The 43,487-nt window shown below is 67.9% G+C and carries 37 protein-coding genes; 18 read left to right on the top strand and 19 right to left on the bottom strand.

Annotated elements, in window-relative coordinates:
* The 4 genes from MU407_RS07640 to MU407_RS07655 all read left to right on the top strand — a co-directional run.
* The coding region (locus MU407_RS07640) for an integrase core domain-containing protein (RefSeq protein ID WP_246956550.1) at positions 1 to 425 on the top strand (425 nt) is incomplete at its 5' end.
* Positions 426 to 613: 188 nt separating this feature from the next.
* A complete protein-coding gene (locus MU407_RS07645) occupies positions 614 to 1,654 on the top strand; it encodes a glycosyltransferase family 1 protein (protein WP_246956552.1) in 1,041 nt (346 codons plus the stop codon).
* Positions 1,651 to 2,487 (top strand): alpha-1,2-fucosyltransferase, encoded by an 837-nt coding sequence (locus MU407_RS07650; RefSeq protein ID WP_246956554.1) that lies wholly within the window; start codon positions 1,651 to 1,653, stop codon positions 2,485 to 2,487. The genes MU407_RS07645 and MU407_RS07650 overlap by 4 nt, the downstream gene beginning before the upstream one ends.
* A complete protein-coding gene (locus MU407_RS07655; RefSeq protein WP_246956556.1) occupies positions 2,484 to 3,452 on the top strand; it encodes a glycosyltransferase family 2 protein in 969 nt (322 codons plus the stop codon). The genes MU407_RS07650 and MU407_RS07655 overlap by 4 nt, the downstream gene beginning before the upstream one ends.
* A gap of 3 nt (positions 3,453 to 3,455) precedes the next feature.
* Here the strand turns inward: MU407_RS07655 and MU407_RS07660 are convergent, their stop codons facing one another.
* Genes MU407_RS07660 through MU407_RS07720 form a run of 13 tightly spaced genes read right to left on the bottom strand, consistent with a single transcriptional unit; the run spans position 3,456 to position 19,316 of the window.
* On the bottom strand, positions 3,456 to 5,324 hold the full coding sequence (locus MU407_RS07660; RefSeq protein ID WP_246956557.1) for an ABC transporter ATP-binding protein: 1,869 nt from the start codon (positions 5,322 to 5,324) through the stop codon (positions 3,456 to 3,458).
* A complete protein-coding gene (locus tag MU407_RS07665; protein WP_246956559.1) occupies positions 5,321 to 7,417 on the bottom strand; it encodes a glycosyltransferase in 2,097 nt (698 codons plus the stop codon). Before MU407_RS07665 ends, MU407_RS07660 begins: the two co-directional genes overlap by 4 nt.
* Positions 7,418 to 7,419: 2 nt before the next feature.
* The gene (locus MU407_RS07670) at positions 7,420 to 8,280 is read right to left on the bottom strand and encodes a hypothetical protein (protein ID WP_246956561.1); all 861 of its coding nucleotides are present in this window, start codon (positions 8,278 to 8,280) and stop codon (positions 7,420 to 7,422) included.
* Complete coding sequence (locus MU407_RS07675) at positions 8,277 to 9,329, bottom strand: glycosyltransferase family 4 protein (RefSeq protein ID WP_246956563.1); 1,053 nt, start codon at positions 9,327 to 9,329, stop codon at positions 8,277 to 8,279. Before MU407_RS07675 ends, MU407_RS07670 begins: the two co-directional genes overlap by 4 nt.
* On the bottom strand, positions 9,326 to 9,613 hold the full coding sequence (locus MU407_RS07680) for an acyltransferase family protein (RefSeq protein ID WP_246956565.1): 288 nt from the start codon (positions 9,611 to 9,613) through the stop codon (positions 9,326 to 9,328). The genes MU407_RS07675 and MU407_RS07680 overlap by 4 nt, the downstream gene beginning before the upstream one ends.
* The gene (locus tag MU407_RS07685) at positions 9,610 to 10,821 is read right to left on the bottom strand and encodes an ABC transporter permease (RefSeq protein ID WP_246956567.1); all 1,212 of its coding nucleotides are present in this window, start codon (positions 10,819 to 10,821) and stop codon (positions 9,610 to 9,612) included. The genes MU407_RS07680 and MU407_RS07685 overlap by 4 nt, the downstream gene beginning before the upstream one ends.
* Positions 10,818 to 11,921, bottom strand: coding sequence for a glycosyltransferase family 4 protein (locus tag MU407_RS07690; protein ID WP_246956569.1), 1,104 nt, complete (start codon positions 11,919 to 11,921; stop codon positions 10,818 to 10,820). Before MU407_RS07690 ends, MU407_RS07685 begins: the two co-directional genes overlap by 4 nt.
* Positions 11,912 to 13,822 (bottom strand): N-acetylneuraminate synthase family protein, encoded by a 1,911-nt coding sequence (locus MU407_RS07695; protein WP_246956571.1) that lies wholly within the window; start codon positions 13,820 to 13,822, stop codon positions 11,912 to 11,914. Before MU407_RS07695 ends, MU407_RS07690 begins: the two co-directional genes overlap by 10 nt.
* Positions 13,819 to 14,592, bottom strand: coding sequence for an acylneuraminate cytidylyltransferase family protein (locus tag MU407_RS07700; protein ID WP_246956573.1), 774 nt, complete (start codon positions 14,590 to 14,592; stop codon positions 13,819 to 13,821). Before MU407_RS07700 ends, MU407_RS07695 begins: the two co-directional genes overlap by 4 nt.
* A complete protein-coding gene (locus MU407_RS07705) occupies positions 14,589 to 15,791 on the bottom strand; it encodes a hypothetical protein (RefSeq protein ID WP_246956575.1) in 1,203 nt (400 codons plus the stop codon). The genes MU407_RS07700 and MU407_RS07705 overlap by 4 nt, the downstream gene beginning before the upstream one ends.
* The gene (locus tag MU407_RS07710) at positions 15,782 to 16,795 is read right to left on the bottom strand and encodes a glycosyltransferase (protein WP_246956577.1); all 1,014 of its coding nucleotides are present in this window, start codon (positions 16,793 to 16,795) and stop codon (positions 15,782 to 15,784) included. Before MU407_RS07710 ends, MU407_RS07705 begins: the two co-directional genes overlap by 10 nt.
* On the bottom strand, positions 16,792 to 17,757 hold the full coding sequence (locus MU407_RS07715; RefSeq protein WP_246956579.1) for a glycosyltransferase family 2 protein: 966 nt from the start codon (positions 17,755 to 17,757) through the stop codon (positions 16,792 to 16,794). The genes MU407_RS07710 and MU407_RS07715 overlap by 4 nt, the downstream gene beginning before the upstream one ends.
* A complete protein-coding gene (locus MU407_RS07720; protein WP_246956581.1) occupies positions 17,754 to 19,316 on the bottom strand; it encodes a polysaccharide biosynthesis tyrosine autokinase in 1,563 nt (520 codons plus the stop codon). The genes MU407_RS07715 and MU407_RS07720 overlap by 4 nt, the downstream gene beginning before the upstream one ends.
* A gap of 220 nt (positions 19,317 to 19,536) precedes the next feature.
* Here MU407_RS07720 and MU407_RS14475 point away from each other — a divergent pair, with 220 nt between their 5' ends.
* The 12 genes from MU407_RS14475 to MU407_RS07780 all read left to right on the top strand — a co-directional run bounded on the left by MU407_RS14475 (position 19,537) and on the right by MU407_RS07780 (position 32,831).
* Positions 19,537 to 21,198: a polysaccharide biosynthesis tyrosine autokinase gene (locus MU407_RS14475; RefSeq protein ID WP_246956583.1), complete on the top strand. Its 1,662-nt coding sequence runs from the start codon at positions 19,537 to 19,539 to the stop codon at positions 21,196 to 21,198.
* Positions 21,198 to 21,776, top strand: a complete 579-nt coding sequence (locus MU407_RS07730) for a hypothetical protein (protein WP_246956584.1) — start codon at positions 21,198 to 21,200, stop codon at positions 21,774 to 21,776. The genes MU407_RS14475 and MU407_RS07730 overlap by 1 nt, the downstream gene beginning before the upstream one ends.
* Before the next feature lie 38 nt (positions 21,777 to 21,814).
* Positions 21,815 to 22,966, top strand: coding sequence for a DegT/DnrJ/EryC1/StrS family aminotransferase (locus MU407_RS07735; protein ID WP_246956585.1), 1,152 nt, complete (start codon positions 21,815 to 21,817; stop codon positions 22,964 to 22,966).
* Positions 22,963 to 23,574: a sugar transferase gene (locus tag MU407_RS07740; RefSeq protein ID WP_281507768.1), complete on the top strand. Its 612-nt coding sequence runs from the start codon at positions 22,963 to 22,965 to the stop codon at positions 23,572 to 23,574. The genes MU407_RS07735 and MU407_RS07740 overlap by 4 nt, the downstream gene beginning before the upstream one ends.
* A complete protein-coding gene (locus MU407_RS07745) occupies positions 23,571 to 24,815 on the top strand; it encodes a glycosyltransferase family 4 protein (protein WP_246956586.1) in 1,245 nt (414 codons plus the stop codon). The genes MU407_RS07740 and MU407_RS07745 overlap by 4 nt, the downstream gene beginning before the upstream one ends.
* Positions 24,812 to 25,840 carry a polysaccharide biosynthesis protein gene (locus MU407_RS07750; RefSeq protein WP_246956587.1) on the top strand — a complete coding sequence of 343 codons (1,029 nt, stop codon included), beginning with the start codon at positions 24,812 to 24,814 and terminating at the stop codon, positions 25,838 to 25,840. Before MU407_RS07745 ends, MU407_RS07750 begins: the two co-directional genes overlap by 4 nt.
* A complete protein-coding gene (locus MU407_RS07755) occupies positions 25,840 to 26,481 on the top strand; it encodes a GNAT family N-acetyltransferase (RefSeq protein WP_246956588.1) in 642 nt (213 codons plus the stop codon). The genes MU407_RS07750 and MU407_RS07755 overlap by 1 nt, the downstream gene beginning before the upstream one ends.
* Positions 26,478 to 27,608: a UDP-N-acetylglucosamine 2-epimerase (non-hydrolyzing) gene (gene wecB, locus MU407_RS07760; protein ID WP_246956589.1), complete on the top strand. Its 1,131-nt coding sequence runs from the start codon at positions 26,478 to 26,480 to the stop codon at positions 27,606 to 27,608. Before MU407_RS07755 ends, wecB begins: the two co-directional genes overlap by 4 nt.
* 103 nt (positions 27,609 to 27,711) lie before the next feature.
* Complete coding sequence (locus tag MU407_RS07765) at positions 27,712 to 28,917, top strand: glycosyltransferase (protein WP_246956590.1); 1,206 nt, start codon at positions 27,712 to 27,714, stop codon at positions 28,915 to 28,917.
* A gap of 1 nt (position 28,918) precedes the next feature.
* Positions 28,919 to 30,187 (top strand): O-antigen ligase family protein, encoded by a 1,269-nt coding sequence (locus tag MU407_RS14480; protein ID WP_246956591.1) that lies wholly within the window; start codon positions 28,919 to 28,921, stop codon positions 30,185 to 30,187.
* A gap of 11 nt (positions 30,188 to 30,198) precedes the next feature.
* Positions 30,199 to 31,677 carry a hypothetical protein gene (locus MU407_RS07775; protein ID WP_246956592.1) on the top strand — a complete coding sequence of 493 codons (1,479 nt, stop codon included), beginning with the start codon at positions 30,199 to 30,201 and terminating at the stop codon, positions 31,675 to 31,677.
* An 11-nt stretch (positions 31,678 to 31,688) separates the two neighbouring features.
* Entirely contained in the window at positions 31,689 to 32,831 is a 1,143-nt protein-coding gene (locus tag MU407_RS07780) for a glycosyltransferase (RefSeq protein ID WP_246956593.1), read from the top strand.
* A gap of 7 nt (positions 32,832 to 32,838) precedes the next feature.
* Here MU407_RS07780 and MU407_RS07785 read toward each other — a convergent pair whose 3' ends face one another.
* From MU407_RS07785 to MU407_RS07795, 3 genes are all read right to left on the bottom strand, one after another.
* On the bottom strand, positions 32,839 to 33,942 hold the full coding sequence (locus MU407_RS07785; RefSeq protein WP_246956594.1) for an NAD-dependent epimerase/dehydratase family protein: 1,104 nt from the start codon (positions 33,940 to 33,942) through the stop codon (positions 32,839 to 32,841).
* A gap of 44 nt (positions 33,943 to 33,986) precedes the next feature.
* Entirely contained in the window at positions 33,987 to 35,891 is a 1,905-nt protein-coding gene (locus MU407_RS07790; protein ID WP_246956595.1) for a nucleoside-diphosphate sugar epimerase/dehydratase, read from the bottom strand.
* A 552-nt stretch (positions 35,892 to 36,443) separates the two neighbouring features.
* Complete coding sequence (locus MU407_RS07795) at positions 36,444 to 38,183, bottom strand: RNA-binding domain-containing protein (protein WP_246956596.1); 1,740 nt, start codon at positions 38,181 to 38,183, stop codon at positions 36,444 to 36,446.
* A 244-nt stretch (positions 38,184 to 38,427) separates the two neighbouring features.
* Between MU407_RS07795 and MU407_RS07800 the strand changes: the two genes are divergently transcribed.
* A complete protein-coding gene (locus MU407_RS07800; RefSeq protein ID WP_246956597.1) occupies positions 38,428 to 39,585 on the top strand; it encodes an ImmA/IrrE family metallo-endopeptidase in 1,158 nt (385 codons plus the stop codon).
* On the top strand, positions 39,585 to 40,070 hold the full coding sequence (locus MU407_RS07805; protein WP_246956602.1) for a DUF4411 family protein: 486 nt from the start codon (positions 39,585 to 39,587) through the stop codon (positions 40,068 to 40,070). Before MU407_RS07800 ends, MU407_RS07805 begins: the two co-directional genes overlap by 1 nt.
* A 55-nt stretch (positions 40,071 to 40,125) precedes the next feature.
* On the opposite strand, the gene MU407_RS07810 is transcribed toward MU407_RS07805, so the two are convergent.
* From MU407_RS07810 to rfbA, 3 genes are read right to left on the bottom strand one after another with little or no spacing between them, the layout of a single operon-like run.
* Positions 40,126 to 41,535, bottom strand: a complete 1,410-nt coding sequence (locus MU407_RS07810) for a bifunctional dTDP-4-dehydrorhamnose 3,5-epimerase family protein/NAD(P)-dependent oxidoreductase (protein WP_246956598.1) — start codon at positions 41,533 to 41,535, stop codon at positions 40,126 to 40,128.
* A gap of 7 nt (positions 41,536 to 41,542) precedes the next feature.
* Positions 41,543 to 42,553, bottom strand: coding sequence for a dTDP-glucose 4,6-dehydratase (gene rfbB / locus MU407_RS07815; protein ID WP_246956599.1), 1,011 nt, complete (start codon positions 42,551 to 42,553; stop codon positions 41,543 to 41,545).
* Positions 42,550 to 43,425, bottom strand: a complete 876-nt coding sequence (gene rfbA, locus MU407_RS07820) for a glucose-1-phosphate thymidylyltransferase RfbA (RefSeq protein ID WP_246956600.1) — start codon at positions 43,423 to 43,425, stop codon at positions 42,550 to 42,552. The genes rfbB and rfbA overlap by 4 nt, the downstream gene beginning before the upstream one ends.
* Positions 43,426 to 43,487 lie beyond the last annotated feature (62 nt).

A 43,487-nucleotide genomic window follows, 5' to 3' on the forward strand; every position in this document is an offset into this window, starting at 1 on the left:
TGCACACCGACCTCGCGCTGGACGCCCTGAACATGGCCATCTACCTGCGCACACGAGATGGAGATGACCTGTCAGGACTGATCCATCATTCCGATCGAGGAGTCCAGTATCGAGCCATCCGCTACGGCGAAGCACTCGCTGAGCAGGACGCCGTCGCCTCTGTCGGCTCTCGCGGTGACTCCTACGACAACGCCCTGGCTGAAGCCCTGAACTCCCTGTTCAAAGCCGAATTGATCCGTAACCGCGGACCCTGGCACGGGATCGACGACGTCGAGATCGCCACCGCCGAATGGGTCCACTGGTTCAACACCTTCCGACCCCACAGCGCACTGGAAGGCCTGACTCCCCAGGCCTACCGGACCGCGCACCGAGAGACCCTCACCAGCTCGTCAGAACCCGCCCCCGAACCCCTGAACGCCAGATAACCCAGCCTCCACCAAACCCGGGGCTTGACAGAACAGGATCGCCGTCCCGCGGACCAGGTCCATCCAGCGGTGTCTCATGGCACTCCTTGCGGCGGAGAGTCAGGCAGGCGCGTCACAGTGGCCCATACTGCGGGGTATCTTGTCGAAAGTAGTTGATCCGAGACGAAGTTCCCAGCGAGGTGACGGTGATGCCAGCCAGCACAGCGGCTGATCGGCCAGCCGTGGCCTGCTCTGGGACCGTGGACATCCTGGCTCCCGATATCGCCCGAGGTGGCTGGGGGCCGATCCAGGCGATGGTCCATCTGGCTGTGCGGTACTTCGATGCGCGGCTGCTCTCCCCGGCTGACCACCCCGTGACCCGGCGGACCAAGCTGCGCCTGCTGCGTCCACGCCCGCGCAGCGGTGGCAGCGGTGGCCGCGCCCTGCTGGTCATCGCGCCTCTGCCGGGATCCTTGGATTCTGTGCTGAACCTGCCCGCCCAGCAGCTCGCCGAGTACAGCTCGATCAGTGCCTGGGTGATCGACAGCTTCTGGCACGAGCGCATCCCACGGATTGCCCGTGCGAAGGGCTGGCTGGATCGGCTGTATGTCATGGATGCCGATGATGCCGAGCCCTGGCGCGCGGCGACGAAGCTCCCGGTGAGCGTCCTGCCCTGGGGCACCGATACGCAGCGTGCCGGACTCGGCAGCGGCCCCGTGACCGTCGACCTGCTGCGCGTGGGGCGCCAGTCCGAGCCTTGGGATGACGATGCGACCACCGCCCTGATGGCCCGCGAGGCCGCCGTCTGCTTCCACGGCAGGCCGGGTTTCGGGGCCGATGAAGCCCAGTCCCAGCACCTGCTGCATCAGGCGCTGGATCGCTCTCGAGCGGTGCTGGCCTTCACCAATCTCCGCTCCCCCGCGAACTACACCCATCCCACACGCGACTACCTCACGGGGCGGTGGACTGACGCCCTCGCACATGGCTGCGTGATGGTCGGCGAGGTGCCGGGTTCGTCGAGCGCACGTGAGCTGGTGCCGAAGTGGGCCCAGCTCACGGTGCCGGCGGATGATCCGCGCACGGGGCTGGAGATGGTGGCGCAAGCACGGCTGGGATGGGACGAGGCGCTGCGTGAGCGGATCCGCGCCCATGCGCGGGAGAAGCTGGACTGGCGGCTGCGGTTCGCGCGGATCGCGGAGGATCTGATGATGATGGATGACCACGGCAGCAACGGGAGGCTGCACGGATGAAGATCCACCAGCGAGGGCGAGCCATCGCACGTGCCGCCCTGGAGCCCGTCCGCAACAGGCCCGGCGCCCGTCGCTACCACTACATCCGGGATGACGTGCGTGGCGGCAACATCCTGTATTTCTGGCAGTGGGCATGGCTCGAGCAGCGGCGGGGACACCGAGCCGTCATCGAGCCGACCACTCATGCCTCGGACTGGCTCGCGGAGTTCCCGATGCTGGGGTCTCTGACCGCGGATGGTCCGATCGGCCTGTTGGATCGACGGGAGCTTGGCGGTCAATGGGCCTTCGCCGTGGATTTCACCGCGGAGGAGAACCGGGACTTCTGCCACGCGCTCGTGAGCTCTTCCCCCTCCTTCCAGGCGCGGCGCCGAGAACTTGCGGAGCAGGTCACCCCAGGCACGGTGGTGGTGAATGTTCGACGAGGCGACTACTACTCGGTGCCGGAGCACCGGCAACGCTTCGGAATGGATATCCCCCGACATGTTGAACAGGCCATCGACTTGCTGGCGGAGCCTGACCTCCCGATCAACGACGTGCTGGTCATCTCCGACGACATCACCTGGTGCCAGGACAATCTCCGCGGTCCGCTGCCGACTCTCCGCGTCCTCGAGGACCGTCGTTCCATGTTCGATGACCTCGCAGCGTTGAGCCTCAGCACGCGGCTGGTGCTCGCGAACTCGACGTTCTCCTACTGGGCGTCGTACATCGCTGCCGCATTCAACCCACGGCACGCGGCGGTCGCGCCGCCGCATCACGAGCTGCTTCCCGATGGGACTCCCACCCGCCTGATGTTCGACCCTCGCTGGACACGGACCACCAGGAGTGGATCATGACCGATCCCAGGGTGAGCATCATCATCCCGACCCACAACGGCGCATCCACGATCGGGCTGCAGCTGGAGGCGCTGCGACGCCAGGAGGATGCTCCATCGTTCGAGGTGATCGTCGTGGACAACAACTCCACCGATCACCTACAGGACGTCCTGCAGGACTTAGTGGACAACGGCACCTACGCGCTGCGGCTTGTGCGGGCAGCTGACCACAAAGGATCGTCCTACGCGCGGAACGTCGGACTGGGATTCGCCCGTGCTGAGTTTGTGCAGTTCTGCGATGACGACGATGTCGTCTCTCGCTTCTGGGTGCGCAACGGGCTCGCCGCATCGAAAACTGTCCCGATCTGGTCCGGGTCAGCCCTGCCGAAGACCCCTGATCTGTTCACTTCCACTCTGGACCGGGTCTGGAAGGACCTGGGGTGCATCGATGCGGTCGCTTCGATCCCTGGCGCCTCACAGCCCGGCAAATTTCCCGTCCTTATGGGCGGCAACTTCGGCGGTCGCAGAACCACTTTGGACTCATTGAGGGGCTTCGACCAGAGGTTCGCCCATCACGGCGATGACAACGATCTCGCCGCACGTTCGGTCGCCGCTGGTTTCGGCGTGCCTTTAGCTCCTGCAGTCAGCATTGCCTATCGGGGCCGCTACGGCACACGGGATCTACTGCGGCGCGGCTTCTACGCCTCTCGAGCGAAACGGCTGCTGCGCACCGTGCACGGCCCCGATCCGGCCTCACCCACGAGGCCCTGGCCGATCGCCGCCCTGCGACTGCTGATCGCGACGCTCCTCAATCCAGTCCGTCAGCGGCTCTCCGCCCTGGACCTGCTCCTGCGCTGGAGCTATCTCCTGGGAGACATCTCCGGGTATCTGCGCTTCGTCTGTCCGGGGTCGCCGCCTCCACCGCAGATCGGTCTGGGGATCGGCGAGGGGACCGAGGTTCCCCTGGCTCCACCGGAGGCCCTGTGACGATCAGGTTGTAGGCGCGTAACCCTCTGGCTCTCCGCCGCCCAGGTCTCCCAGTTCCACCAGATGGGCGAAGGCCGCATTGCTGCGCCGCAGCTCTTCGAAGCTGCCCATCCCGGCGATCCGCCCCTCCTCGAGGTACACGATCGTGTCCACGCGTTTGACCGTGGAGAGGCGGTGCGCCACCACGATGACGGTCAGGTCGCCGTGGAGCTCGTCGATCATGTCCGTGATGCGGCGTTCGGTCTCGTTGTCCAGGGCGGAGGTCGCCTCGTCCAGGACCAGCAGGCGCGGATTGGTGTAGAGGGCACGGGCGATACCCAGGCGCTGCTTCTGGCCACCGGAGAGGCGGGCGCCCCAGTCCCCGGTGGAACTGTGGATGCCATGCTCCATCCCGACGAGCACGTCATCGAGCTGGGCATCTTCGACAGCTCGCCGCAAGCGCTCCGGGTCCGCCTCATCGCCGGGGATGTCGAAGACGATGTTCTCCAGCACCGTGTCGCCGGTGACGAAGACGTCCTGGGCCACCATCGCGGTTTTCCGCTGCCAGGCGGCCTCCCGTCCGCGGATATCGGTACCGTCCACCAGGATCCGGCCGTCGGTGGGCCGATGCAGGGCCAGGAGCAGGTCCACAAGGGTGGTCTTGCCCGCACCGGATCCGCCGACGAAGGCAACCGAGGCCCCGAAGGGGATCCGCAGATCGATACCGCGGATCACCTCCTGCTGGGCACCCGGATAGCGGAACCGCACATCCTCAAGCGCAAGCTCGCGCGTATACGGGAGAGGCTCCTCGGGCAGGTCGGTGCCGTCGGCGCACAGATCGTCCTGCGCCTCGAAGGCGGTGAGCTCCTCGTGAACGACGGTCAGCGAAGGAAGTCCCAGCCGGATGGAGTTGATGGCTCCGATGAGCGTGGAGATATTCGGCAGCAGGCGGAAGCCCGCCGCCACGAACAAGGCGAGTGAGCCGACGGCACCGGCGGCGTCGCCCTGCCGGAAGCTGTAGGTGAGGAGCAGGCCGATGCCCAGGATGAACAGGATCTCCAGCAGGTACTTGGTGATGCCGGAGAAGAAGTTCCCCTCCCGGGCCCCTTGCTCGTTCAGGAGCATCCCGCGGCGGTAACGCTCCACGAAGAACTGCTGGGACCCGCGCAGCTTGATGTCCTTGAAACCGTTGAGGCCCTGGAGGCTCGCGAGCGTGGACTCCACGGAGCCCTCCAGGATCTTCTCGCCTGCTCGGGAGATGCGGGGTCGCACCAGACGGATGTAGCCGAGTGCGGCGAGGGAGAAGTAGATCGCCACCAGGATCGCCTGGATCGGCGTGCTGATCAGCAGGGCCAGCACAATCGCAGCCACCGTCATCCCCGAGGTGATGAGGTTCAGGGACCCGCTCACCACGGAGCCGTACACCTGTTCGACGGCATCCCGCATGGTGCGCAGATACTCGCTGACGCTGCGCTGCCGGAAGGCCGTGTACGGGGTGTGGAGGATCTTCTGGAACAGCGCGGAGGACAGCTCCACCTTCTTGCGCATCACGTAGCCGGTCTGCCACCACTGGAACCACATGGTGAAGACGTCCTTCAGGATGAACAGCGCGACGACCACGACCACCAGGGTGAGTCCGAACGCGGTCCGCGAGGGCTCACCGAGTATTCGCCAGACCGCTCCGGTGACGCCCTTGCCCACGGGGGCGCCGGTGGCCAGGTCCACGAGCGGGAGCACGGTGACGATCGCGACCGTCTCCATGAGGGCGAGGAGACCCGCAATCACCGCGGCCAGCAGCAGACGCATCTTGGTGCGGTTGTCGATCACGCGCAGGAGCATGCTGCGGGCCGACGGGCTCGCAGCGGCGCCATCCCCGTCGCGTCTCGCCGTCATGAGAGAGCCTCCTGGGCTGCCAGGCGCAGGGCGGTGATGAACCGTTCCTCGCCGAAGCGGCTATCCATCCGCTGACGGATACTCTCGGCGTCATAGGCATCCGGGTCGAAGTGGCTGACCGCCTCGCGGATCGCCTCCGACGTCCCTTCCTCGAAGAACAGGCCGTTCACTCCTTCTGTCACCGTGTCCAGGTATCCGCCGGCGCGCAGCGCGATCGTCGGCACCCCGTGGGCGCCGGCCTCGAGCGGAGTGAGGCCGAAGTCCTCGTGACTTGCGGCGATCAGCGCACGGGCGTGGGCGTATGCCCACCGCATCTGGGCATCGGACAATCCTTCCACAAGGCGCACGTTCGCTCCCGCCCCAGCGAGCAGGCGCTCCTTCTCGGGGCCGCGGCCGATCACCAACAGGCGCTCGGCGGGAAGCTGGTCGAAGGCTGCGATGACCTGGTCCACGTTCTTGTAGGGCTGCAGGCGGGAGACCACCAGGTAGTGCCCGCCCTCGGTGCCGTCCGGGCCGGCCCAGCCTGCGAGCTCAGGGATCGGCTCCTGCTCGCCCTCGGCCACGTCGGGGCTGAACGGCGGGAACAGGGGCTCCGCCTCGATGCCGTACACGTCGCGGATGCGCTCCACCACCACGGAGGAGTTACCCCAGTGCTGATCGGCCGCAGAGGCGGCGCGGCGATCCCACCGCCTGAGGAACGGGGAGAGGACGCGGAGCGCCAGGCGCTTCGGGTCGAGAGGGCCGGCGTCACCCAGGTAGTCGCCCGGCAGGTAGAGCCACCGCGCCGGGGAGTGGCAGTAGACGAGCTTCCGACCGGCGGTGGGGAAGGCATGGGCCCAGCCGGAGGAGGAGGCGATCACCACGTCCGCGTCGATCCGCATCCGGGACGCGATGGGGGCCAGCAGCGGCAGGGCGAGCCGCGGGTCCCGGCGCAGCGGGCCGATGCGGTTCAGCACGCTGGTGCGGATGCGCACGTCCCGGAACTCGGGGTACGTCTGCTCCGGTTCGTAGAACAGGGTGTGCAGCTGCGCGTCCGGGAACGCCTTCACGAGGGAGAGGACGACGCGTTCGGCCCCGCCGCGCTGGGTGAGGTAGTCGTGGGCGATCGCGATGCGGGGTCGGGCCGGGGTGGGTGCTGCCGAGGTGCTCGCGGTCGTGGCCCCTGCGGTCGTGGCCCCGGCATGCCCGGCGCCTTCCACCACAGCGGCCACGAGCTTGCGGCCCACCGGCGCGGGGACCAGCGGCACCAGGCAGTCCACCACGGCTCCGGCGCGCTCCACGTCGGTGCTGTGGCGCAGGCGCCGAGCGACCGCTCCCACAATCCGGCCCCAGGCTCCCTTCCCCGGGCTGGAGGTGGGGAGCGGCGCCTCCGGGTGGAGGCGTGAGAAGGTGGCGCGGGCGGCTCCCGCCTCGAAGGCTTTGCCCGCCCGGGCGCTCGCCGTGCGGGCGGGTCCGTGGTGCGCGGCGATCGCCCCGTCGGCGGTCACCAGGGGGATTCCAGCCTCGTGCAGGCGCCAGCCGTAGTCCACGTCCTCCCAGCCGTAGGCACGGTAGGTGGGGTCGTAGGGGCCAATGTGCTCCCAGGTGGCGCGGGTGATCGAGCAGTTCGCGGCCCAGAGCCGCCACCGCTCCCCCGCCCCGCGGCTGCGGGCGTGCTCAAAGGAGCGCCGCGCGGCGTCGCTGCCGTAGGCCCGCGCATAGGGTCCTGGCTCGTGGACATCCCAGGTCACGCCGATGACGCCGATGGGGCTCGCGGCCTCGCGGTGGGCGGTGACATGGGCGGTGACAAAGGTGGGTGGGACGAGGAGGTCGTCATCGCAGCGGATCAGCACCTCGCCCCGGGCGGTCTCGAACCCGGTGTTCAGGGCGGTGACGCGGCCCTGGTTCTCCGGCAGCAGCAGGTGCCGCAGTGGGAAGCGGTCCTCCGCCTCGGCGAGCGCGACGGAGCCGTCATCGACCCCGTCGATCACGAGGATGACCTCGAAGGGCGGGGTGCCGGGGGCCTGCACGGCGAGGGCGTCGAATAGGAAGGGCAGGCGGTTGGCACCGCGGTAACTCGGGATAATGATGCTGGCTGCGACATCCCTGTTCATCCTCACAGCTTCTCCCGGATCGATCGCGGGTACAGGGAGGCAGGGAGGTATCGGGCCGAGCGGCGCACCCACCGTTTTGCAGCAGATCGTCCTTTCCACCGGGCTCGGCGGACCACCTGCTCGACCGCGCCGACGGGGCTGCACACCTGGACGTGCAGGTCATCGAGTACCTTCTGGGGCAGGAGTTCCTGTCCCACAGCGAAGCCGCGGGCGAAGTCGATGACGCCGAGAACCTTGTCGGGATACCCGGCAAAGTGCACGATGAACGCGTCCTGCAGGGACTGCGTGTAGTGATGCGGGCGGGCATTGAGCTCGCGGTATCCCACGATCCGGGTGCGTTCCCATAGGTGCGGGAGGGCTTCGCGCAGCGCCCAGATCATTGCATCCTGGTCGCCTCCGGTGAAGGTGCCGTCGCGTTCCGTGTCCCACCACTGCTCCACCTCGCGGATCGGGGCGGTGGCGATGAGGTCGAGCAGCTCCCGGCCATCGCTGTCGTTGCGCAGCGCAAAAACCCCGGAGTTGAGAGTGGACCAGAAGCCGTTGGGTTCTACGGGCCCTTCGGCCACAACCAGGACCTCACCGTTTGCCTCCGCGGCGTGAATTAGGGTGCGGATCCGGTCGCTGTGGATGTCGGTGATGTAGCAGTCGTCGTCGATCCAGACGATCCAGTCGTAGCGGGGCAGGACGTTCCGGATCGCCTGGAGCTTGTAGTAGAAGGCGTTCTGGATGTCGGGGCCGATACCGCATTCGAGGCGGTAGTCCAGTCCATGCAGACGCGCGTAGGCCGCGTGGTTGACGTAGGAGCGGTACCGGATCTCATCGGCTCCGGAGACCAGGCAGATGTCGAGCTCAGGAGCGGTCAACGAAGGTCTCCGATCAGGTGGGCTACGCGGGCCGTCCCGCTGCGGGGTGAGTAGGTGTGCTCCCAGCGCCAGCGCGATCGCTCGAGGAGCTCCGTGCGCTCCCCGGCAGGGGCCTCAAGGGCGCGGCGGATGGTGTGGGCGAGGTCCACGGGATCGGCGCGGCGGGCGATCCACGGGTGGTCGCTCCCGACAACCTCGGGGAAGGCCCCGGAGTCGGTGATGACGAAGGGGACACGGGCGGCCATGGCCTCTGCGGCGACAAGCCCGAAGGGCTCCTCCCAGCGGGAGGGGAAGACGGCGAGGTCCACGGCGTCGAAGAATTCCTCGCGGCGCACCCAGCCGAGGTGTCGCACCGCGTCTCCGAGCGGGGCGAGAGCTGCGGTGATCTCCCGGTCATCGTCCGCGGAGCCGAAGCGGTTCTCCCCGGCCAGCACCAGCTCCGCCTCCAGTCCCTCGGAGCGCAGGAGTGTGATGGCTCGGGCGAGGTCAGGCACGCCCTTGTCCCGGGTGAGTCGGCCCAAGAACCCGATGCGCCACGGTGCCTGTGGGTCACGCTCGCGATGGTGGCGGGGGGTGATGTCCGCGGTCCAGTTGGGCAGCACGGTAGTGCCGGGCAGTCGGGAGGCCATGAACTCGCTGACGGTCAAGACCCGGCGAGCGCCGAGACGGGCGAGAGGCAGCGCGGCGCGCTGCAGGCCGTGCGGGAGGATGTGTAGGTGCACCAGGCGCGGCCCCAGCGCAGCAGTGGCGAGCGAGGGCACGAGCCCGTTGCACCACAGGGGGGTGCGCAGGTGCGATAGCCGCCACGCAGCGAGCGCCGCCATGTACTGCACACGGCATCGCGCTGGCAGCTCAACAGTCTCGAACCCGCGGGTGCGCGCCACGGCGACTAGTTCCCCGGGCTCCCGGGGACCGATCACCAGCGCGGCGATACCAATCTCCCGCAGCGCCTGGGCGATGTTCAGCAGCATCACTTCACCGCCGCCGAGGTCGCCGTTGTTCGTGGCGATGGCGATGGTCGGCGGCTGGCCCTTGCGGCGGCTTCTCATGACACCTCCCGGGACGGGAAGAGACGGGCGAGACGTGAGATCACAAAGCCGCTGGGCCGCTGTACGCGCTGCACGGTCATGAGGATCACGAAGCCGGAGATCAGGAAGAACAGCTGGACCCCATAGGCGCCCCAGCCCAGGTCCACCGGTGCGCTAGGTTCGTCGGGGTATTTGGAGTCGTAGCCAGTTGTCAGGTGGCTCCACACCACAGCGACAGCGGCGATTCCTCGCAGGTCGTCCAGCTCTCGGAACCTTCCTGGGCGGGGGGCAGGCCGCGGCGTCATCGGGCCACCTCCTCGCGGTGCCTCGTGGCGACGTCGGATCGACTCCGAACAGGGATCAGCTGGTGACGCAGGCAATAGCCGAGGGCGACCGCCCAGGGAAGGGTGAACAGCACCTCGCCCAAGCGGAAGGAGCACAGCAGGAGCACGAGGATGGCACCCTGACCAATGGCGATCTCACGGCTGATGCGGCCGCCGCGGACGAGCGACAGGCCGATCCCGATGGTCAAGATCAGGACGAGGGTCAGCCAGAGCCAGCCACCTTCGACCAGTGCGCTCCAGTAAGAGTTGTGGAAGTACCAGGTGCGGTCCTCGATTTCCACGTAGGCCTCCCCGAGGCCAGCACCCCAGAAGCCGGTGTCCTCGACCTTGAGCTGGGACGCTGCGTCGATGCGGGAGCGCAGCAGATCCGAGCCCTCTCGGGAGGAGAACCGGCCGATGCGGGAGTAGTCCTCCGCGAGGATCTGGGTGACCCAGTAGAGGATCCCGGCGAGCGCGGCACGCAGGAGGGGCACCAGCCGCGGGGCGAGGAGCACCCAGATGAGCGCGGCGCCGAAGGCGGCGATGGAGGTACGTGACCCGGTGAGCCACACCCCCACTGCTGCGGCAGCGATGATCAGGATGCGCCAGCTCAGCTTCTGGGTGAGGCTCAGCAACAGGATCCCGTAGACCGCATAAGCGAGGCCGGCCACGTTCTTGTCCTCGAGATAGCCGGAGAGCACGCCCCCGTACGTGTCCGGGGCGAGGCCGGCGTAGAACAGCACCGTGTTCGCGAAGAGGCCAGCACCCACGCCCACCAGCAACGAGCGAATGTCGATGCGCCCGCTGGCCACCACCAGCACCACCAGCGATGTCAGCATCAAACGGATCAATCGCCGTTTCCAATCCGCGGCGAACTCGCTGGGGTCCGCGAACAGGGAGATCATCGCGATGTAGAACAGGCCGATCACGAAGGCGGCGTACACCCAGTCGGGGATCGATAGCTCCCGCTGCGGGCGCTGCGCGACCGCGAGGCCGATCAAGGCGATCATCGCGATCTGGTTCACTCCGACGGGCAGACCGAAGCCGGCCTCGACGATCAACAGCGTCCCGAGCAGGAGCTCGGGAATCCGCACCGCTCCGACCGAACGCGCGGTCTCGCGGGCGCTGTCCGCCAGGCGCTGCCCGATCGTGGGGACGGCGGTTGATGAGGTCTGGATCTGCGGGTTCACGGCACCACCTCCGCATACACCGCGGCGATGCCGGCGGTCATCTGCGCGCAGTCCGTGAGCTGCTCGGGCCCGGGGCGCTCCCCCGCCTGCAGGCCCTGGCCCACCATCGCGCGCGCCACCGCGGTCGCATCCGCGGCGTCGACCAAGCAGCGGCCGGGCACGATCTCCCGGTTCCCGCCCACGTCCGTGGCGACCACGCCGAGGCCATGCGCCACCCCATCCAGCAGGGTGTAGGAGAGGTTCTCCCAGGCCGAGAGCTGCACGATCACGTCATGCGCTGCCAGCGCCGGCCCGGCCTCCACATGCCCCACCAGCTGCACACTGTCCCCCAGGGCGCGGTTCTGCACGAACGTCTCTAACGCGCCGCGCTCGGGGCCCTCCCCCGCGATGGTGAAACGCGCCGCCGGGTGCTCAGCTGCCACCAGCGCGAACGCCTCAAGCGCCCGGTCGATCCGCTTCTCTGGGGCGAGCCGCGCGAGCGACAGGAACCGCAGGCCCGGCTCCCCGGCGCGCTCCCCCGCCGGCTGCTCCACGCCGTTACGGACCACCGTCACCGGGGGCATCACCCGCCCGGGCACGGCCCATTGGGCGCGGATCTGCTGGGCCGTGGAGTCGCTGACGGCGATCATCGCGTCGGTGCGCAGCATCCGCGCCCGATGCGCCGCAGCCTTCACCTGGGTCTGCATGGCGCCTGCCTGGTAAAGGCCGCGCACCCCGGAGATGCCGTGCTCGGTGGAGACCACACGCACACGCCGGCCCCGCCCCGAACGCAGCCCGGTCACCGCAGCCACCCCCACGAGGTCCGCGAAGGCCAGATGCGTATGCAGCACCTCAGGCCGCAGGGCCCGCAGCACCCGTCGGACCTCCGCGGTGGCAACCCGGGCACCATCGGCCGGAGACACAGTACCGACGGTGACCGCCGCGCCCATCGTGCGCAGCCGGGCGGCGAGCGGCCCTTCGGGGCACAGCACCACGATCCGCCAGCCGGGGATGCCGGTGCGCACCGCGTCGATGACATGACGGGCCACGCCGCCGAGGTCGGCGACGGGCACCACCCACAGGGCGAGGCGCTCAGGCGCCCGCTCTCCTCTCAGAACCATGCCGTGAGCCGATCCAGCGCTGTGAAGAAGCCTTCGCCGCGGTTGACGTGCCCCATCCAGATCTCGGGGATGAACGGGGCGTGCGGGGCCAGGCGGTCGAACCGCTCGGCGAGGTCCGCGAAGTCCACCTCACCCTCACCCACCTGGACGCCTTCGCCGTCCACGCCCACGGAGTCCACGATGTGCAGGTGCTCGGTGTGCGGGCCCATCGCCTCGACGTAGTCAGCCAGCGGGCGGCCCGCGAAGGTGGCGGCGAGCTGAGTGTGGGAGACGTCGAAGGTGAGGCGCAGCCCGGTTCTCTCGCAGAACCGGGCGGTGTCCTCCGGTTCCATGAACAGGTTGTGGAACTGCTGGCCGCCCTTGAGCCACGGGAACGGCGGGAGGGTCTGCGCGGTCAGCCGCACTCCGCTGGCATCGAGCCGTTCAAGCCCCGCCTGCACCCGCTCATACATCGGCCACCGCTCCTCAGCCGTGACATGGCGGTCCGGGAGGAACCCGCCCATGGTGACGACGACGATCGGATCCTGCTCGCACGTGAACCATCGCCGCAGCCGACGGGTGAGGTCGATGACGCGCTGCACTTCGTGGATGGACCGCTCCCAGATGTCCTGTTCCGGGGAGGCGAGGTCGATGAGGAAGTCCCCGGGGTACAGGTCCGGGGCGTGGACGGTGAAGAACTGCTCCAGCTTCTCCCCGGGTGCGAAGAAGTCCGCGGGGTCCAGCTCCATGTCCTTCCCGGACTGGTGGAACTCCAGGAAATCCGGGCGGGAGACCTCCAGCAGGTCCCTGAAGTCGTGGTACCGCACGGGCAGCCCCCAGGGCCGACGGAAGCGGTACTCGCGCATGCCGTGCTGGGTCCCGGCCAGGTCCCCCGGGTAGAAGAAGTCCCCGGCCGCGACATCGCGCGGCAGGCTCGTGCCCAGCAGCTCGGTGCGACGGTTGGGCTGCAGGCCCCGACCCGGGCTCTTCACCTCGACGTCACCGGCGCTGACCACGTGCCCGGCGGGCAGATCACGGGTGGCGACCAGCGAGGTGGCGAGGTTGACGCGGTTCATGAGCTCACCGGTGGTGACCTGCCGGGGAGCGCTGCTGCCGATCGCGGCCTCGACCTCACGGATCTGCGCGACCATCGCGGCGAGCTCCTCAGGCAGCAGGGAGACAGTGTGGTCGTTGCCCTCGAGCTCCTTGTCCACCGTGACGTGCTTTTCGATAATGCTCGCGCCACGGGCCACGGCGGCGATCGGCACATGCCAGCCGCGCTCATGCCCGGAATAGCCCACCGGGCAGTCGCCCAGCTCCGCGAGGCGCTGCATGTAGGCGAGGTTCACGTCCTTGAACGGGGCGGGGTAGGTGGACTGGGTCTGCAGCAGCGCGTACTGCGCCCCGGCCTCCTGCAGCACGGCGACGGCCTCGCAGATCTCCTCCTCGGTGCTCATCCCGGTGGAGACCAGCATCGGCTGACCGGTCGCGGCCACGGCACGCAGCAGGTCATGGTGGGTGAGATCCGCCGAAGCGATCTTGTAACCGGGCAGGCCATACTCCGCAAGCACCTGCACTGAGGGCAGATCCCACGGGGTCACCAGCGCCGTCACTCCGCGCTCGGCGCAGTGGTCCAGCACCCGCAGCATGTCCGGGGCGGCCAGGGAGTACTTGGCCAGCAGGTTCATGGTGTACTGCGGGCCCAGGTCCTCCCCGTCGGCCCCACTCGAGCGGTAGAGCGCCGCCATGTTGCGCAGCTGGAACTTCACCGCATCCACGCCGGCGTCCACGCACTCATCAACCAGGCGGCAGGCGAGCTCCACGTCGCCTTGATGGTTGTTGCCGATCTCCCCGATCAAGTACGCGGGATGCCCGGGGCCGATGGCCCGCCCGTCGATGTTCAGCTCCGTCATGCGGCTCATGCCTCCCCGCCCGCGGTCCCGTCGGTGGTGCCGCGGGTGCTCAGGCCCTGCGCGATTCCCGCATCCGTCCCGGCAAGTCGCGCGAGCATTTTCTCCGCCGCGGCGACGTCTTCAAGGGTGTCGATGTCCACGCCCTCCACCTCCTCGAGGATGAACAGGCCCACGCGCCCGCCGATGCGGTTGCTGCGCTCGCGGTAGATGCGCGGCGCCGTGACATACAGGCTGCCGTTCTCGAAATAGTGCTGCTGATCAGGGGTGAGTTCCTGGCGGCGCGGCCGCGCATCCACGTCATAGTCCGCGCGTGCAGATTCGCCGGGCGCGGCGGGCAGATGCCAGAAGAACGGGGACTCCGGGACCACGCCCACCAGGGAATCCACGCCGGTCTCGCGGAACTGGGCGATGGCGCGGCCGATGGTGTCGGTGCGCCGCACCGGCGAGGTGGCCTGCAGCAGCACCACCGCCTCCAGCTGGATGCCCTGTGCTTCGGTGACGTCCATGGCGTGCAGGACCGTCGGCTCCGTGGGCGCGGTGTCGGTGGCGAGCTCGGCGGGACGGTCGATCACGCTCGCCCCATGCTCGCGGGCCACCTGCGCGATCTCCGGATCCTCCGTGGAGACCGCGACGATGAGGTCCTGATCGGCGCCGGAGCGGGCGGCGAGGGCCTGCTGGATGGTCCAGGCCAGCAGCGGCTGCCCGCCCACGTCCAGGAGGTTCTTGCGCGGAATGCCCTTGGACCCGCCGCGCGCGGGAATCACCACGAGGATGGTCACGCCCCACTCCCCTCAAGCGCCTGCGCGATCACGCGGGCCGGCTCATCGGCGGGCACGGCAGGCGCGGGGGTCGGTTCGGTGAAGCCCCAGCGGCGCATGTCGTACCGCTCCCAGAACTCGCGCAGCCATGCAGGGGTGTGGGTGGCGGTGACGAAGGCGGGGATGCCGCGCACCGCGGCCTCCAGCACCCCGGTGGAGAACATGGCGACCACCGGGGCACCGGCACCGATCAGGGGGGCCGACGGGTCCTGGATCTCGATACCGACGCGGCGCATCAGGCGGTGGGCGCCGCGGGAGAGCACATCGGTCTCCGCCGGGTGGGGGCGGTACAGCGCGCCCTCGCGGCGGCAGAACTCGTAGGCGGTGCGGGCGGTGATGCGGCGCGGCAGCTCCGCCCCGTGCATCTGCCCCAGAAACACCGGACGCTGCTCGTGGGCGGGCGCGTCCCCGTCGGGCGCCTCCCCATCTACCCCTGCCGCGGGCAGCTTCGTACCGGGCGTCTCCTCGTCGCCGTGGTGCCCGGCCTGCCACAGCATCTGCGAGCCCACCACCCGCACGGCCACGTCCTCGCGGCCGGAGCGGTAGAACTCGCCATCGGCCTCGGACCAGGCCAGCAGGGTGGTCTGCTCGGGCAGCGGCGGGGCGAAGGGGGTGAGGGCACCGTGCTGCACCACCGCGGCCGGCACATCCGCCCCGAGCGCCCAGGCATGCACGGCGCGGCCCGCCCGCAGGTGCTGGCCGAGCGTCATCACCGCGCCGATGCCGCGTCCGGTCAGCGGTGCGAGGTCCTCGCGGATCTCCTGCCGCTCCCAGTCCGGGCCGGCGAGCTCGGGCAGGGTGACATCGGCCGGGGTGATGACGTCCACGCCGGCTGAGAGGTACGGCAGAGCCGTGAGCAGGGCGGCGCGGGAGGTTGGGGAAGCGGAGTCCACGCCCAGCAGCACCCGGTGATGCGCGGCGCTGCCGGCACGGGAGTGCAGCACGAGCCCCGTCGGCTCCGCGTCCCCTCTCGCGGCGCTCCCGGCACCCGCGGCCCCGCTGCCCGCTCCCCGGCGGCGGGAGGTGATGGCACGGTGGATCGCGTGCTTGGCGCGGCGCAGGCGCTGGCGGCTGGCCTGCCATTCCTGCCAGCGCTCGAGGCTGCGCGGATGGATCAGCCCTGGGTTCTCCGACGATCCTTCAGGGTCGTTCAGTGCCACAGGGAATCGACCTCCCTCAGTCGATGGTCGAAGGTGTGCTCGGCCAGGGTGCGGGCCCGCCCCGCCTCCCGCAGGCGCTGCGCCCACGATTCATCATGCAGGGCACGCTGGGCGAGGTCGGCGAGCTCCTCGACGTCCTGCCACACCGCCACCTCGGTGCCGACGTCATAGAACTGGTCGACGTCCGGGCGGTCCACGAACTGCACCCCGCCCATGCCGGGGATCTCGAAGGTGCGCATGGCGTGCCCGGCCTGCAGGCCGTGGATGGCGACGGCCGCCGCCGCCTCGGCGTGGATCTGGTAGGCCCGCTCGAGCGGCACCTCGCGTGAGCCGGTGATCGGGGGCCGGGCCCAGGAGAGGGTGCGGGCGCGGTCGATGAGGTGGCGGGAGAAGTCCCGGCCCCAGGCGTGGACGGGCAGGCCGCGCCCGGCGAGGTCGGTGAGGATCTCGCGGCGGTTCGCATACCCGGAACCGATGAACACGATCTCGCCGCTGCGGTGCCCGGTGGGCTCGGCCCGATGGGGGTCGAAGGCGTTCGGCACGAAATGGGCGTCGGCCCCGATCTCGCGCAGTGCGGCGGTCTCGGAGGCGGCGTAGCTGAGGACGGGGCCGACGCTGCGCAGGAACTCGTCGGTGTAGTCGTGGCGGTGCCGGTCGTCGTACAGCCACAGGATGCGCGGCAGATCGGCGGTGGCGTCCCAGAACCGCTCGTCGAGCCCATCGCCCTTGATGACGATGACCTTCTGGGGCCGCACCTGCCGCAGCAGGCCCAGCACCCGGTCGGTGAGGCGCCGACGCTCCGCGGCACGCGCGGCCTCCCCGCGGCCGAGCTTCTCGGGGATCTCCACGGTCGCTTTGAGGCGGAGCTTGTCGGTGACGTGATCGTAGGCGTCGTAGCGGGCGGTGGTGACCTCGTAGCCGCGGCGGGCCAGCGCATCGCCGATCGACTGCCAGTAGCCGTGGAAGGTCGGGGAGATGAGCAGCAGACGCTCGCGGCGCATCATCGGGGCAGCTCCCGTCCGGCACGGTGGATCAGGCCCAGCTCCTCGCGGGCCACGGCCACGGGGTTCACATCGCGTCCGGCGGCCCGTCGGCCCGTGTTCCACAGCAGGTTCGCGCAGCTCGCGGCGGTGAGGCCGGCGCGCAGGGCGTGGATGCTGCCGTGTTTGCGGGCGTAGCGCAGGCGGGCGCCGAGCAGCCAGCGGCGGCGCCGCGCCTCGTTCCCTGCGGAGCCGCCGCCGGCGTGGATCGCGGTGAGGTCCGCATCGAGCAGGGCGGGGATGCCGCGCTCGCGCAGCCGCAGCTGCAGGTCCACCTCTTCGCAGTACATGAAGTAGCCCTCGTCGAACCCGCCGGCCTCGCGCACCTGCGCGAGCGGCAGGAGGAGCACGGCGCCGGAGACCCAGTCCACGGGGATCATGCCGTGGCCGCGGTCGGCGCTGAGGTCATGGCCGACGGCGCGGTGCAGCACGTCGCGGTGCCGCTGGGAGGCAAGCGGCACCAGCCATTCGATGACCTGCTGGCTGGTGGTGGGGAAGAACCGGGCGGCATGCCCGCTCACCCCGTCGGGGCCGATGATGCGGCAGCCCACGACGGCGGGCTGCCAGGACGCGGCGTGCACGACGAGGTTCGCGGCGAAGCCGGGCGGGATCTCAAGGTCCGAGTTCAGCACGAGCGCGAGGTCGATCCCGCCCCCGTCGGCCGCTCCGTGGTCAGCGAGGTGCGCAAGGCCCGTGTTCACCGCGGCGCCGAAGCCGCCGTTGCGAGGCCGACGCACGAGCTCCGCCCCGGCGGGCAGAGCTGCAGGATCCAGCGGTTCGGGGCTCGCGTCATCGACCACGACCACGGCGCCGGGGCGCTCCGCGGCGGAAACATCCGGGCCGATGAGGGAGGTGAGCAGGCCCTGCACGGCCTCATCGAGGGGGCCGTGCACGGGGATCACGACCCCCAGGTGGGCGATGCTCACCTGGTCTCCTGGGTTTCGGGCTGCACGGGGGCCTCCCGGCGGCCGCGGCGGCGCCGGGCGGGGGCGGCAGGGGCAGCGATCGGCTCGGCGGGGCCGCCGGCAGCCTCGACGTCCACATCGGGGGCGTCGGGCACCACAGCGGCCTCCTCGTATCCTGCGGCGGAGCCGTAGCCGTAGCGGCCGTAGGAGCCGTACCCGTATTCGGCATCCCCGTAGGCGAGGCGCGTGAGGCGCCGGGTGGAGGCACGGTTGAGGACCACGCCGTAGACGGTGCCGCCCACGGTGCGCAGGGATTCCACGGCGCGGGCCAGGGCGAAGGTACGGGTGCGGCCGGAGACGGCGACCATGAGCGCGCCATCGGCTTGGCGGCCCAGCAGCTGCGCGTCGGTGACGGCGAGCACGGGCGGGGCGTCGATGATGACGAAGTGCTCACGGGCGAGGTCGGCGATGAGGTCGTGCATGCGGCGCGAGCCGAGCAGCTCGGAAGGGTTCGGGGGGATCTGCCCGGCGGGCAGCACGTGCAGGCGCTCCGTCTCGGTCTCCTCCAGCGCGTCCTCGAGACGGACAGCGCCGGCGAGCACCTGGGCGAGACCCACGGCGCCGTCGAGGCCGAACTGGCCGGCGACCATAGGGCGGCGCAGGTCCGCGTCCACGAGGATGGTGGGCTGGCCGGCGCGGGCCATGACGCGGGCCAGGTGCGCGGAGACCACGGACTTGCCTTCCCCGGGGGCGGAGGAGGTGACGACGATGGAGCGCGGGGGGTTGTCCACGTCGATGTAGCGCAGGTTGGTGCGCAGCTTGCGGATCGCCTCGCGGGACCCGAAGGTGCGCAGCTCCGGGAGGGTGCCGTCCTTCGCGCGGTGCAGCTCCTTGGCGTCGGGGAGGACACCCAGCAGTGGGGCATCGACGACTTTCGCGACGTCTTCCGCGGTGCGCAGGCGGGAGTCGTTGCGCTGGCGCAACCAGGCCAGCGCCAGGCCCAGCAGCAGCCCGGCGGCCGCTCCGGCGAGGAGGAACTTCTTGCGGTCGGGGCTGACGGGCGCGCCGGGGGTGATGGCGGTCTGGTAAGTGGTCAGCTGCACGCTCACCGGCGCGTTCTCCTGCCCACCGGTTTCGAGCTGGCGGGCTTCAGCGGCGGCGGCCTCCACCGCGGCGTTGGCGATCTGGGAGGCTTCCTCGGGGCTGCCGGCGGTGGCGGTGACAGTGATGATCGGGGCGTTGGGGTCCAGGGTGACCTGCAGGGATCCGGCGATGGCGTCAGGGCTGGCCTGCAGCCCGAGGTCATCGACGATGGCCTGACCGACGGCGCGGGTGCCGAACAGCGGCAGGTAGGACTGCGCCTTCTCGTACTGGAACTGCATGTTGCCGCTGGCCTGCTGGATGGCGTTGCCTTCCTCGTCCACGCTGGTGGAGGCGGAGACGTAGCCCAGGGCGCTCGCGGAATACAGCTCCGGTTTGGTGTGGGAGTAGCCGTAGCCGGCGGCCGCCCCCAGAACGGTGACGAGCACCAGCAGCACCGCGTTGCGCAGCAGCAGGCGCAGGAAATCTTCGATCGTCATTACAGGATCACCGTCCGGTAGCTAGGGGCCCTGCCCATGGTAGGTCGTGGCGCTTCCGAGTGCGGGCCGTGGGGAGGTTTGTCACCTTGCCTGTCCGGCATTCCGTGCGCTGTTACGATTCATGGGACTCCGCTGTGAACGGCTGCGTGAATTGCCTGAACGCGTGCGCCCGCGGGCGCGCTGAGCGCATACCCGACGGCAGGGCACCAGGGGCTGCGGAGTGCCGTCGTCGAATGAATGGAAGACCGTGGAGCTGCAGAACTACCTGGCCATCCTGCGGGATCGATGGATCTCCGCACTGGTGACGTTCCTGCTGGTGCTGGTGGCCGTCGTCGGCTTCACCCTCATGCAGACGCCGACGTACCAGGCCACCAATCGGCTGTTCGTGCAGACCCAGGCCGGCAGCTCGGTGACGGATCTGAACAGCGGCGTGACCTTCGCCCGCCAGCAGATCACCTCGTATGCGGATCTGGCGACCACCCCGCTGGTGCTGGAGCCGGTGATCGAAGACCAGGGCCTGGATTCCACGCCGCAGCAGCTGGCGGGAATGATCTCCACGACGGTGCCGCCGGAGACGCTGATCCTGGAGATCACGGTCACCGATGAGGATCCGCAGCAGGCCGCGACGATCGCCGATGCCACGGCGGAGAGCCTGCGTGAGCGGGTCTCGGAGCTGGAGAGCAACGGCGAAGACGCCTCGGTGGAGCTGACGGTGATCACCCCGGCGACGGTGCCCACCTCCCCCGCCTCCCCGTCGCTGACGCGGAACCTCGCGATCGGCGTGGTGCTGGGTCTGATGGCGGCGGTCGCGATGGCGATCGTGCGGGACCTGCTGGATAACCGGGTGCGGCGCGCGGAGGATCTGGAGCGCACCTTCGAACGCCCGGTGATCGCGAAGATCCCGTACTCGCGGGACACGAAGCATCTGCCGCTGATCGCCTCGCAGCATCCGCAGTCCGTGCAGGCGGAGGCGTACCGCGATCTGCGCACGAACCTGCAGTTCATGGGCCTGGCGGAGGGAAAGCGCAGCGTGCTGCTGACCTCCTCACTGCCGGCGGAGGGCAAGTCCTCCTCCGCGATCAACCTCGCGCATGTGGTGGCGCAGTCCGGCGGGAAGGTGCTGCTGATCGATGCGGATCTGCGCCGCCCCTCGCTGCACCACTACATGGGGCTCGAGGGCAATGCGGGGCTGACTACGGTGCTGATCGGCGAGGCGGATCTGGAGGATGTGGTCCAGCCGATGGCCACCGACGGCCTGGATGTGCTGACCTCCGGGCCGGTCCCCCCGAACCCCTCGGAGATCCTGGGCAGCGAGGCGATGGAGCAGCTGCTGGCGCAGGCCACCGCGGAGTACGACTACGTGATCGTGGATGCGCCGCCGCTGCTGGCGGTGACCGATTCGGTGGTGCTCTCCCGCCTGGTGGGCGGGGCGCTGGTGGTGGCCCGCAGCGAGCATGTGCGGCGCCACCAGCTGCAGCAGGCGCTCGAGAAGCTCGAGGCGGTGGACGCGAAGATCCTGGGCATCGTGCTGAACCGGGTGCCCACCTCGGGCCGCTCGAGCTACCGCTACAACTACTCGTATGCGACCGATGGTTCGGCGGTGCGGCAGAGCGCGGTGAAGGAGGCCCCGTCGGCCCCAGCGAAGTCCCTCGAGCAGGAAGCCCCGGCGGCCCGCGGTGACTCCACTGGTCGGCATACCGCCCCCGCGGCGCGGGCGGCGGATCCGAAGCCCGAGCCGGAGCCGGATCTGTGGTCCCTGCCGGGGGTGTCCCCCGTGGAGCCAGCCTCGGGCAAGCGCCGCGCGGATGTGGATCTGGCCGGGTATAGCAGCCAGAAGCGCTCCTGGCCGGGCGCGGTGTCGCGAGAGCGGGTGGATCACTGATGTCTGCCGGGTCGGTGCTGGTGATCTGCACGGGCAATATCTGCCGCTCCGCGGTCGGTGAGGCGATCCTGGCGGAGCGCCTGGCGGATCTGGGCGTGGGCGTAAGCAGCGCCGGCACCCAGGCGGCAGTGGATCGCCCGGCGCCGAGCGAGAGCGTCGAGTTCGTGCGCCGCGTGCTGGGCACCGAGCTGGAGCATGTGGGGCGTCAGCTGGACAAGGCCACGGCGGAGGCCGCGGATCTGCTGATCACGATGACCACCGAGCAGCGGTCGTACGTGGCGAAGCTGGCGCCGCGCACGGTGCGGCGCGTTTTCACCCTGGTGGAGCTCGCGAGCGTGCTCGAGCTGCTGGAGGAGGACGCCCGGTTCGGCTCGGTGAAGGAGCTGGCGCTCGCGGCCTCGCGACTGCGCACCCAGCGGGTGTCCGAAGAGCGCGACCTAGATATCCCCGACCCGTACGGCGGCCCGGCTAAGGGGTATGAGACCGCGTTCACGCAGGTGGTGGAGCTCAGCGAGCAGATCAGCGAGGCGCTGCACCGGCATGTGGGGGCGGGCCAGCCTCCCGAGCATACGGACTGACCAGACCACGACGCGACTCTTTCCCCAGGAGCCTCATCATGACAGACCTGCCCTTTCTGCCCTTCGCCAAACCAGACATCACCGACGCCGAGGTGAACGCTGCAGCGGATGCGATTCGCAGCGGATGGCTCACCACGGGACCGTCGGCGAAAGCGTTCGAGCAGGAGTTCGCAGAGTTCCTGGGATCAGATCTCACAGCGATCGCGATCAACTCCGCGACCGCCGGCCTCCACCTGGCTCTCGAATCTCTCGGCATCGGGCCGGGCGATGAGGTCCTGGTCCCCACCTGGACCTTCACATCGACCGCCGAGGTGGTGCGCTACCTCGGTGCAACGCCGATCCTGGTGGATGTTGACCCGGTGACGTTGAACATCGATTACGAGAGTGCGGCAGCGAAGGTTTCCTCTCGTACCCGCGCCGTGATGCCCGTGCATATCGCTGGCCTCATGGTCTCTCCCGAGGCCACTCGTGAGTTCGCCGCGCGTCACGGCCTGGCGGTGGTGGAAGATGCCGCGCATGCCCTTCCTGCTCGCGCGGGCGGCGAGGTAGTGGGCACGGGGGCATCCCATGCCACGGTGTTCAGCTTCTATGCGACAAAGACGATCACCACCGGCGAGGGTGGCATGGTGGTCACCCGCGATCAGGCGGCCGCGGATCGGATGCGGACCATGAGGCTGCACGGCATCTCGCGGGATGTGTTCAACCGGTACTCGAGCCGCACTCCGGCATGGCAGTACGAAGTGGTGGCACCGGGCTTCAAGTACAACCTGTCGGATCCTGCTGCAGCAATCGGCCGCGTGCAGCTGGGCCGCGCAGTGGCCATGCGCGATGCTCGAGCAGAGATCGCTCGCCGGTACACGGAGGCCTTCGCCGATCTCGGTCTGACGCTGCCGGCCGATGCGGCGGAGGGAGATCTCCATTCGTGGCACCTGTACATGATTCGGGTGCCGGATGGTCTGGACCGTGATGACGTGGTCCAGCGGCTCGCGGACCTTGGCATTGGCACGAGCGTTCACTTCATCCCGCTGCATCTGCATCCGTACTGGCAGGATCTGGGCGGTCATCGGCCCGAGGATTTCCCGGTGGCAACCCGTGAGTTCGGTCGCGTGATCAGCCTACCCGCGTTCTCTGCCATGACCGATGCGGAGGTTGAGCGGATTATCGAGGCGGTCAGGATCGTGTGTCGATGAGCTTCCTGCGCAGCTCTGCCGCGAAGCGATGCGCCGACGTCGCTGCTTCCGCCGTGGGATTGCTCATCACGTCTCCGGTGATGCTCGCGGCGTCGGTGGCGGTCCTTGCCACTGACGGGCGCCCGGTGCTGTTCCGTCAGGAGCGGGTGGGAAAGGGCGGCCGCCCGTTCACGATCCTCAAATTCCGCTCGATGCGGAACGATCAGGCGGGGATCCAGGTGAGCTCTGACCGTGATCCGCGGATCACCCGGGTGGGCGCGGTGCTGCGCAAGACGAAGATCGACGAACTGCCCCAGCTGGTCAATGTACTGCGCGGCGAGATGAGCATCGTGGGGCCGCGACCGGAGGTGCCGCGCTACGTGGCGCAGTGGCCGACGGAGCTGCGCCCGCTGATCTTGAGCGTACGCCCGGGCATCACAGACCCCGCGAGCATCGCGTTCCGCCATGAGTCCGAGATCCTGGCGGGCTCCGAAGATCCAGAGACCACCTATGTAAAGGAGATCCTCCCACAGAAGGCGCAGATGTACGCGCAGTATGTGCGGACCCAGAATCTGCGTGAGGATCTCAGCATCGTCTGTGAGACCGTGAAGGCGGTGGTCAGGGGATGAAGATCGGGCTGCTCACGCAGTGGTACGCCCCTGAGCCGGGGCCTGCCGCGCTTCCCGCGGATCTGGCGCAGGGGCTCGCAGCTCGGGGCCATGACGTCAAGGTACTGACGGGGTTCCCCAACTATCCCTCCGGAAAGCTCGCCGAGGGCTGGTCGATGCGCCGCTCCCGCGTCGCAGTAGAGGACGGCGTCACGGTTCACCGGGTCGCGCTCTACCCACATCACGGAGCATCAGGGGCCAAGCGGCTGCTGAACTACGGATCGTTCGGCGCGAGCGCACTGGTGAACGGCTTTCGCAGTTTGTCTGATTGCGATGCCGTCTGGGTCAACTATTCCCCCGTGACAATCGGGGTTCCGATGCTCGCATGTCGTTATCTCCAGCGGGTGCCGATGATGACCCATGTCCTGGATCTGTGGCCGGACACGTTGACGGCGAGCGGCTTCCTGAGCGGCCGCCCAGCCTCTGTCGCGGAGGCGGTGTTGAACCGCTGGTGTGCACAGATGTACCGCGCCTCCGGGTCGGTAGCCTACATCTCACCCAGCGTCGGGGACGTGCTCCGGTCCCGCGGGGTGCCAGCAGAGAAGCTGGAGTACATCCCGATGTGGGCGAACGAGCGCGTGTTCCACACTGCAGGCCGGTCTCAGCGCGATGCTCTGGGGTTTCCAGCGTCGGCAGTGGTTTTGCTCTATGCCGGGACCATGGGAGGCGCTCAGGGCCTGGGCTCCCTCATCCAGGCCGCCTCCAGCTTCTCCACTGGACAGCTCGTGGTGCTGATGGCAGGGTCTGGGACCCATGAGGACGAACTGCGCGATCTGGCGTCCGAGCTCGGCGCCGACAATGTGCGGTTCCTGGGGCGGCGTCCTCCGGAGCAGATGCCGGATCTGTATGCGACCGCGGATCTGAGCTACGTGAGCTTGAACGATCACCCTTTGGCCCGCATGACCATGCCCAGCAAGATCCAGGCCTCCATGGCGTCGGGCTGCGCGCTGCTGGTCGCGGCGCGCGGAGACGCGCGCTCGGTCGTCCTAGACTCTGGCGCCGGGTTCGCCGCCGATCCCGAGGACGACGCCTCGATCGCCGCTGCCCTTCGGGAGGCCATCGAGGCAGGGAAGCCCGAGCTCGCACGGCGCGGTCGCCAGGCCCGCCAGTACTACACCGATACCTTCTCCCTGGATGCGGCTGTGTCCAGGGTCGAACAAGTTCTCACTGCCACCGCCCGAACCCGAGGAGCGCGTTCATGACCACGCACAGCATCGAAGGAGCAACGATCGCCATCACCGGCGGGACGGGGTCCTTCGGCACGACGATGACCCGCAGTCTTCTTGCGCGGGGCGCGGGGCAGATCAACATCCTGAGCCGTGATGAGGCCAAGCAGGATGAGATGCGCAAGGCGCTGGATGATTCCCAGCTGCGGTTCTTCCTGGGGGATGTGCGGGACCTCGACTCGGTCCGCCAAGCCTTCGTCGATGTGGACTTCGTGTTCCATGCGGCCGCTCTGAAGCAGGTGCCGTCGTGCGAGTTCTTCCCGCAGCAGGCCGTGATGACGAATGTGAACGGCTCGCACAACGTCATCGAGGCCGCGAACGCCGCGGGGGTTCGATCACTGGTGATGCTGAGCACCGACAAGGCGGTGTACCCCGTCAACGCGATGGGGATGACCAAGGCGCTGATGGAGAAGACCGCCCAGGCCTTCGCGCGCAACAATCCCGAATCCGGGACCACGGTGTCCCTGACGCGCTACGGGAACGTCATGTACTCGCGAGGATCGGTGATCCCGCTGTTCGTGCGCCAGCTGCAGGAGGGTCGACAGCTCACGGTCACCGAGCCCCAGATGACCCGGTTCCTGATGTCGTTGGCGGAGTCGGTGGATCTTGTCGAGCATGCGTTCCTGCACGCGGAGCCCGGTGATCTGTTCGTCCGCAAGGCGCCTGCGTCCACGGTGGAGACGCTGGCGAAGGCGGTCGCCGCGCTGCTCGGCCATGAGGATGCGGAGATCGCGACCATCGGCATCCGTCACGGGGAGAAGATGCACGAGACCCTGCTGAGCGCCGAGGAAGCTGCTCGGGCCAGTGACGAGGGGCAGTACTTCCGGGTTCCGCTGGATGCCCGCTCTCTGAAGTACGACGTGTACGTCGAGGAGGGCGATCAGGAGCAGGTGCGGATGAATGACTACACCAGCGAGAACACCACGCGCCTGGATGTGGAGGGGACCAAGGAGCTGCTGCTGACGATCCCGGAGATGCGGCGCCTGGTTGAGGCACGCTGATGACGAGCGCACCGGATGGGATCACTCTGCGCACCGTGAGGGCGGAGGACGCTGAGGAGCTTGCGGTCCTGCACCGTGACGCGTTCCCGGATTTCTTCCTCTCATCGCTCGGCGTTCCCTTTCTGCGCCAGTTCTACCTGGGATTCGCCGATGACGACTCCGCGGTGAGCACCGTCGCAGTAGCCTCTGATGGGCGCATCGTCGGGTCGATTGTGGGCACGACCGAACCTGCAGGCTTCTTCTCACGGCTTCTCAAGCGCCGAATCATTCCCTTCAGTCTGCTCAGCGCCCGGGAAGGGCTGCGCCGCCCGTCGATCATCCCTCGACTGCTGCGTGCAGTGCGCTATCGCGGCGGCACAGGCTCTCCGATCGACGGAGCGCTGCTGTCCTCAATCGCCGTGGCAAGCAATCAGCAGGGACGCGGCACGGGTTCAGCGATGATGCGTGCCTGGGAACAGAGCGCTGCTGCCGCCGGGGCGGACAACGCCCACCTGACCACTGATGCCGAGGACAATGATCCCGTCAACGAGTTCTACCAGCGCCTGGGCTGGTTCCTGGAGTCGCAGTACACCACGCCCGAAGGGCGTCTCATGAACCGATACACCCGTTCGCTAGCCCTTCAGCAGGAGGATCAGCAATGACCACCGTGATGACGATCGTGGGGACACGCCCCGAGATCATCCGCCTCGCCGCGACGATCAAGCGCTTGGACCGGACGGTGAACCACGTCCTGGTCCATACGGGACAGAACTACGACTACGAGCTCAACGAGATCTTCTTCGAGGAGCTGGGGCTGCGCTCCCCCGATCACTTCCTGGGGGTGAACACCGGGTCGTTGGGGTCTGTGCTGGGCGGTGTGCTGGAGGGGACGGAGCGGATCCTCGAGCAGGTGAAGCCGGATGCGCTGCTGGTGCTGGGGGATACGAACAGCTGCATCGCCGCGCTGATGGCGGCACGCAAGGGCATCCCGGTGTATCACATGGAGGCGGGCAACCGCTCCTACGATCACAATGTTCCCGAGGAGACGAACCGCCGGATGGTGGATCACGTCTCCGACTACAACCTGGCGTACACCGAGCACGCTCGACGCAACCTGCTGAACGAGGGTAAGCATCCCCGCCAAGTGATCGTGACCGGCTCCCCCATGCGGGAGGTGCTCGCCGATCAGCGCTCCGCGATCAATGCCTCCGATGTACTGGAGCGCCTGGAGCTGACCGAGAAGGAGTACTTCCTGGTCAGCGCACACCGAGAGGAGAACGTCGACTCCCCCGCACGCCTGGGCCAGCTGCTGGACAGCCTCGAGGCGCTGCGCGATGAGTACGGCCTCCCGATCCTGGTCTCCACGCATCCGCGTACCCGCAAGCGCCTGGAGGCGCTGGGCCGTGAGGTGGACGGCGTCACCTGGCACAAGCCGCTGGGGTTCAACGACTACAACAAGCTGCAGCTCAGCGCAAAGTGCGTTCTCTCGGACAGCGGCACCATCGCGGAGGAGAGCTCGATCCTGGGCTTCCCCGCCGTCACGCTGCGCGACTCCATTGAGCGCCCAGAGGCCCTGGACACAGGAGCGATCCTCATGACGGGACTGGACCCCCGCAACGTGCTCGAAGCGGTACAGGTCGCGACCTCTCGCAGCGCAGTGGACGTGCCCGCTGACTACCGCATCGAGAACACCAGCGAGCGAGCCGTCAACTTCATCCTCTCCACGTACCGGCGGTACGGGCAGTGGACGGGGCGGCGGGTGCCGAACGCTCGGGCCGAGGAACAGTGATGACCGCTCTCATCTCTCGCGACAGCCGCCTGTATCAGCGTCTCCGACTCTTCCGCAACGCCTCCTCCCGCCTGCGGGGCCTGCGCTCATTCCCTCAGCCCGGATGAACAACGGCATGGTCGGTCCCCCCCTCAACAGTTCACGCTCAACGGAGCCCCATCGCGCCTCCGGAAGAGAAGTCCTCCTCCTCACCAGCCTCTTCCCGGTGCGCTCGGCCCCGAACAGAGGTGTCTTCATCGACCACCGCATCTCTGCTCTCGCGGCGAGCGGCGAGAAGGCGACCGTCGTGGACCTGGGGTACTCAGTACTCGGCGTCCGCCGGGGCAGCGCCCGTGTGCGCCCGTTGCCGCTGGGAATCGACGTGCTGCGCTTCACCCCGGGAATCCCTTCGTGGCAGTGGCGCCACCTGCGCAGGGGAGACGTGACGGCGGCTATGGTCGCGCGGTACGCCCGACAGCTCGCGCGACAGCTGGACCGGTCCCGATATCGTCTTATCCATGCCCACGGCATGTTCGGCATCCCTGCGGGAGCGGTTGCGCGCGAGCTGTCGCGGATTCTTCGCATCCCCTACATGGTCACCTTTCATGGTTCCGACGTCAACGTGCTGATGCCCCAGCAACCCGAATTGTTCACCGCCACGATCACGGAATCCGCGGCCTCCATCTTCGTGAGTAAGGCGCTCCAGGAAAGAGCCGAGAGCCTGGGGCACCTTCCGACGGGGAATCTCCACGTCATCCCCAACGGCATCGACCCGGCGATCTTCCACTCGAAAGGCCGCCCGGAAGAAATTCCCCTGCACCTGCTGTATGTCGGAAACCTCAACCCGCTGAAAGGAGCTGACCGGCTCCCGGAGATCTGGGAACTCATCCGCGCTGAGCACCCGGCCGCTTCGCTCACGGTTCTCGGCGGCGGGCCGCTCCACACCCGCCTGCAGTCGGCGATGAAAGGCACAGGGACGATGTTCCGAGGAACGGTTGAGCCTCCCGCCGTGGCCGAAGCAATGCGCTCAGCGTTTCTGGTCCTGCTGCCCAGCCGGAGCGAAGGCTGGCCCACAGTGATCCTCGAGTCGTACGCCTGCGGCACACCTGTCATCGCGGCTGATGTAGGAGGCTCTCGAGAAGCGGTGGGAATGTTCGCCCGCACCGTCTCGGAGGGCCCTTCCTTCGAACAGCGCTTCGCGCGGGCGTGTCTCGACATGGTGGCCTCCCCGCCTTCGCCCACCGACCTCGCCCGCCACGCGCAGCAGTTCACGTGGGCGGCGCTCCACCGCGCAGAGGCCGATGTGTACGCCCGGATCACGGAGGACTGACGTGAACGAATACTCCAGGCCGACAGGCGGCGCGCCGTCGCGCGTCGCGACCCTCGTCGTCTTCCTCTACGGCGTCGCGGCCCCCCTGGATATCATCCCGCTCATCGGCGGCAGGAGCGTCGGCTCGCTCGCCGGCGTGGCAGCCATCGCGATCGCCGCGCTCTCCGCCGAGCATTACTCCGACCGGTCACGACCTCTCCGCTTCGCATTGTGGAGCGGGTGCACCCTCCTCTTCGCCGTCGCGGCGATCAGCTCCCTCTGGGCTCCTCCCACCAGTAGCTCATTCGCCCTCACAGTGAGCCTGGCATACTCCCTCGCATCGTTCTGGGCAGTAGCGACATTGCTCCCCTCCCGCCGCCGGACCCTTCTCCACGGGATCATCGTCGGCGAGATCCTCCTCGTCGCCCTACTCTTCCTGCAAGGCGACATCGGTGAGAATCTCCGGCTGTCCTATCAGAACGTCGACGAGAACGTGACCGCCTACACCCTCGCCGTCGGCATCGCCGCATGCATCGTCGCGATGCGCGAGATGTGGTCGTTCGCCCTGTTCGGGGCGGTATCGGCGGTGCTCTCCGGCGCCGTGCTGCTCACAGGATCACGCACTGGTGTGGCCGCCCTCGTTTTGGTGATCCTCGTCGCCGCCCTCGTGCGGGTCCGGCGCGACCGGATCCCGCTCGACCTGGCACTCATCGCATCCGCCGTGGGGGTGATCTGGTTCCTGCGCGGGCTCGCGCTGCGATGGGACGGTCTTCCCGACCGAGTCCGCCCACTGCTGCGCGGTGACCTGGGCTCAGACTCGGGCCGGTCAGTGATCCGCAACGCCTATATGGAGCGCATCGACGAGTGGTGGGTGACCGGCACCGGATACTACGGATCCGCACATTTCCTCAACACCGGAGGTGGGGGCTTCTACGCGTTTCCGCACAACACGTTTCTCAAGCTCTGGGTCGAGACGGGGCTCCTAGGGGTGGCGGCCTTCGGTCTCATCTGCCTGACGACCGCGCTCATCGCAATGCGGTCACCACAGGGGATGCGATGCACCCCGCTCCTGGTCCCCGGCATGATCTTCTCGCTGACGCTCGGCGGAATGGAGCAGGTCTCACTCTTCTGGGTCTCGGTCGCCCTCATAGTGGCGGCCGCTTTGCCCCCGCTCCGCGACAGCGAGTCCCCACGTTCCGGCAGCGATCCTCTTTCACGGCGGTCCTCATCGACTCCCGCACGGCGCGTTGCGGCCGGCAGTCGCGCCTCGAGCGGCTCCCTCACGCTCTGACAGGCTCCGTCATGCTCTTCCGCTGGCTGCACGTTCCGCTGGACGTCCACTCCCCCGCCCCGAGCGCAAGGCATTCGGCGTTGGCGATGGCCGGTTCCATCGCGCAGAGCGTCTCGCGCTTCGTCGTGAACTGGCTGATCGGGCGGCTGGGAGGTCCGTCCCTGCTCGGTCAAGCCGCATCGACCATCGCGTTCGCGCAGTTACTCACGCTGGTCGGCCCGACATCCATCGGGGTCGCTCTCACCCGTGAGCTCGCGAACGCGAGAGGTCAGAAGGATCTTGAACTGCTCGAGGCCCGTGCAGCGCATCTCTCTCGGCGTTCATGGCAGGTGCTCCCCCTTCTCTCGGTCATCGCGCTCTTCGCGTGGCGAGCAGGGGGGAACTCCTGGACCACTGGCCTCGCAGCAGCCTCACTCGTCATGGGGTACAGCCTCTACAACATCACCCGGGGAAAGCTGTACGGACTCGGCAGGCTCCGCCGATCGGCTCTCTGGGACCTCGGAACCAGCGTCGCCCTCATCCTCCTCGTAGCGGTCGCGATTGCACTCTTCGGCGCTCGGCTCGAGATCCTCTTCGCGGTCGCAGCCGTCTACGTCCTCTATAGCCTTATGAACACCAGCGGACACCGGGGCGTGCACGCGAAAACATCCGGCACGGACCGCTTCGTGATCATCGACCTCGTCGGTACCGTAGCGAGCGCCGGATTCCTGCAGGTGTCTATCTTGGCATCACGTCACTGGGGCGGAGAGATCGGGTCCGGTCACTATTCAGCAGCGTTCTCACTCGCATTGCCCGTCTCGCTCCTGGTGCGAAGCGCGACGCAGGTGCTGTACCCCCGGCTGGCGGTCGACTCCGGCGCCTCGGCGGGAGACCGCGCGGCCGTGCACGCATCGGCATTCGCGACCGTGATGGCTGCGATCATCCCGCTCGCGCTGGGACTCATCGGCCTCCTGGGGCCGCAGATCGTCCCGGTGCTCTGGGGAGATCAGTACCGGGCGGCTGTCGCACCGCTGCAGATCATCATCGTCGGACTCACCCTCGCTGGCGTCGCGACCGCGAGCGTGAGCCTCATGACGGTCACGTCAGCGAGAACTCAGGCGGTTGCCACCGCGCTCAGCATCGTCGGCGCGTTGATCGGCGCGGCGGTGTGGCTGTTCGCGGGAGAATCCTGGGGGATCCTTGGAGTCGCGGCTGGATATTCCGCCGGAGCCGGTGCCATCGCGATCGGATGCATGATTTTTGCCCAAGTCCGTCTCGGAGCCCTCATGGGCCCCACTCTCGTGAGAGCCCTGCTCCAGCTCGGCATATTCGGCGGCCTCTGCGTTTGGACCAGCACTGCAGATCATGCCGGGACGCCCGTGTACGCCTCGGGTCTCTTCACGGCCATCAGCGCAACACTCTGGATGATACCACTTCGCCAGCTGCGCGGGCGACACCGCCTCGCCCCGCGCGATAATCAATCCGAAACACGACCCGAAGCGATGAACTGACGGAGGTCACAGTGAGAGTAGCCATCTTCACCACCGCCCACCCCCTTGACGACGTGAGGGTATACAGTAAGTTTGCAAAATCCTTCCGAGAAATCGGGGGGCGCATTAATTGGATCGGTCCAAGAATTACGGCATTCGAAAGCAATACTTTTCGCGATCCGCACATATCCTACCACCTCTATCGAATCCCTGGCGGGAAAGCCGGAAGAATACTCAGCATCCCCCGCGCAGCAATCAGCCTTGCGCGGTTTCGGGGTGCCGACTGGCTTTACTGCCCTGATCCGGACTCGGCCAGTCTCGCCGTCATCCTCCGCCCTCTGCACGGCGCACGAGTCATCTTCGACGTCCACGAAGAGTACCACACCGATCTTCTCAGCCGGTGGGTCGGACAGCGGTTCAGCGCCATGGCAGCGAAGGCACTGACATTCCTTCTGCGCAGGGTGGTCTCCGGGACGACAATTCTCGTGGGGGTCAACGACACCGTTCTCCTGCCATACCGGCGTGCCGCGCGGACTTCTCTCGTCGTCCGGAATTCGGCACCGGACTGGTTTGCGAGCCACGAGACTGGCGCGAGGAAGGAGCACCCTCGGGTGCGCTTCTTCCACGGCAAGGCCACTGGAACGGGCGGCACCCTTCCCGTCCTCGAAGCGCTCACGAAAGTCGACGAGCAGGTCGAAGTCCTCACGTTCCCGTCTGCCGGAGGAGTTGACGGCACGCCCTACCTGCCCGATCTCCAGAAGCAGATCGACCGGCTGGGGGTGCGCGAACAGCTCGTGCTGTCGGAGTCCGTCCCGCATACAGGCATGCCAGTGCTCATGGACTCGTGCGATGTCGGGATGATCGGCTACGGGCGCGAGCTGGGGCGAGCCAGCCTTCCCAACCGCCTCTTCGAGTACATGGCACGGGGCCTCCCTGTGCTCGCACCCGGCTACTCGCCCCTCATCAAGGCCATTCTTGAGGAGCACAAGGCTGGGATCACCTGCGATTTCGAGGACCCTGACTCCATCGCAGAAGCGATGTCATGGTTCGCCACGCATCCAGAGGAAGCCCGTCAGATGGGACGACGCGCACGCGCGGCATTCGACAAGCACTACAGCTGGGCGGCGGAGTTCGCGGCACTGGCCGGTGCCATGCGTTCCACCGAGGCTCACTGAGCCTGGATCAGACGGGATGCGGCACCGTGTCCGGGTCCTCCGGCCGGTACAGCTCGCTGATCCAGAACTGCGTGATCAACACGTCGTCACCGGTATTGGTGATGCTGTGCGCCCATCCGGTGGGCATGTCGACGGCCACGGGCTCATCTCCCGTGACGTCGAGTTCCACGCGGTCATCCGGCGTGCCGAACACCTTGGCGATGCTGATGCGGGCCGTGCCGGACAGCACCACGAACCGTTCCACCTTGCGCAGGTGGTAGTGGTTGCCCCGGGTGATGCCCGGGACCGTGGTCGAGAAAGACGTCTGCCCCTCTCCCCCGCTCGCCCGCGCCGTCTCGACGAACGTGCCCCGCGGGTCAGTGTTCTTCACCAAGGAGATCGCAGGGCGATCCACGAACAGGCGTGCCCGCAGGGTGTTGAACAGATCCCGCTCCAGCGGGTCGGAGAGATCGGGGATCGTCCCGTTGTTCTCGTAGAGGTCTCTCTGTGCGGAGAGGATCTCCCACACCCGGCTCACCAAGATCGGCGTCCCCTGCGGTGCGACCCGGCTGCCTGTGCCGTCTACCGCATCGATGAGCGCCCGGGCCGCCTGCTGCGCATGCAGCAGCGGCACCTCGCGATCCTGGATGTCCGGCTCCCTGCCCGTTGCCGCGAGCTCCACGAACGTCGCCACGAAGGAGTTGTAGAACGGCCGCCCATGCTCCCCGAACAGGTTCGGCAGTCGCACGTCGGTGAAGTGAGCGCCGATTTCATCGGCCCAGCGACTCAGCACCTCCGCCGCGGCGCTCTTCCCGCGCCCGTACGGGGTGTCTAGATCAGCGTGGATTGTGTCCGCGAACACGATGCTGCGCGGGCTCGATCCGGCCAGGACGTTGCGCAGACGCTCCGCGAGCTCGCGGTTGCCGTTCTCCACCACGTCGTCGCGATCACGGTTGATGCCAGCCAGATGGAAGACCACATCGACATCGCACGCGCGATCGGCAACCACGTCCCAGTCATCACGGCCGACGGTGAGGACGTCCTCGATCCCGAGAGCCTGAAGCCGAACGCGAAGATGCCAGCCCAGGAAGCCCTGGGCACCGGTTATGAGGATCGTGTCCGTGGACTTCACGCGGGCGGTCCCTTCTCAGTCGTGGTGTGTGATGGCAGAGCGTCTCAGGCCGAGGAGCCGTCGCCGAACACTTCGTCCGCCAGCGACAGCGTCCGCCGATCCAGCGGGATCTCCCCCGTCCGGGTGCGCAGGGCGGCCTTGTCTTGCACGCCCTCCAGCCACTGGTCGAAGTTCAGTTCATCGGGCCGAATGCACGGCACGGGGGCGTGGGAGATACGCGGGTGCTTGGGGCTGGCTACCTGCTCATCCACGGCGAACAGGTCCTCGTGCAGCTTCTCGCCATGGCGTAGGCCGGTGAAGACGATCTCCACGTCCTTGCCGGACATGTCGATCATCCGCTGGGCCACATCCATGATCCGCACCGGCTCGCCCATGTCCAGGATCATCACCTGGCCATCCTCACCGATCGCACCGGCCTGCACCACCAGCTCACACGCCTCCGGGATGGTCATGAAGTAGCGGGTCACATCCGGGTGGGTGACCGTCACCGGCCCACCTTTCTCGATCTGTGCCTGGAACGTCGGCAGCATCGACCCGCGCGAGCCCAGCACATTGCCGAACCGCACCGAGACGTAGCTTCCCTCATCCTGCTTCGCCGCCCATGCCGTGAGCTGCTCCGCCATGCGCTTGGAGTGCCCCAGCGCGCTCGTCGGGTTCGCCGCCTTGTCCGTGGAGATGTTCACGAAGTGCTCCACGCCCACATCCATAGCGGCCTTCAGCACGTTCAGCGTGCCCAGCACGTTCGTCTTCCACGCCTCGGAGGGGTACTGCTCCAGCATCGGCAGGTGCTTCAGCGCCGCCGCATGGAACACGACCTCCGGGCGGCGGTCCCGGAACACCCGCAGCAGATCATCCCGCTCCCGGATATCCGCCAGCACCGCGTCGCGCGTATCCAGCAGCCCGTGGCCGAAGATCGAGATCTGCGTGGAATGCAGCCCCGACTCATCCCGGTCCAGCATGAACAGCTCACTGGGCCCGAACTTGTGGATCTGCCGGCACAGCTCCGAGCCGATCGACCCGCCGGCACCGGTGACCAGCACCCGCTTACCCGAGAGATAGCCCGCCACCGAGGACAGGTCGATCTCCGCCGGATGCCGCCCCACCAGGTCATCGACCGACACATCTCGCAGGCTGCGGGTGGTGCGGCGCTGCGACAGCGTCTCATTGATCGAGGGGAACACCAGCATGCGCAGGCCCTCCGCCTCCGTCAACTCGTGCACATCCCGCAGGTCCGACGAATCCACCCGGCTGCGTGTGATGACCACGGCCTCAGCGCCCGTCTCGCGGGCGATCCGCGCCATCTGCGCGCCACTGCCCAGGACCTTCACGCCCTGCAGCACGAAGCCCTTCTTCGAGGCGTCATCATCCAAGAACCCCACCGGGCGCAGCTCCGAGAACGGATCGGCCCGCATCTGCCGCGCCACCGAATGTCCCAGATCCCCCGCGCCATACAACAGCACCGGCGTGGCATCCGCCCCCGGCTGCGAGCGCCCCTCCATCAGTGCACGGAACACGAGGCGCGCCGCCCCCATCAGCAGCAGCGCCATCGGCAGCACCGCCAGCACCACGCTGCGCGGAATCACCGCCGTGAAGAACACCAGCGCCACCAGCGGCACCCACACTCCCACCGCGGCGACCGACAGATGCTTCGCCTCATCCAGCGAGCCCACCACGAAGCGGCTGCGGTACAGACCGTTCCAGATCCCCCACAGCACCTGCAGCACGATCGCTGCCAGGGCGATCAGGCCCATGCCCCGGAACACCTCGGACCAGGCCGTCTCCTGACCGATATCCGATAGCAGGAAACGGCTGATCGTCAGGAAAGAAATCGCCACCAGCCACGCCAGAGAATCCGTCGCGATCGCCATCCACGGCGGGAACGGGCGCGTGCGCCGCACCACCGTGGGGCGGGATCCAGCATCGGGCTCAGGGGTGGGGGTGGAGGACATCCGAAACCTTTCATGCAGGTCACCGGCGCATTTGTGCGGAGGAGGTATGCGCTGAGGGCCGGCTTCGGGGACGGGTGAGGGGGCACGAAGCACCGCCTGGCACCTGTCCAGGAGGCTCGCCCATGCTAACCGAGATAACCCACATTCGGGATCCGAAGGTCCGAGGATCCCCTCACAGCACGGGGGGCGCTACCTGGCGTTCACGTGGGGGTTACCTGGGGTGATGGTGTGGGCGCTGGGGGGCGCCGTAGGGTCGGCGCCCGAGGCCGCGCGTGGCATCGGCCACCGAAGACTACCGCCGTCGCGGCACCTGGCATGCTCTACGCACAGTTGCCCCCGCCGTTGACCCTCCGCCTATAAGGAGAGCCGCCGATGACGGGGGCGCCTTCATTCCTGCTGGTCAGCTAGGGGGCTGTCCAGAGAAAGCGTCACCGTCGGCCACCTCGGCGGCGGATGACAATTTAAATTGTACTTTCGCCCGCGGGGCCACCGGAGTGACACTTTCCGGGGCCTGGGGTGCCAGCAGGGCGGGGTAGTGGTCATGCGTTGGCGTCAGCCGGCCCAGTGATAGAAGAACCCGGCGCCGCGGCGGTTGCTGCGGGAGGGTGTCAGCAGACCCTGGCTCTCGAGGCTCCTCAGCACCCGTCCCAAATTCGTGGGGTGCACGCCAAGGATGCTGCCGAGCTCCGTGGTGCTGATCCTCCCCTTCTGTTGGGCGTAATCCACCGCTATCTCCTCCCGGGAGGGCTCGCTGACCACCGCGCCGCTCTCCTGGCGTAGCTCCACGAGCCCACCGTATGCCTCGGCATTCAGTGCAACCCCGGGGCGTGGCGCCTGAACGGGCAGCCCCTCGATCTCATGGCACACCCGCTCGCCCGCGAGCTCGAGCACAGCGAGTTGTTGCACCGTCTGCCGTGCTTCCTCCACGGTCAGCTGCAGCACCGGCGCCAGATCTTCCGGATCCGTCCACCTCTTCTGGCACAGCCGATGCAGCGCCATCAGGGCCCGCAGATCCGAACGGATATCGGGGGTGATGTCTCCGAGCCAGCGGATCCAGCCTTCGTCGGCCCGTTCCGCCGCTAAGACCGTGCGCACCATGACCCCGTCGACCTCATCGATCACCGGTATGGGGTGACCGGCCCGGATCATGTCCCCGAACATGCGGTCCACCCCCACCCCCTGCCGCTCGGCGATCCGCAACGTCGCCAGCAGCTGACTGAGGTCCTTGTTCCGCGAGACCGGTGGATGATTGATGATGTTCTCCGGCCGCACCCCACCGAAGAACCCTCCCGGACTGGTCACTCGTACGGTGCGACCGATGTGCTCCACCGTCGTCGGCCGCGTGTCGATCCACTCCCGGTGCGCCAACCCGTTGACGATCGCCTCGCGCAGCGCCCGCTCCGGCACCGCCCGCGTCCTGCCGATCACCAGGCCCTTCATCAGGTGGATCTCCGGGTTGTACGAGCGCGCGGCCGTGAACACCGCCGCCAGTTCCTCCAGCAGTGAGCGGCCCTCAATGTTCACTCGCTCCTGCGTATCCGCGCCCGCGGCCGGGCGGCGCATGTAGTCCAGTGCAGGAGTAGCGCGGCCCACGAACAGCAGCGCACCCGCGTTCGTGAACGTCCCGTCATCGTGCACCGCTCCGAGGCGTCGCAGCAGGTCAACTTGAGGGGCCTGCGCCAGCTCCTCGGATCGTGCATCCCCTGCCGCCTCGAGGAAATCCCGGGCGATCTGGATTGCGACCGGCTGCGCGCGATCCACCGCCACCCCGCTGGACTGAGCGGACCAGTCGAAGCCCCAGCTGAACGCTCGACGCTCATGCCAGGAGGCCGAGTCGATGTCCTGGCATTGATCCCCCACCCGCCAGGTGATGCGGTTCTTCCAGCGGATCGGCTCCACCGCCGGAGGGCAGCGGATCACCAGCACCCGCACGCCGCGGATCATCACCGGGTGTATCGACGTGGTGTACGCCTGCTGGAGCAGCTGATAAAGCCGCACCTGCAGCCAGTCCTCGTTCAGAGCCGTGCCAATGACCGTGCCGTCATCGGCTACGCCGAGAATCAACGCTCCCCCACCCGGCGTGTTCGCCATGCACGCGACCTCCGGGGCCAGGGCAGTCGCGGCGGCGTCGCTCTGATCCTCACCCGGCAGGATCTCCCCACCGCGGCCCCGGCGGCCGGTCTCCTCCTTGAAGTCAACCTGGCGTCGCTCGGCGGGGAGGCGGCCTTCGTCGAGGGCCGTGAGGACCTCATCGAGCTGGTCAGCGACGGGGTCGATGCCGAAAACTGTCACGAGGGGCCTCCTGGACGGCGGATGACAATTAATCCTCGGAAAAATTGTACCTTGGGGTGTGGGAGGTGATGGGGTGACACTTTTTGGGGGTGACAGGGTGCAGCGGGTGGACCCAGAGCCAACCTGACCTGCACCTTCATCAGGTTATCCACAATCGGAGCCGCGCTGCGTGCGCGCTCCTGTCGCCTTCGTAGACTGCTGACATTCAGCGTTCCGAGCAGAGCAGGCGAGGGGAGGTGTCCGTATGACCGTCCGTGTTGACGTGGAGCCTGCCCTCCTGCAGTGGGCTGTGGACCGCGCCGGGTGGGATGCCGAGACCGCTGAGCGCCGCGCCCCGAAGCTTGGCGCCTGGATGGCCGGAGATGTGCAGCCCACCCTGAAGCAGCTCGAGTCCTTCGCTCAGGCGACGCACGCCCCGTTCGGACTGCTCTTCCTGTCCGAGCCACCCGTGGAGAACATCCCCATCCCGGACATGCGCACCATCGGCAACGCCCGTCTGCGGCGGCCGTCGGCCGATCTGCTTGACACGATCTACCTGTGCCAATCCCGGCAGGACTGGTACCACGGCTGGGCGCAGGAGATCGGCCTGGACGAGGTCGCCTTCGTCGGCTCCGCGACGACGCAGACCGCACCGCACCTGGTCGCTGCGCAGATCCGCGACGTGCTGCACTTCGACCTTCAGGGGCGCAGCGCGTTCGCCAGCTGGGAAGAGGCGCTGCGGCGCCTGATCGACCGGATCGAGGGCATCGGCGTGCTCGTCATGGTCAGCGGCATCGTCGGCTCGAACAGCCACCGAAAGCTTGCCCCCGAAGAGTTCCGCGGTTTTGCTCTGGCGGACCCGTACGCACCCCTCATCTTCGTCAACGGTGCGGACACCAAGGCCGCTCAGATTTTCACCCTGATCCACGAGCTCGCTCACCTATCCCTGGGTTCGAGCGCTCTCTCGGACGCGGCGATGACCGCCACCTCCGGCCCCGAGGAAGAGCTGTGGTGCAACCAGGTCGCCGCCGAGGTGCTCGTGCCGCTGACGGCACTGCGCGCGGACTATCGCGGTACCGTCGCTGAGGGGGAACTGGAGCGGCTGGCCAGACAGTACCGGGTGAGCACTCTGGTGGTACTCCGGCGGATCCACGATGCCGGATTCCTCACGAGGGATGTGTACTGGAAGCATTTCACCGAGGAACGCGCGCGGGTCATCAAGCTCCTTGCGGGAAGACGCAGCAACGAAGGCGGCGGGAACTACTACCACACCCAGCCTTTACGCCTGAGCCGCAGGTTCGCCCAGGCAGTCCTGAACAGCACTCTCGAAGGGTCCACCACATACCGGGACGCTTACAAGCTGCTCGGCACGAAGAAGCAGTCGACCTTCGAGAACCTCGCTGACGAGCTCGGAGTGGCGTGATGTACCTCGTCGACGCCAATGTTCTCATCGAAGCGAAGAACCGCTACTACGCCTTCGACATCGCGCCCGGCTTCTGGGAGTGGGTCCACGAGGCCCATCAGAATGGCCTAGTCGGCAGCATCGAAGCAGTCAGGAATGAACTTCTCCGGGGCGATGATGACCTCGCCGACTGGGCCCGGGTGCACACTACGTTCTTCCGTCCCATCGACCAGGCCACGGCACAGCACTTTGCCCCGCTCAGCCAGTGGGCCAGCTCCCGTAACTTCACGTCGGCCGCGCTGACCGGCTTCACGGGCGACCACGCGGACTTCCAGCTCGTCGCGCACGCCCGCGCGCATGGACACACCGTCGTCACTCACGAACGGTCCAGCCCGCACTCTCGCAAACGAGTACTGATTCCCGATGCCTGCATGGCTATGGACGTGAGCACCTCAGACACCTTCCAGATGCTCCGCGCAACAGGTGCGCGCCTGGGCTTGCTCTGAGCTCAGTCATGGACGGGAGTCGTCCGCATTCTGCGGGGGCAATACCGCTCGTCGGTCAGTTGACCTGGCTTTCCTCCAGCAGCTCTGCCCAGATGTCCTGCATGGTCGGCGGGGTGAAGCCGGTGGCCTGGATGCGGGTGAGGTCCAGGGTGGAGTGGGCCGGGCGTGGGGCCATGCCGGGCTTGTCCTTCGCGTACTCGGCGGTGCTCACTGGAGTGACGCGGGACCCGTCGTGCCCCGTGCGCTCGAACACCTCGCGGGCGATCTGCGCCCAGCTCATCGGCTCCCCCGCGCACGTCACGTTGTACGTGCCACGCTCGGGGCGGGCCGTCAGCACGTGATCCACCGCTGCGGCGAGCACCCCCGTCGTGGTCAGTCGGCCGATCTGATCATCCACCACCTGCGGGTCCACGCCCTGCGCTGCCAAGCGCGCCATCGTCCCCACGAACCCGCTGCCCGGGGCGACCACCCAGCTGGTGCGCAGCACATAGTGGTCCGGCAGCGTCGCCACCAGCTGATCGCCCGCCGCCTTCGTCTGCCCGTACACGCCCAGCGGGCTGAGCGGCTCCGCCTCGTCATGCAGCTCCGCGGTGCCATCGAACACGTAGTCGCTCGAGACGTGCACCAGCGTGGCCCGCTGCGCACGCGCCGCCTGCACCAGGCGCCCCACGCCCGTCACGTTCGTGGCCCACGCGGCGCGCCGACCCTCCGGTGTCTCCGCCGCATCCACCGCGGTGTACGCCGCGGCGTTCACGATCACGCCGTAGGGGGAGAAGTCGAAGGCGTCCACGCTCGCGGGATCAGCAATGTCCAGCTGCTCGCGGCCCACGCAGTCCACATCGGCCCGCCCCGCCCACCGCTCAGCGAGGGCGCGGCCCAGCTGTCCGCCCGCGCCCACCACCAGGGTTCGGCGCGGCGGCACCGGCGTCACCTCCACCAAGCGCGGATGCTCGCGGTCCTTCGCGGACAGCTCCGCCTCCTCGAGCGGCACCGGCCACGGGATCGCGACCGTCTCATCGGCCAGATTCAGGAACGTGTACTGCTCCTGCGCCGCCTCCGACCAGTGGTCATTGACCAGGTAGGTGTACGCCGCCGGGGCCTCGAGCGTCTGGAACGCATTGCCCACCCCGCGCGGCACGAACACCGCCACCCCCGGCGTGATCTCCGTGTGGAACGTGGCGCCGAACGTCGGGCCCTCACGCAGATCCACCCAGGCGCCGAACACGCTGCCCGTGGCGACCGACACGTACTTGTCCCACGGCTCGGCGTGGATGCCGCGGGTCACGCCTCGCTCGGCGTTGAAGGAGATGTTGTTCTGCACCGGACCCAGATCCGGCAGACCTGCGGCCAGCAGCTTCTCGCGCTGCCAGTTCTCCTTGAACCAGCCGCGCGCATCCCCGTGCAGGGGCAGGTCAAGAACCAGCAGGCCCGGGATCGGCGTGCTGTGAACGGTGGGAGAGCTCATCGGTTCCTCACTGCCCCGTGCGGGCGTACTTCTGCTCCGTGGCCGCCTTCTGGCCGCGCCACCAGTCCTCATGCTCCCGATACCAGGCGACCGTATCCGCGAGGCCCTGGGCGAAATCGCTGTAGCGCGGCTCCCAGCCCAGCTCCTCACGCAACCGCGTCGCATCGATCGCATAGCGCAGATCGTGGCCGGGCCGATCCGGGACGTGATCGAAATCCTCGGCGTCCCGACCGAACGCCTCCAGGATCATCCCCACCACCTCACGGTTCGACAGCTCCCCGTCGGCCCCGATCAGGTACGTCTCCCCGATCCGCCCGCGGTCCAGAATGTCCAGGACCGCCCGGTTGTGGTCATCCACGTGGATCCAGTCGCGCACATTCGCGCCCGCCCCGTACAGCCGCGGACGGATCCCGTCGATCAGATTCGTGATCTGCCGCGGAATGAACTTCTCCACGTGCTGACGCGGCCCATAGTTGTTCGAGCAGTTCGAGATCGTCGCTGCCACTCCGAAGGACCGCACCCACGCCCGCACCAGCAGGTCACTGCCCGCCTTCGTGGCCGAATAGGGGCTCGAGGGGTTGTACGGAGTGTGCTCGGTGAAGCGCTCCGGCGTGCCCAGCGGCAGATCCCCGTACACCTCATCGGTGGAAACATGATGGAACCGCACATCATGCCGCCGCACCGCCTCCAGCAGCGTGAACGTGCCCTCCAGGTTCGTGCGCAGGAACGGAGAAGGATCGGACAGCGAATTGTCGTTGTGGGACTCGGCGGCCAAGTGGATCACCGCATCGACCTGCTTCACCAGGGAATCCACGAGGTCCGGGTTCGCGATATCGCCCTCAACGAAGGTGACGCGATCCTTCGGCAGACCATCCAGCGAGGCCCGGTTGCCCGCATAGGTCAGCGCATCCAACACCGTCACCGTGTCCGAGGTGTGCTCGGCGACGTGATGCACCAGGTTCGCGCCGATGAAACCGGCACCGCCGGTGATCAGCAGGTGGCGGGGGGTGGGGGTCATCGGGTCTCCTCTCGCTCCAACACATCCAGCAGATACCGGCCGTACCCGGACTTCACGAGCGGCTCGGCCCGCTCGCGCAGCTGGTCGGCGCTGAGGTAGCCCATCCGCCAGGCCACCTCCTCCGGCGCACCGATCGACAGGCCCTGGCGCTTCTGCACCGTGCGGATGAACTCCCCCGCCGCCGCGAGATCATCGAACGTCCCCGTATCCAGCCACGCCGTGCCGCGCGTCAGCACCTCCACCTGCAGGTTCCCCTCCTCCAGGTACGTGCGGTTCAGATCCGTGATCTCCAGCTCCCCACGGGCCGACGGCCGCAGCGCCTTCGCCCGCTCCACCACCGTGGAGTCATAGAAGTACAGGCCCGGCACCGCCAGATTCGAGCGCGGCTGCTGCGGCTTCTCCTGCAGGGACACGGCCTTCCCATCGGCCCCCACCTCCACCACGCCATACGCGGTGGGGTCCGCCACCCGGTAGCCGAACACCGCCGCGCCCTCCACCTCCAGGTGGCGGCGCAGCTGCGTGCCCATGCCGTGGCCGTAGAACAGGTTGTCGCCCAGGATCAGCGCCGCGCGGTCACCGCCCAGGAACTCCTCGCCCAGCACGAACGCCTGCGCGAGGCCATCGGGCGAGGGCTGCGTGGTGTAGCGGATCGAGATGCCGAAGCGATCCCCGTCCCCCAGCACGCGCTGGAATGCATCAGAGTCCTGCGGGGTGGTGATGACCAGGATCTCCGTGATCCCCGCGAGCATCAGCGTGCTCAGCGGGTAGTAGATCATCGGCTTGTCATAGACCGGCATCAGCTGCTTCGAGACGCCGATCGTCAGCGGATGCAGGCGGCTGCCGGTCCCCCCGGCCAGGATGATTCCTCGCATACCGGTAAGTATGGCAGGGGCGGCCCCGGCGGGGGGGGGGGCGGGGGCGGGGTCTCTCAGAC

Origin of the sequence: Brachybacterium sp. Marseille-Q7125 (assembly GCF_023062615.1) — a bacterium.
GTDB lineage: Bacteria > Actinomycetota > Actinomycetes > Actinomycetales > Dermabacteraceae > Brachybacterium.

Bases quoted from the DNA above. Each gene is read 5' to 3' on its own strand.
- MU407_RS07690 (WP_246956569.1), bottom strand. From the start codon at position 11,921: ATGGTTCTGAGAGGAGAGCGGGCGCCTGAGCGCCTCGCCCTGTGGGTG.
- MU407_RS07665 (WP_246956559.1), bottom strand. From the start codon at position 7,417: ATGAACAGGGATGTCGCAGCCAGCATCATTATCCCGAGTTACCGCGGT.
- MU407_RS07735 (WP_246956585.1), top strand. From the start codon at position 21,815: ATGACAGACCTGCCCTTTCTGCCCTTCGCCAAACCAGACATCACCGAC.
- rfbA (WP_246956600.1), bottom strand. From the start codon at position 43,425: ATGCGAGGAATCATCCTGGCCGGGGGGACCGGCAGCCGCCTGCATCCG.
- rfbB (WP_246956599.1), bottom strand. From the start codon at position 42,553: ATGACCCCCACCCCCCGCCACCTGCTGATCACCGGCGGTGCCGGTTTC.
- MU407_RS07730 (WP_246956584.1), top strand. From the start codon at position 21,198: ATGTCTGCCGGGTCGGTGCTGGTGATCTGCACGGGCAATATCTGCCGC.
- MU407_RS07740 (WP_281507768.1), top strand. From the start codon at position 22,963: ATGAGCTTCCTGCGCAGCTCTGCCGCGAAGCGATGCGCCGACGTCGCT.
- MU407_RS07710 (WP_246956577.1), bottom strand. From the start codon at position 16,795: ATGATGCGCCGCGAGCGTCTGCTGCTCATCTCCCCGACCTTCCACGGC.
- MU407_RS07645 (WP_246956552.1), top strand. From the start codon at position 614: ATGCCAGCCAGCACAGCGGCTGATCGGCCAGCCGTGGCCTGCTCTGGG.
- MU407_RS07805 (WP_246956602.1), top strand. From the start codon at position 39,585: ATGTACCTCGTCGACGCCAATGTTCTCATCGAAGCGAAGAACCGCTAC.
- MU407_RS07680 (WP_246956565.1), bottom strand. From the start codon at position 9,613: ATGACGCCGCGGCCTGCCCCCCGCCCAGGAAGGTTCCGAGAGCTGGAC.
- MU407_RS07755 (WP_246956588.1), top strand. From the start codon at position 25,840: ATGACGAGCGCACCGGATGGGATCACTCTGCGCACCGTGAGGGCGGAG.
- MU407_RS07660 (WP_246956557.1), bottom strand. From the start codon at position 5,324: ATGACGGCGAGACGCGACGGGGATGGCGCCGCTGCGAGCCCGTCGGCC.
- MU407_RS07655 (WP_246956556.1), top strand. From the start codon at position 2,484: ATGACCGATCCCAGGGTGAGCATCATCATCCCGACCCACAACGGCGCA.
- wecB (WP_246956589.1), top strand. From the start codon at position 26,478: ATGACCACCGTGATGACGATCGTGGGGACACGCCCCGAGATCATCCGC.
- MU407_RS07720 (WP_246956581.1), bottom strand. From the start codon at position 19,316: ATGACGATCGAAGATTTCCTGCGCCTGCTGCTGCGCAACGCGGTGCTG.
- MU407_RS07675 (WP_246956563.1), bottom strand. From the start codon at position 9,329: ATGAGAAGCCGCCGCAAGGGCCAGCCGCCGACCATCGCCATCGCCACG.
- MU407_RS07750 (WP_246956587.1), top strand. From the start codon at position 24,812: ATGACCACGCACAGCATCGAAGGAGCAACGATCGCCATCACCGGCGGG.
- MU407_RS07800 (WP_246956597.1), top strand. From the start codon at position 38,428: ATGACCGTCCGTGTTGACGTGGAGCCTGCCCTCCTGCAGTGGGCTGTG.
- MU407_RS07695 (WP_246956571.1), bottom strand. From the start codon at position 13,822: ATGAGCCGCATGACGGAGCTGAACATCGACGGGCGGGCCATCGGCCCC.
- MU407_RS07745 (WP_246956586.1), top strand. From the start codon at position 23,571: ATGAAGATCGGGCTGCTCACGCAGTGGTACGCCCCTGAGCCGGGGCCT.
- MU407_RS07790 (WP_246956595.1), bottom strand. From the start codon at position 35,891: ATGTCCTCCACCCCCACCCCTGAGCCCGATGCTGGATCCCGCCCCACG.
- MU407_RS07650 (WP_246956554.1), top strand. From the start codon at position 1,651: ATGAAGATCCACCAGCGAGGGCGAGCCATCGCACGTGCCGCCCTGGAG.
- MU407_RS07775 (WP_246956592.1), top strand. From the start codon at position 30,199: ATGCTCTTCCGCTGGCTGCACGTTCCGCTGGACGTCCACTCCCCCGCC.
- MU407_RS07765 (WP_246956590.1), top strand. From the start codon at position 27,712: ATGAACAACGGCATGGTCGGTCCCCCCCTCAACAGTTCACGCTCAACG.
- MU407_RS07810 (WP_246956598.1), bottom strand. From the start codon at position 41,535: ATGAGCTCTCCCACCGTTCACAGCACGCCGATCCCGGGCCTGCTGGTT.